The 42,910-nt window shown below is 65.9% G+C and carries 43 protein-coding genes and 2 tRNA genes; 25 read left to right on the top strand and 20 right to left on the bottom strand.

Features of this window, described 5'->3' with window-relative positions; translation table 11 throughout:
* Positions 1-422: 422 nt before the first annotated feature.
* Complete coding sequence (locus DA1_RS26675; RefSeq protein ID WP_034390972.1) at positions 423-1,304, bottom strand: LysR family transcriptional regulator; 882 nt, start codon at positions 1,302-1,304, stop codon at positions 423-425.
* Between the two features lie 238 nt (positions 1,305-1,542).
* Between DA1_RS26675 and DA1_RS26670 the strand changes: the two genes are divergently transcribed.
* Together DA1_RS26670 and DA1_RS26665 are read left to right on the top strand one after the other, a co-directional pair.
* Positions 1,543-3,051: an MFS transporter gene (locus DA1_RS26670; RefSeq protein WP_034390975.1), complete on the top strand. Its 1,509-nt coding sequence runs from the start codon at positions 1,543-1,545 to the stop codon at positions 3,049-3,051.
* Positions 3,052-3,090: 39 nt separating this feature from the next.
* Positions 3,091-3,492 carry a group II truncated hemoglobin gene (locus DA1_RS26665; RefSeq protein WP_034390976.1) on the top strand — a complete coding sequence of 134 codons (402 nt, stop codon included), beginning with the start codon at positions 3,091-3,093 and terminating at the stop codon, positions 3,490-3,492.
* Between the two features lie 79 nt (positions 3,493-3,571).
* Here the strand turns inward: DA1_RS26665 and DA1_RS26660 are convergent, their stop codons facing one another.
* Positions 3,572-4,993, bottom strand: a complete 1,422-nt coding sequence (locus tag DA1_RS26660; protein WP_012203944.1) for an NAD(P)/FAD-dependent oxidoreductase — start codon at positions 4,991-4,993, stop codon at positions 3,572-3,574.
* Positions 4,994-5,328: 335 nt separating this feature from the next.
* Here DA1_RS26660 and DA1_RS26655 point away from each other — a divergent pair, with 335 nt between their 5' ends.
* Positions 5,329-5,727: a nuclear transport factor 2 family protein gene (locus tag DA1_RS26655; protein WP_013803799.1), complete on the top strand. Its 399-nt coding sequence runs from the start codon at positions 5,329-5,331 to the stop codon at positions 5,725-5,727.
* A gap of 124 nt (positions 5,728-5,851) precedes the next feature.
* Entirely contained in the window at positions 5,852-7,294 is a 1,443-nt protein-coding gene (locus DA1_RS26650; protein WP_012203946.1) for an amino acid permease, read from the top strand.
* A 47-nt stretch (positions 7,295-7,341) separates the two neighbouring features.
* On the opposite strand, the gene pdxR is transcribed toward DA1_RS26650, so the two are convergent.
* Entirely contained in the window at positions 7,342-8,871 is a 1,530-nt protein-coding gene (gene pdxR, locus DA1_RS26645) for a MocR-like pyridoxine biosynthesis transcription factor PdxR (RefSeq protein ID WP_034390978.1), read from the bottom strand.
* A gap of 183 nt (positions 8,872-9,054) precedes the next feature.
* Between pdxR and DA1_RS26640 the strand changes: the two genes are divergently transcribed.
* The 3 genes from DA1_RS26640 (at position 9,055) to greB (ending at position 10,052) form a co-directional block, all read left to right on the top strand.
* Positions 9,055-9,131 (top strand) — tRNA-Arg (locus tag DA1_RS26640).
* A 159-nt stretch (positions 9,132-9,290) separates the two neighbouring features.
* Positions 9,291-9,367 (top strand) — tRNA-Arg (locus DA1_RS26635).
* Between the two features lie 118 nt (positions 9,368-9,485).
* On the top strand, positions 9,486-10,052 hold the full coding sequence (gene greB, locus DA1_RS26630; protein ID WP_012203948.1) for a transcription elongation factor GreB: 567 nt from the start codon (positions 9,486-9,488) through the stop codon (positions 10,050-10,052).
* A gap of 4 nt (positions 10,053-10,056) precedes the next feature.
* Here greB and DA1_RS26625 read toward each other — a convergent pair whose 3' ends face one another.
* Positions 10,057-11,442, bottom strand: coding sequence for a lytic murein transglycosylase (locus DA1_RS26625; RefSeq protein WP_034390979.1), 1,386 nt, complete (start codon positions 11,440-11,442; stop codon positions 10,057-10,059).
* Between the two features lie 86 nt (positions 11,443-11,528).
* Between DA1_RS26625 and DA1_RS26620 the strand changes: the two genes are divergently transcribed.
* Complete coding sequence (locus tag DA1_RS26620) at positions 11,529-12,395, top strand: NAD-dependent protein deacetylase (RefSeq protein ID WP_034390981.1); 867 nt, start codon at positions 11,529-11,531, stop codon at positions 12,393-12,395.
* Positions 12,396-12,422: 27 nt separating this feature from the next.
* Here the strand turns inward: DA1_RS26620 and DA1_RS26615 are convergent, their stop codons facing one another.
* From DA1_RS26615 to DA1_RS26600, 4 genes are all read right to left on the bottom strand, one after another.
* The gene (locus DA1_RS26615; protein ID WP_034390983.1) at positions 12,423-14,690 is read right to left on the bottom strand and encodes a RelA/SpoT family protein; all 2,268 of its coding nucleotides are present in this window, start codon (positions 14,688-14,690) and stop codon (positions 12,423-12,425) included.
* Positions 14,691-14,791: 101 nt separating this feature from the next.
* On the bottom strand, positions 14,792-14,995 hold the full coding sequence (rpoZ, locus tag DA1_RS26610) for a DNA-directed RNA polymerase subunit omega (RefSeq protein ID WP_012203952.1): 204 nt from the start codon (positions 14,993-14,995) through the stop codon (positions 14,792-14,794).
* Positions 14,996-15,013: 18 nt separating this feature from the next.
* Entirely contained in the window at positions 15,014-15,643 is a 630-nt protein-coding gene (gene gmk / locus DA1_RS26605) for a guanylate kinase (protein ID WP_013803794.1), read from the bottom strand.
* A 44-nt stretch (positions 15,644-15,687) separates the two neighbouring features.
* Entirely contained in the window at positions 15,688-16,581 is an 894-nt protein-coding gene (locus DA1_RS26600; protein WP_034390986.1) for a YicC/YloC family endoribonuclease, read from the bottom strand.
* Positions 16,582-16,670: 89 nt separating this feature from the next.
* On the opposite strand from DA1_RS26600, the gene DA1_RS26595 reads away from it, so the two are divergent.
* From DA1_RS26595 to hemW, 4 genes are all read left to right on the top strand, one after another.
* Positions 16,671-17,702, top strand: coding sequence for a serine/threonine protein kinase (locus DA1_RS26595; RefSeq protein ID WP_012203955.1), 1,032 nt, complete (start codon positions 16,671-16,673; stop codon positions 17,700-17,702).
* Complete coding sequence (locus tag DA1_RS26590) at positions 17,699-18,604, top strand: PP2C family protein-serine/threonine phosphatase (RefSeq protein WP_012203956.1); 906 nt, start codon at positions 17,699-17,701, stop codon at positions 18,602-18,604. The genes DA1_RS26595 and DA1_RS26590 overlap by 4 nt, the downstream gene beginning before the upstream one ends.
* A gap of 99 nt (positions 18,605-18,703) precedes the next feature.
* On the top strand, positions 18,704-19,306 hold the full coding sequence (rdgB, locus tag DA1_RS26585; RefSeq protein WP_012203957.1) for an RdgB/HAM1 family non-canonical purine NTP pyrophosphatase: 603 nt from the start codon (positions 18,704-18,706) through the stop codon (positions 19,304-19,306).
* Positions 19,303-20,547 (top strand): radical SAM family heme chaperone HemW, encoded by a 1,245-nt coding sequence (hemW, locus tag DA1_RS26580; RefSeq protein ID WP_034390987.1) that lies wholly within the window; start codon positions 19,303-19,305, stop codon positions 20,545-20,547. The genes rdgB and hemW overlap by 4 nt, the downstream gene beginning before the upstream one ends.
* A gap of 77 nt (positions 20,548-20,624) precedes the next feature.
* Here hemW and DA1_RS26575 read toward each other — a convergent pair whose 3' ends face one another.
* From DA1_RS26575 to DA1_RS26555, 5 genes are all read right to left on the bottom strand, one after another.
* Complete coding sequence (locus tag DA1_RS26575; RefSeq protein WP_034390989.1) at positions 20,625-20,975, bottom strand: I78 family peptidase inhibitor; 351 nt, start codon at positions 20,973-20,975, stop codon at positions 20,625-20,627.
* 151 nt (positions 20,976-21,126) lie between these two features.
* Complete coding sequence (locus tag DA1_RS26570) at positions 21,127-22,719, bottom strand: SPOR domain-containing protein (protein WP_034390990.1); 1,593 nt, start codon at positions 22,717-22,719, stop codon at positions 21,127-21,129.
* Positions 22,720-22,843: 124 nt separating this feature from the next.
* The gene (fahA, locus tag DA1_RS26565; RefSeq protein ID WP_034390992.1) at positions 22,844-24,160 is read right to left on the bottom strand and encodes a fumarylacetoacetase; all 1,317 of its coding nucleotides are present in this window, start codon (positions 24,158-24,160) and stop codon (positions 22,844-22,846) included.
* 75 nt (positions 24,161-24,235) lie between these two features.
* A complete protein-coding gene (locus tag DA1_RS26560; protein WP_034390993.1) occupies positions 24,236-25,054 on the bottom strand; it encodes a 3-hydroxybutyrate dehydrogenase in 819 nt (272 codons plus the stop codon).
* Positions 25,051-25,794 carry a GntR family transcriptional regulator gene (locus DA1_RS26555; RefSeq protein ID WP_012203963.1) on the bottom strand — a complete coding sequence of 248 codons (744 nt, stop codon included), beginning with the start codon at positions 25,792-25,794 and terminating at the stop codon, positions 25,051-25,053. The genes DA1_RS26560 and DA1_RS26555 overlap by 4 nt, the downstream gene beginning before the upstream one ends.
* Positions 25,795-25,983: 189 nt before the next feature.
* Here DA1_RS26555 and DA1_RS26550 point away from each other — a divergent pair, with 189 nt between their 5' ends.
* From DA1_RS26550 to DA1_RS30080, 3 genes are all read left to right on the top strand, one after another.
* A complete protein-coding gene (locus tag DA1_RS26550; RefSeq protein WP_034390995.1) occupies positions 25,984-28,272 on the top strand; it encodes a hypothetical protein in 2,289 nt (762 codons plus the stop codon).
* A gap of 71 nt (positions 28,273-28,343) precedes the next feature.
* A complete protein-coding gene (locus DA1_RS26545) occupies positions 28,344-29,459 on the top strand; it encodes a 3-deoxy-7-phosphoheptulonate synthase (RefSeq protein WP_034390997.1) in 1,116 nt (371 codons plus the stop codon).
* Between the two features lie 455 nt (positions 29,460-29,914).
* Positions 29,915-31,216, top strand: a complete 1,302-nt coding sequence (locus DA1_RS30080) for an MATE family efflux transporter (protein ID WP_080736808.1) — start codon at positions 29,915-29,917, stop codon at positions 31,214-31,216.
* 106 nt (positions 31,217-31,322) lie between these two features.
* On the opposite strand, the gene DA1_RS26540 is transcribed toward DA1_RS30080, so the two are convergent.
* Genes DA1_RS26540 through DA1_RS26530 form a run of 3 tightly spaced genes read right to left on the bottom strand, consistent with a single transcriptional unit; the run spans position 31,323 to position 33,170 of the window.
* Positions 31,323-31,778: a PaaI family thioesterase gene (locus DA1_RS26540; RefSeq protein WP_034390998.1), complete on the bottom strand. Its 456-nt coding sequence runs from the start codon at positions 31,776-31,778 to the stop codon at positions 31,323-31,325.
* Entirely contained in the window at positions 31,771-32,238 is a 468-nt protein-coding gene (locus tag DA1_RS26535) for a MerR family DNA-binding transcriptional regulator (RefSeq protein WP_034390999.1), read from the bottom strand. The genes DA1_RS26540 and DA1_RS26535 overlap by 8 nt, the downstream gene beginning before the upstream one ends.
* Positions 32,239-32,267: 29 nt before the next feature.
* Positions 32,268-33,170 carry a LysR substrate-binding domain-containing protein gene (locus DA1_RS26530; protein ID WP_034391001.1) on the bottom strand — a complete coding sequence of 301 codons (903 nt, stop codon included), beginning with the start codon at positions 33,168-33,170 and terminating at the stop codon, positions 32,268-32,270.
* A gap of 117 nt (positions 33,171-33,287) precedes the next feature.
* Here DA1_RS26530 and DA1_RS26525 point away from each other — a divergent pair, with 117 nt between their 5' ends.
* Complete coding sequence (locus DA1_RS26525; protein ID WP_034391003.1) at positions 33,288-33,911, top strand: glutathione S-transferase family protein; 624 nt, start codon at positions 33,288-33,290, stop codon at positions 33,909-33,911.
* A 20-nt stretch (positions 33,912-33,931) separates the two neighbouring features.
* Entirely contained in the window at positions 33,932-34,969 is a 1,038-nt protein-coding gene (locus tag DA1_RS26520) for an LLM class oxidoreductase (RefSeq protein WP_034391005.1), read from the top strand.
* 63 nt (positions 34,970-35,032) lie between these two features.
* Here DA1_RS26520 and DA1_RS26515 read toward each other — a convergent pair whose 3' ends face one another.
* Complete coding sequence (locus tag DA1_RS26515; protein WP_034391007.1) at positions 35,033-35,815, bottom strand: SDR family NAD(P)-dependent oxidoreductase; 783 nt, start codon at positions 35,813-35,815, stop codon at positions 35,033-35,035.
* 66 nt (positions 35,816-35,881) lie between these two features.
* Here DA1_RS26515 and DA1_RS26510 point away from each other — a divergent pair, with 66 nt between their 5' ends.
* Positions 35,882-36,829 (top strand): LysR family transcriptional regulator, encoded by a 948-nt coding sequence (locus DA1_RS26510; RefSeq protein ID WP_034391010.1) that lies wholly within the window; start codon positions 35,882-35,884, stop codon positions 36,827-36,829.
* The gene (locus DA1_RS26505) at positions 36,826-37,263 is read left to right on the top strand and encodes a hypothetical protein (RefSeq protein ID WP_034391012.1); all 438 of its coding nucleotides are present in this window, start codon (positions 36,826-36,828) and stop codon (positions 37,261-37,263) included. Before DA1_RS26510 ends, DA1_RS26505 begins: the two co-directional genes overlap by 4 nt.
* Before the next feature lie 322 nt (positions 37,264-37,585).
* Here DA1_RS26505 and DA1_RS26500 read toward each other — a convergent pair whose 3' ends face one another.
* The gene (locus DA1_RS26500; protein ID WP_034398257.1) at positions 37,586-38,209 is read right to left on the bottom strand and encodes a hypothetical protein; all 624 of its coding nucleotides are present in this window, start codon (positions 38,207-38,209) and stop codon (positions 37,586-37,588) included.
* Between the two features lie 254 nt (positions 38,210-38,463).
* Positions 38,464-38,751, bottom strand: a complete 288-nt coding sequence (locus DA1_RS30070) for a DUF3892 domain-containing protein (protein WP_080736995.1) — start codon at positions 38,749-38,751, stop codon at positions 38,464-38,466.
* A gap of 139 nt (positions 38,752-38,890) precedes the next feature.
* On the opposite strand from DA1_RS30070, the gene DA1_RS26495 reads away from it, so the two are divergent.
* Entirely contained in the window at positions 38,891-39,244 is a 354-nt protein-coding gene (locus DA1_RS26495) for a helix-turn-helix domain-containing protein (protein ID WP_230590725.1), read from the top strand.
* Positions 39,241-40,116 carry an ImmA/IrrE family metallo-endopeptidase gene (locus tag DA1_RS26490; protein ID WP_034391016.1) on the top strand — a complete coding sequence of 292 codons (876 nt, stop codon included), beginning with the start codon at positions 39,241-39,243 and terminating at the stop codon, positions 40,114-40,116. The genes DA1_RS26495 and DA1_RS26490 overlap by 4 nt, the downstream gene beginning before the upstream one ends.
* 346 nt (positions 40,117-40,462) lie before the next feature.
* On the opposite strand, the gene DA1_RS26485 is transcribed toward DA1_RS26490, so the two are convergent.
* The gene (locus tag DA1_RS26485; RefSeq protein ID WP_034391018.1) at positions 40,463-40,795 is read right to left on the bottom strand and encodes a helix-turn-helix domain-containing protein; all 333 of its coding nucleotides are present in this window, start codon (positions 40,793-40,795) and stop codon (positions 40,463-40,465) included.
* A gap of 122 nt (positions 40,796-40,917) precedes the next feature.
* Between DA1_RS26485 and DA1_RS26480 the strand changes: the two genes are divergently transcribed.
* The 4 genes from DA1_RS26480 to DA1_RS26465 all read left to right on the top strand — a co-directional run bounded on the left by DA1_RS26480 (position 40,918) and on the right by DA1_RS26465 (position 42,711).
* Positions 40,918-41,310 carry a hypothetical protein gene (locus DA1_RS26480; protein WP_034398259.1) on the top strand — a complete coding sequence of 131 codons (393 nt, stop codon included), beginning with the start codon at positions 40,918-40,920 and terminating at the stop codon, positions 41,308-41,310.
* Between the two features lie 25 nt (positions 41,311-41,335).
* Positions 41,336-41,650: an ArsR/SmtB family transcription factor gene (locus DA1_RS26475; protein WP_012203973.1), complete on the top strand. Its 315-nt coding sequence runs from the start codon at positions 41,336-41,338 to the stop codon at positions 41,648-41,650.
* Positions 41,647-42,003, top strand: coding sequence for an SRPBCC family protein (locus tag DA1_RS26470; RefSeq protein WP_034391021.1), 357 nt, complete (start codon positions 41,647-41,649; stop codon positions 42,001-42,003). Before DA1_RS26475 ends, DA1_RS26470 begins: the two co-directional genes overlap by 4 nt.
* Positions 42,004-42,105: 102 nt before the next feature.
* On the top strand, positions 42,106-42,711 hold the full coding sequence (locus DA1_RS26465; RefSeq protein ID WP_034391023.1) for an ATP-dependent Clp protease proteolytic subunit: 606 nt from the start codon (positions 42,106-42,108) through the stop codon (positions 42,709-42,711).
* Positions 42,712-42,910 lie beyond the last annotated feature (199 nt).

The raw sequence follows: 42,910 nt of genomic DNA, 5'->3' as shown, positions 1-42,910 counted from the left end.
GCTCCGCTCGGCGTGAAACCGGCGCCGAGCGAAGCGACGGCCCGTCAAAACTCCCCGTATGTCAGCGCCTGCGGCGTGGTGGTTTCGGGGTTGCAGTCCTGCCGAAGGACAGGACTGCTTCGTCAACTGACTCGCTGCGGTTGTCTGAGCGGAGTTCACGAAGTGAACGCAGCGAGTTCCGCAGCGAACCCCGCAACCGCCACGACGCAGGTTGCCCGCAGCGAAGCGGAGGGTCGCGGACATTCGGGTCGCCTTTGCTTTGCCTACTTTCCTTTGGCGAAACAAAGGAAAGTAGGTCGGCCGCCGGGCCGAGACCCGGCCTCGAAAAACAACCACCCGGCAGGGGCAGAAACGAGCAATACCAGGGGCAGAAACGAGCAACAGCAGGGACAAGAACGAGCAACAGCAGAGGAAGGACGTGTTCAAGACTCCTTGAACAACCTCCCCCCCACAAAATCCACAAACGCCCTCACCTTAGGCGACAACTGCCGACTCGACGCCCACAGCGCCGAAAACTGCCCCGTGTGCGTCAGGTCCTCCGCCAGCACCCGCTGCAGTTCGCCACGCCCCAGTGCATCCCGCGCCAGGAAGTCGGGCATATAGGCCAGCCCCATGCCCGCCACGGCCGCGCCCAGCATGGCTTCCATGTTGTTGCAGACCAGGGCGGCGGGCAGGTGGGGCGGCATGCCGGGCAGCACCCATTCCTCCAGCTTGCCGCTGCTCAGGAAGCGGTAGCGCAGGCAGCTGTGCTGTGCCAGTTCGGCGGGGGATTGCGGAATGCCCCGTGCCGCCAGGTAGTCGGGCGAGCCGGCCAGGATGAAGCGGAACGGCCCCAGCCGGCGCGCGACCAGGCGCGAGTCGGCCAGTTCGCCGCTGCGGATGACCACGTCCAGGCCGGCCTCGACCACGTCCACCAGGTGGTCGTTGAAGTCCAGGTCCAGGTCAACCTCCGGGTACAGGGCCTGGAACTCGGGCAGCACGGGCAGCAGGAAGCGGTAGCCGATGGTGGGCAGGCTCACGCGCAGCCGTCCGCGCGGCGCCTCGGCGGCGGCCTGCATGGTGGCGCGCGCATCGTGCAGTTCATCCAGGATGCGGCGGCAGCGCTCATGGAACAGCGCGCCTTCCTGCGTGAGGCGTACCTGGCGCGTGGTGCGCTGGAACAGGCGCAGGCCCAGTTGCTGTTCCAGCCGTGCCACGTTCTTGCCTACGGCCGAGGCCGAGATGCCCAGGGCGCGCCCGGCCTCGGCAAAGCTCAGCAGGTCGGCTGCACGCACAAAGGATTCGAGTCCGCTGAAGCTGTCCATGTCGATTGCCAACCTGGGGTTGGGAGTGTGGGGAGTCTGGCGCCTATTTTCACGGCATTGCAGCGCTTTTATCGTTCATGCATGCTTGGCCATGTGCGGCCGGGAAATTGCGAAAGCCTTGCCAACCATGTCCTCCTGCCTGACTTCTTCCCGCGCACCGGGTGCGCTCCACGGCACAGCGCGACCGCATGCGTCCCCGGTCTGGGTGCTGTTGTCGGTGTGCCTTGCGGCGCTGGCGATGCCGCTGAGCTTTACCGGGCCGGCCGTGGCCCTGTCTGCGCTGCGCGAGGCGCTGGGCGGCGGGCCGCTGGCGCTCAACTGGGTGACGAATGCCTTCATGCTGAGCTTTGGCGCCACGCTGATGGCGGCCGGCGCGCTGGCCGATCTGCACGGGCGGCGGCGCGTTTTCCTGACCGGGCTGGGCGTGGTGCTGCTCAGTGCGCTGGCCCAGGCCTGCCTGGGCGGGCGGGGGGCCATTGTCGTGTTCAACCTGCTGCGTGCGTTGCAGGGCCTGGGTGCGGCGGCCGCGCTGGCGGGCGGCACGGCGGCGCTGGCCCAGGTGTTCGACGGGACGGCGCGCATGCGTGCCTTCAGTGGCGTGGGCACGTCGTTCGGCGTGGGCCTGGCCTTCGGGCCGTTGCTGTCGGGCTGGTTGCTGGGCGTGGCGGGCTGGCGCGGCGTGGTGCTTTGCGTGGCCGCCGTGGCGCTGGCCGCGCTGGTGCTGGGGCTGCGCTGCATGCCTCAGTCGCGCAACCCGAAGGCGCAGCGGCTGGACCGGGCCGGTGCGCTGCTGTTCACCGCAGCCCTGGCGCTGCTGACCTGGGGCGTGCTGCAGGGGCCGGAGGCGGGCTGGTCCAGCGGGGCGGCGCTGCTGCCGCTGGCCGGTGCCGCGCTGGCGCTGGCGGCCTTTGTGGCCGTGGAGCGGCGCGTGCAGCAGCGCACGGGGCAGCCCATGCTGGACCTGTCGCTGTTTCGCTATCCGCGTTTCGTGGGCGTGCAGTTGCTGGCGGGTGCGCCGGCCTATGCCTTCGTGGTGCTGCTGGTGCTGCTGCCGGTGCGCTTCATCGGCGTGGAGGGCATGGCGCCGCTGCAGGCGGGGCAGCTGATGTTTGTGCTGTCCCTGCCCATGCTGTTCGTGCCGTTGCTGGCGGGCTGGCTCACGCGCTGGGTTTCGGCCGCGCTGCTGTGCCTGGCGGGGTTGCTGGTATGCGCGGCGGGCCTGCTGTGGCTGGGCGGGTGCGCGCCGGGCACGGCTTTTGTTCAGATGGCGCCCCCGCTGCTGCTGATTGGCCTGGGCATCGGGCTGCCCTGGGGCTTGATGGATGGCCTGGCCGTGAGCGTGGTGCCCAGCGAGCGCGCCGGCATGGCCACGGGCATTTTCAGCACGGTGCGCGTGGCGGGCGAGGGCATGGCGCTGGCGCTGGTGGGCGCGGGGCTGGCTGCATTGCTGGCATGGCGTCTGTCGGCCCTGGCAGCTCAGGCGCCCCAGGCGCCCCAGGCGATGCAGGCGGTGCATGCCACCGGCCGCGCGGCGCAGTTGCTGGTGACGGGGAACATCGCCGAGGCCATGGCCCTGCTGCCCGGCCTGTCTGCACCCGCCGTGCTGGCGGCCTATGGCCAGGCCTTTGGCATCTTGCTGGATGTGCTGGCGGGCATCACGGTGCTCACGGCGCTGGCGGTGTACGGGTTCCTGCGTGCCGGGGCCCCCACGGATACCGGTACGGGCACGGACATGGCACATGCCTGACAATCGCGGGTTTCACTCAGCCGCCAGCCGCTTTTCGCCATGTCAGAGGAATCCCAGAACAACGCCCCCCAGACCCCCTATGAATGGATCGGCGGCGAGCCCAGGGTGCAGGCCCTGGTGGACCGTTTCTACGATCTGATGGACCTGGAGCCCGGCTATGCCGCACTGCGTGCCGCCCACGGCAGCACCCTGGCCGATGCGCGCCAGAAGCTGTTCTGGTTCCTGTGCGGCTGGCTGGGCGGCCCCGACCATTACCAGGAACGCTTCGGCCATCCGCGCCTGCGCATGCGCCACATGCCGTTTTCCATAGGCATCCTGGAACGCGACCAGTGGGTGGCCTGCATGGACCAGGCCATGGGCGAGACCGGCGTGCCCGAGGATTTGCGCGTGCGCCTCAAGGCCAGCTTCATGAACACGGCCGACTGGATGCGGAACCGGTAGCAGCTGGCTGCCCCCGGCGCTGCTGAAAAAAAGGCCGGCCCCCTGCAGGAGGCCGGCCCAAGCAGCAATCGGTTGGGGTTCAGAGCTTTTCGTCGCGCATGTAGTACCAGTGGTACAGGAACCGCTGCCCCAGCCGGCGAAACGGCGCAAACGCGGGCGAGCGCACCATGTTGAAGACGTTCGGATACTCCAGCTCCGAGTTGTAGATGGGCAGCTCGAAGGTCTTGCTCTGGCGCCCCGCGATGCGCTCGGCCATGCGCCGGCCCGCGTGGGCCGAGAAGGAGACGCCGTTGCCGCCATAGCCCACGGCGTAGAAGATGCTCTGGGCCGGATCGGGCTGGAAGACGCGCGGCATCATGTCGTGGCTCACATCGACCCAGCCCCACCAGGAGTAGTCGATGGTGATGCCCTTGAGCGCCGGGAACTTGCGGTGCAGGCCGTCCACCAGCTTGGCCATGTGGATGGGGTTGGGCGCATCGGCGCCCGTGACGGCGCTGCGGCTGCCGATCTGCACGCGGTTGTCGGGCAGGCGGCGGTAGTAAAAGCGCAGCGTGCGCGTATCGGTGATGACCTGGGTGGTCTTGAAGCCCGTGGCCTCCAGCTCCTGCTCGGTCAGCGGCCGCGTGACCAGCGAGTTCGAGAGGATGGGCATGATCTTGGAGCGCAGGCTGCCATGCAGGGCGTTGCTGGTGTAGCCGCCCGTGGCAAAGCCCACGGCGCGCGCCCGCACGGTGCCGCCGGGCGTGCGCAGGTGGTGCACGCCGTTTCGCGTCTCGACACCCAGCACCGGACTGGCCGGGTGCACCTTGACGCCCAGCTCCCGCGCCTTGCGCAGGTAGCCGAAGGCCAGCTTGAGCGGGTGCACGCCGATGCCGTCGGGCTCGTGCATGGCGCCGTGGCTGTCGGCGTCGTTCACATAGTCGCGGCGCAGCTCCTCGGGGCTGAGCATGCGGGCGTCGTAGCCGAAGACCTCGCGCATGATCTGGGTCTCGTTGCGCAGGAAGTCGAGTTTCTTTTCGCGGTGGGCGATGTAGAGGTGGCCACCAGGCTGGGGCTCGCACTCGGGGAATTCGGCCACCAGGTCCTTGAAGGTCTGGAAGCCCTCGCGGATCTCGGCGTCGAGCTTGAGCGCCACGTCCTTGCCCCAGCGCGCAATCCACTGCGAGCGGTACAGGCGGCCGCTGGCGTTCTGCCCCTGGCCGCCATTGCGGCTGGTGCAGCCCCAGGCGGTCTGGTTGGCGTCCAGCACCACGGCGCGTATGCCGTGCTCGCGCGCCAGGAACAGGGCCGTGGCCAGGCCCGTGAAACCCGAGCCGACGATGGCCACGTCCACGTCCATGTCGCCGGTGACCGGGCCGTCATCGTCTGGCGGGCGTCCCGCCGTGCCGACCCAGTAAGTGGGCGCATAGCCCGTGCCGTGGCCCGGGTTGGCGGCTACCAGCGGGTCGTACTGAGGGTCGTAGGGACGCAGGTGGCTGGGGCGGATGTCCTCGGCTTTCATGGCGGATGTCTCCTGGTGCGGCGGCTTGGGATCTGCCGCTTTTTGCTATGGATTCGGTGGAATGGGGCCAATGCCGGCGAGCCCTGCAAGGCGGTGCGCCGACGATGGAATCAGCATAGCCAGCAGGCCATGGAGCCAGTTAGCGCCACAGCCCAGCTTTCGATAGAGCCAGTGGCGGCCGGTGCGCGCGCCTGGACCTAACGATTGATGGCATCTGGTTCTAACGGGTCCGTGTGCCTGCTACCTACCATGGCCCATCGACATTTCGATGACGCGGCGCGGCGGCCCTGCCCGGGGCCCGGCGCCGTGGTACCCACCACAGACAAGGAGACAGCATGAGCGCAGACACCAACCCTCCGGATGCCCAGTTCCTGGCCCGCTTCGCCGAGGCCTGGAACCGCCACGACATCGAGGCCCTGATGGGCTTCATGGCCGATGAATGCGAGTTCCACGCCGTGGCCGGACCCGATCTCATGGGCCGCAGCTTCGTCGGCCGCCAGGCGGTGCGCGAGGGCTTTCAGATGGCCTGGCAGGCCTTCCCCGATGCGGCCTGGCTCGATGGAGACCATTTCGTGCAGGGCGACCGTGGCGTGTCCGAGAGCACCTTCAAGGGCACCAAGGCCGACGGCCTGCGCGTGGAAGCGCGCATGGTGGACGTCTTCACCTTCAAGGACGGAAAGATCGCCGTGAAGAACGCCTTCCGCAAGGACCGCCCGCCGGTGGCGGCCGCCTGACGGCGCGGGGCCTTGCGGCCTCGTGCCACCGGGAACACCGGATACGCCACGGCAAGGCGCGCACCTGCGCAGCCACCACAACAGAGCATCAGCCGTGGCGCCTGAACGCAACAGGAGACAAGACATGATCGGACATCAGCAAGCCTCTTCGCCGGGGCTTTCACACGGGCTCAAACAGCGGCACATGACCATGATCGCCCTGGGCGGCGTCATCGGCGCCGGGCTGTTCGTGGGCAGCGGCGTCGTCATCAAGTCGGCCGGGCCGGCCGCGATTCTTTCCTTCCTCATCACGGGCCTGCTCGTGGTGCTCGTCATGCGCATGCTGGGCGAGCTGGCCTGCTCCATGCCCGGCGGAGGGTCCTTCTACGAATATGCGCGAGAGGCCTGGCGCGACCGCCCCGGCGTGGGCCGGCTGGCAGGCTTTCTGACGGGCTGGATGTACTGGTACTTCTGGGTCATCGTCGTGGCGCTGGAGGCCGTGGCCGGTGCCGACCTGGTGCGCTACTGGCTGCCCGATGTCCCCAACTGGAGCATCAGCCTGGTGCTGCTGGTGATGCTGACGCTGACCAACCTGGTCTCGGTGAAGTCCTTTGGCGAGTTCGAGTTCTGGTTCGCCTCCATCAAGGTGGCGGCCATCGTGGTCTTCCTGTTCGTGGCCGGCGTCTACGTGCTGGGCCTGACGCCTGCGTCGCAGGGCATGCACTTCGGCAACCTCACCGGCAATGGCGGCTTCATGCCCAACGGCATCGTGCCGGTGCTGACCGGGGCCGTGGCGGCCACGGGCTTTTACTTCGGCGCCGAAATCGTGACCATTGCGGCGGCTGAAACGGCCGAGCCGCAGAAGGCCGTGGCCAAGGCCACCAGCTCGGTGATCACGCGCGTGCTGGTGTTCTATGTGGGCTCCATCTTCCTGGTGGCCTGCCTGGTGCCCTGGAATGCGGTTGGCATCGCCACGCCGTATGTGAGCGCACTGAACACCATGGGCGTGCCCGCTGCCGCGCAGATCATGAACGCCATCGTGCTGACGGCCGTGCTGTCGGCGCTGAACTCGGGGCTGTATGCATCCTCGCGCATGCTGTTCGCGCTGACGCGGCGCGGCGATGCGCCCCAGGCGCTGGCCAAGGTCAGCCGCAACGGCGTGCCCACGCGCGCCATCCTGGTGGCCACGGTGTTCGGCTACGGCGCCGTGGTGATGTCCTATGTGTCGCCCGACAAGGTGTTCGCCTTCCTGGTCAATTCCTACGGCACGGTGGCGATCTTCGTCTACATCCTGATCGCCATCTCGCAGCTGCGCCTGCGCTCCCGCCTGGAGCGTGAGGCGCCGCACCTGCTCAAGGTGCGCATGTGGTGCTATCCGTACCTGACCTGGTTCGCCATCTTCGGCATGCTGTCCATCGTCATCGCCATGGCATTCATCCCCGAGCAGCGCACACCGCTGGCGCTGGGCGTGGCCAGCCTGTGCATCCTGTTGCTGGCCTATGGCGTGCGGCAGTTCCTGCAGCGTGGCGTGGCGCCGGTGGTGTCCTCGCTGTCCGAGGCCGCGCAGCCCGAGCCGCAGAAGTACTGACCCAGGGGCGACGGGACCGGCAGGGCCGGTCCCGGCCACTCCTTGCGTTACTTCTCGGGCTGCTCCTCACGGATCGCATCGGCCAGGGCCTTAACGCCCTGGCCGATGTCGTTGGCGGGTATGGATTGGTAGCCCATGCGCATGAAGCTGCCGGGCGTGCCCGGCCGGGCGAAGAACACATCGCCGGGCTCGATGAGCACGCCATGCGCTGCGGCGCGCTGCGCCAGGGCATCGACCGGAATGTGGTCGGGCAACTGCACCCAGCACGAGCCGCCGCCGCGCACGGGCGTGATGCGGCAGCCGGGGGCATGCTCGGCCATGGCGGCCGTAAGGGCCGCGTGCCGCTCCTTCTGCGCCTGTGCCAGTCGCCGCTGCTGGGCCTCGTAGTGGCCCAGGGAGATGAACATGGCCAGCGTGCGCTGCACGAAGGTGGCCGGGTGGCGGATCATGAGCCGGCGCAGCGCGCGCAGCTCGCGTATCAGCTCGGGCGCGGCCACGATGTAGCCCACGCGCAGGCCCGGCGCCAGGCTCTTGGACAGGCTGCCCACGTAGATCACGCGGTTGCTGCGGTCCAGGCTCTTGAGCGCCGGAATGGGCTGGCCGTCGAAGCTGCTCTCGCTCTCGTAGTCGTCCTCGATGAGGATGATGTCGTGCGCCTCGGCCATCTCCAGCAGCGCCTCGCGCCGCGCCAGCGGCATGGTCACGCCCGTGGGGCATTGGTGGCTGGGGGTCACGTAGAGGTAGTCGAGCTGGCGCAGCAGCGGCGTGACCGGCAGGCCCTGGCCGTCCACCGGCAGCGGGATGACCTGGGAGGTGCGGCTGCTGAAGATGTTGCGCGCGTCGGGGTAGCCGGGCTCCTCGATGCCCACGGCCGTGCCCTCGCGCATCAGCAGGTCTGCCACCATGTAGAGGGCGTGCTGTGCACCCACGGTAATGATCAGCTCGTCGGCCGAGGCCCAGACGCCGCGCCTGGGCAGGATCTTGGTCTGCACCTGCTGGATCAGCATCTCGTCGTCGCGCGCGATCTGGTCGGGCGCCCACTGGCGTATGTCCAGCACGCCCAGGGCCTTGAGGCAGCATTCGCGCCAGGCGGCCGTGGGAAACAGCTCCTTGTCGAACTGGCCGTACAGGAAGGGATAGGGGTAGCGCTGCCAGTCCTCTTCCTTGACGATGCTGCGCTGCTGGCTGGGCAGCAGCCACAGGCGCCGCGACCAGTCGGTGCGGCGGCCTTCGCCAGGGGGGCTGCTGGCCGCAGCGCCGCCCGGCGTGCGCCCCTTGAGTACGTCGGGATGGATGAAGTGGCCCTTGCGCTGGCGGCTCAGCAAAAAGGCTTCCTCGGCCAGCTGCTGGTAGGCCAGCACGACGGTGATGCGTGCCACGCCCAGGTGGCGCGCCAGCTCGCGGCTGGAGGGAATGGATTCGCCGGGTGCGAGGATGCCCGAGAGGATGGCATCGACCAGCATCTCGCGGATCTGGCCCTGCAGGCTCAGGGAGGGGCGGGCGCTGCGGCGAAACAGCTGCCCCCACATGGCGCCCTCGGGCGGTTGCGGCTGCGTGGCCGCGCGCTTGTCTGTCATGTCTTGTCGTTCCCGCCGCTGCGGCGGGCCGCTCGCTGTGTTTGTCTCCCGCACAGGTGCAGGGCAGGGCCTGCATCCGCGACCGGCCAATATAGGCCAGCGCGGTGCGCCACGGGCCCCGGAGTTTGCGATGGTTGCAATTTTTGCGGAGAGGTCGGAAATTGATATACAATCGTTGTCTTGGCGGCTGTAGCTCAGCTGGATAGAGTACTTGGCTACGAACCAAGGGGTCGTGGGTTCGATTCCTGCCAGCCGCACCAAAACGACAAGCCTCAGAACTGCAAAGTTCTGAGGCTTTTTCGTTTCAGGCGCCCGCACGGAGGCCGTGGAAATGATTCAGGCGCTGGTCAACGGTTATTTTTCGATATTTTCATGGTTTTCCGTAAGCGTTCAAAAAGCACGCTATAATTCGAAGCTTGGCGGCTGTAGCTCAGCTGGATAGAGTACTTGGCTACGAACCAAGGGGTCGTGGGTTCGATTCCTGCCAGCCGCACCAAAACGACAAGCCTCAGAACTGCAAAGTTCTGAGGCTTTTTCGTTTGTGCCGCCGTTGGTGTCGAGGTTTGTGCGGCGTCTTCGCCTCCTGCGGTGATCTGTGTGAAGATCGGCTCCCTATGAGCAAGGCTTTCACCAAGGAATCCGACGGCGACGACGATGATGAAGTCGGCCTGCCGCCCTTGCCGCCGGGCGGCAAGAACTACATCACGCCCCAGGGCTTCGAGCGGCTGAAGACGGAGCTGCTGGACCTGATCGACAACGAGCGCCCGCGCATCGTGGAGATCGTGCACTGGGCGGCCAGCAATGGCGACCGCTCCGAGAACGGCGACTATCTGTACGGCAAGAAGCGCCTGCGCGAGATCGACCGGCGCATCCGCTTTCTGACCAAGCGGCTGGAGATCGCCGAGGTGGTCGATCCCTCCGTGCATGCCGGCAGCGAGCAGATCTACTTCGGCGCGACCGTCACCTATGTCGATGACGAGGGCGAGGAGCGCACCATCACCATCATGGGCATCGACGAGGCCGACAGCGCACGCCAGCAGGTCAGCTGGATTGCACCCGTCTCGCGCGCCCTGCTCAAGGCCCGTGTGGGCGACGAGGTGGCTCTGCCCACACCCGCAGGTGTGCGCACGCTGGAAGTGCTGGAAGTCACCTACCCGGAGCCGGGCAGCGCCGCCGGGTGAGCGTTCAGGGCTGCAGTTTCTGCAGCAGCTCCAGCGTGGGATAGCCGTCGGCCACCAGGCCCTGGCTTTGCTGGAACTGGCGCAGGCCCGCGCGTGTGGCCGGGCCCATCACGCCATCGGCCGTGCCGGCCGAAAATCCCCGTTCGTTGAGCGCGGCCTGCAAGGCGCGCAACTGCTCGCGCGACAGCGGTGCCAGATCGCGCGGCCAGGCCGCCTGCACGCCCGGGCCGCCGGCCAGTTGCTGCGACAGCAGGCCCACGCCCAATGCGTAATTCACGGAGTTGTTGTAGCGCAGGATGGTGCGGAAGTTGGCACCCACCATGAAGGCCGGCCCGCGCGCGCCGGCCGGCGCGATCACGCTGGCATCGGCCATGGCGGGCAGGGCGGAGCCGTCCACGGCCTGCACGCCCTCGGCCGCCCATTGCGCGCTGTCCTGGCGCACGCTGGTCTCGGCGCGTGCATGGTCAAAGCCTGCCGGCAGGCGCACTTCCACGCCCCAGGGCTCGCCCGTCTTCCAGCCCGAATGGGCCAGGTAGTTCGCCGTGGAGGCCGTCACATCGGGCAGGCTGCCCCAGATGTCGCGGCGGCCATCGCCATCGGCATCCACCGCATAGGCCAGGAACACGGAGGGCAGGAATTGCGTGTGGCCCATGGCACCCGCCCAGGAGCCGATCATGTGGGCCGCATCGATATCGCCGTTGTCGATGATGCGCAGGGCTGCAAGCAGCTCCTTTTGCGCCCATGCGGCGCGCCGGCCGTCGAAGGCCAGCGTGGCCAGCGCATCGACCGTGGGGAAGTTGCCGAAGTTGCCGCCGAAATTGCTTTCCATGCCCCAGATGGCGGCGATCACCTCGGCCGGCACGCCATAGCGCTGGCTGGCCGACTGCAGCGGTGCAGCCGCTTCGCGCAGCTTGGCGCGGCCCTGGGCAATGCGCTGGGCCGATACGGCGCTGTCCAGGTACTGCCAGGGCGTGCGCGTGAATTCAGGCTGCGAGCGGTCCAGCTGCACCGCGCGGCGCTGCAGCCGGGCAGGCTCCAGTGCGCTGCGCAAGGTTTTCTCCGAGATGCCGGCGTCCAGCGCCTTGCGCGCGAAATCCCGCTTCCACGCTTCGAAGCTGGTGGCTTCGGCCTGCTGGGCGGCATCCGGCGCGGTGGCCGGTTCGGGCTGCACGGGCGCGGCAGGCGCCGTGGGGGCGGGCATGGAGGGCGGCACCGTGACCGGCGCAGGCGCCGGCCGGGACGCGCAGCCGGCCAGCAGCACGGCGGCCAGGGCGGTGGCCAGGGCGGTGGCCAGGGCGGCGCGGTTCAGCGCGGCGGGATGGCGGGCGGTGGAAAAAGCTTGGGCTGTGGCTTGGGCGGCGGCTTGGGCGGTGGCGTGTGCGTGAGGCATCTGGCCATTGTCTCCGCTGCGCCCCGGCTCGGAGTGCAACACGGTGTTTCTGCATTGGGCGTGCGGGGCCGCTATGCTGTGCGGCCATGACCGCCATCGCTCCGCCGCCATCACCATCCCCGGTTCTGCACGATGCCGCGCTGGCCCTGCGCGCCTTGCTGCCGCCCGGTCGGCGCTGGCTGGTGCTGACGGGCGCGGGCTGCAGCACGGGCTCCGGCATTCCGGACTACCGGGATCTGGAAGGCCAGTGGAAGCGCCCCCAGCCAGTGACGCTGCAGGCCTTCATGGGCAGCCATGCCACGCGCCAGCGCTATTGGGCGCGCAGCCTGCTGGGCTGGCCCGTGATGGCGCAGGCCAGGCCCGGCCAGGCCCACGCGGCACTGGCGCAGTTGCAGCAGCGCGGATGGATCGAAGGCCTGGTCACCCAGAATGTGGACGGCCTGCACACGGCAGCGGGCAGCGATGGCGTCATCGACCTGCACGGCCGCATCGCCGCCGTGCGCTGCATGGGCTGCGGCGCCGGCATGGAGCGCGCCGTGCTGCAGGCCATGCTGCTGGAGCGCAACCCCGGCTGGGCCGGCCTGAGCGCCCAGGCCGCGCCCGACGGCGATGCCGATCTGGAGGGGCGCGACTTCAGCCGCTTCGACGTGCCGGCCTGCCCGCATTGCGGCGGCGTGCTCAAGCCCGATGTGGTGTTCTACGGGGAAGGCGTGCCCAGCCAGCGGGTGCAGGCCGTGCGCGCCATGCTGCAGCAGGCCGGCGGGCTGCTGGTCGCCGGTTCTTCGCTGATGGTGTATTCAGGCCTGCGCTTTGTGCATGAGGCCGTGGCCCAGGGCAAGCCGGTGGCCGCCATCAACCAGGGCCGCATGCGCTCCGAGGATTTGCTGGCCCTCAAGATCGAGCAGGACTGCGGCCCGTTGCTGCAGCAGCTGGCCCTGGACCTGGCGCAATGAAAAAGCCCCGCAGGAGCGGGGCAGTGTTCAGGGGATGACGCGCGATGCGCGCACCACCGAGTGCACGCGGCGCAGGTTGCGCAGCGCGGACTCCACCTGCTGGTTGTCGTGCACCGAGATCACGAAGCACAGGTCCGTGGTGCTCATGGCCGCCTCGTCGGCCATGTCCACGCGCAGGATGTCCACCTCGGCGCCGGCCAGCTCGGCCGCCACGCGCGCGAGCACGCCCTTGCCGTTGTTGACGGTGACCACGATGCGTGCCTCGAACAGGCGTGCGGCATCCATGTCATCGGCCCACTCAACCACGATGAAGCGGTCTCTGTCCTTTTCCTGCAGGCGCTGCGCGATCTTGCACTGCGCATGGTGGACGATCAGGCCTTCGCCGCTGCCCAGGTAGCCCACGATGGGGTCGCCCGGCACGGGGCGGCAGCATTGCGCGTAGTGGATGGAGCCCTGGTTGGAGCCGTCCAGCAGCACGGCACCCTGGAAGGGACGGTTGCTGGAGTTGAAGCGTTCGCGTGTGAGCAGCAGGGCGTCGGGCCGGTGGCCGTGGCGCGCCATCAGCGCCGTCAGGCGCGAGGCCACCAGCGACGCAATGCGCCGGCCCATGCCGATGTCCACCATCAGGTCGGCGCGGCTGCGGCTGCCGGCCATGCGCAGCACCTCGTCCCACAGTGCCTGGTTGGCCTCGTCGGCCGGCGGCACGGCATCCATGCCTTCGGCACGCATGGCCTGGGCCAGCAGGTTCTCGCCCAGGCGGGCCGATTCGCTTTGCGCGGCCGACTTCAGGTAGTGGCGGATCTTGGAGCGCGCGCGGCCCGTCTTCACGAAGCCCAGCCAGGCCGGGTTGGGCGTGGCGTCCTCGGAGGTGACGATCTGCACCACGTCGCCGCTCTTGAGTTCGGTGCGCAGCGGCACTTCCTCGTTGTTGATGCGGGCGGCCGTCATGTGGTTGCCGACCTTGCTGTGGATGGCGTAGGCGAAGTCCACCACGGTGGCGCCGCGCGGCATGGCCATGATCTCGCTCTTGGGCGTGAACACGTAGACGGCGTCGGGGAACAGGTCCACCTTGACGTGGTCCCAGAACTCGGCCGCATCGCGCGTCTCGTTCTGTATGTCCAGCAGCGACTGCAGCCACTGCGTGCCCAGCTGCTCGGAATCGTGGCCGGGCTGGGCCTTGTACAGCCAGTGCGCGGCGACGCCGGCCTCGGCGACGATGTGCATTTCCTCGGTGCGGATCTGGAACTCGATGTTCACGCCCGAGGGGCCCACCAGCGTGGTGTGCAGCGACTGGTAGCCATTGTTCTTGGCAATGGCGATGTAGTCCTTGAAGCGGCCCGGCATGGGCTTGTACATCTGGTGCAGCACGCCCAGCGCGGTGTAGCAGTCGATCACGCGCGGCAGGATGACGCGAAATCCGTAGACGTCCGTCACCTTGGCAAAGCTCAGCTGGTTCTTCTCCATGCGCAGATAGAGCGAATACAGCGTGCTTTCGCGCCCTGCCAGGCGTGCCTGCAGGCCTGCGCCGGCGAACTCCGCATTGACCTCGTCCTGCACGCGCTGGACCAGGTCGCGGCGGCGCTTGCGCGAGCGGGCGATGGCCTTTTCCAGCGTGGCATAGCGCCAGGGGTGCAGGTGGCGGAAGGCCAGGTCCTGCAGCTCGCGGTAGGTCTGGTTCAGGCCCAGGCGGTGGGCGATGGGTGCGTAGATCTCCAGCGTCTCCGACGAGATGCGGCCCCACTTGTTGCGCGGCATGTCGCCCATGGTGCGCATGTTGTGGGTGCGGTCGGCCAGCTTGATCAGGATGACGCGCACATCGCGTGCCATGGCCAGCAGCATCTTGCGGAAGGACTCGGCCTGGTTTTCCTCACGCGTGTTGAACTGCAGCTTGTCCAGCTTGGTGAGGCCGTCGACCAGCTCGGCCACGTCCTGGCCGAAGCGCTGGGCGAGGTCCGCCTTGGTGACGCCGCAGTCTTCCATCGCATCGTGCAGCAGCGCGGCCATCAGGGCCGGGGCGTCGAGCTTCCAGCTCGCGCACAGCGCGGTGACGGCAATGGGATGGGTGATGTAGGGTTCGCCGCTGCTGCGCCACTGGTCGCTGTGGGCCAGGTCGGCAAAAGCATAGGCTTCGCGCACCTGCTCGATGCTGGTGGCATCCAGGTAACCCAGGTGCTCCATCAGTCCGGCAAAGGCATTGGCCGACACGGTCGCTGCCTGCTCTGCAGACATGCGCTCGGGCCGGGGTGTCGGTACGGGATCAGAGGGGGCTGTGAACGAAGTCAAGGCCGCTTTCATGACTTAAATGTAGCGTGCATGCGGGTTTGTGCAGGCTTCATGTAAAAAAAGCACCGCTGTGCGGTGCTCTTTGTGGGGCCATTGTGTTGCTTTGCAGCAAATCAGCCCGGAACCTTCTTCAGCATCTCCAGGCCGACCTTGCCTTCGGCGATCTCGCGCAGGGCGGTGACACCGGGCTTGTTCTTGGTTTCGATCCTGGGCGTGTGGCCCTGGCTCAGCATGCGGGCGCGGTAGGTGGCGGCCAACACGAGCTGGAAGCGGTTAGGGATCTGCTCCAGGCAGTCTTCAACAGTGATGCGTGCCATCAGGATCTCCGGGAAACGTCAGTTGGGTACAGAAATATTGAGAGACTCGAAGGTCTCTGCGCGGCGGCTGCGCTGAGCCGCATACTTGAGGCGCTGGGCGTGGATGATCGTCTTGAGATCAAACAGTGCGCTCTCGAACAATTCGTTGATTATAACGAAGTCGAATTTCGCCACCTGGGCCATCTCCTCGGCCGCGTTCGTCAGGCGCAGTTCGATCACCTCGGGCGCGTCCTCGCCCCGGTTTTCCAGGCGTGCGCGCAGCTCGTCCCAGCTGGGCGGCAGGATGAAGATCAGAACGGCGTTCGGAAACGCCTCCTTGACCTGCAGCGCGCCCTGGTAGTCGATCTCCAGCAGCACGTCGGTGCCGACCTGAATGCGCTCTTCCAGCGCCTTCTTGGCCGTGCCGTAGCGGCGGCTGTGCACATTCGCCCATTCGACGAAGGCGTTGTTCGACACCATGGTGTCGAATTCCTGGTCGGAGACGAAGTAGTACTCGCGGCCGTGCTTTTCCTGGCCACGCGGCGCGCGGGTGGTGTGGGAGACGGAGGGCGAGACGCGCGCATCGAACTCGCGCAAGGCTCGCACCAGGCTGGACTTGCCGGCCCCGCTGGGGGCCGAGACGACAAAGAGGTTTCCGGGGTAATCCATGGATTTGTGCGCAGTTTGGTTACGCATGGGCATCTGTGATGGGCTTATTCGATGTTCTGCACCTGCTCGCGCATCTGCTCGATCAGCACCTTCATGTCCACGCTGATGCGGGTCAGCTCCAGCGTGGCGGACTTGGAGCCCAGCGTGTTGGCTTCGCGGTGCAGCTCCTGGATCAGGAAATCCAGGCGCTTGCCGATCTCGCCGCCCTTCTTGAGCAGGCTCTGGATCTCGTCCAGGTGCGAGTCCAGGCGGGTGACTTCTTCCGCCACGTCGATGCGGATGGCAAAGGCCGTGGCCTCGGTCAGGGCGCGGTCCTGGGCGGCTTCGGGCGCCACGGCGCCTTCGGCCAGGGCCATCGCTTCCTTCCAGCGCTCCATGAAGCGCAGGCGCTGCTGCTCCACGAGCTGGGGCACCAGGGGCGTGGCGTCTGCCGCGAGTTTGCGCAACTGGGCGATGCGGTCCAGCAGCATGGTGGCCAGGCGCTTGCCTTCGCGGGCGCGGGCCTCCAGCAGTTCGGTCAGGGCCTGCTCTGCCAGCGTGGGCAGCATGCTGCTCCAGTCGATGGCCGAGTGGGCGCCGCCGCTGGCCAGGCGCAGTGCGTCGGAGACGGACAGGCTGCGAGCGTCGGGCAGCCATGACTGGACGGTGTCCTGGAGCATGGCCAGGCGCTGCAGCATGGCGGTGGAGGGATCGGGCAGGGAGTTGCCGTCGTCGTTGTCGATGGCGGCGCGCACTTCGACCTTGCCGCGCTTGAGGCGGGCGGTCAGAAGGGCCCGCAAGGCCGGCTCATGGGCGCGCAACTCGTCGGGCAGGCGGAACGAAAGATCCAGGAAGCGGCTGTTGACCGAGCGGATCTCCAGACCGAGCCGGCTGTTGCGGCCCGACGCTCCACCATCTTCTGCGGACGCGCCGTGCTGGGCACTGGCGTATCCGGTCATGCTGTAAACTGGCATTGGACTTTTGATGGATGCTTGCAATTGCCCGATTATCCGGGTTTCGCCTCATCCCTGAGACTCACCGGAGAAAAATGTCTTCCAAGATCAAGCCGGCGCCATTGCCGCCAGGCAGCACGATCGGCGGCTATCGGGTGGTGCGCAGGCTTGCTTCCGGCGGTTTCGGCGTCGTTTACCTGGCCTTGGATGCAGAGGGCAAGCAGGTTGCGATCAAGGAATACCTGCCCGCATCGCTGGCCACCCGTGCCCCCGGAGAGTTGCAGCCCGCCGTGGCTCCCGAAAAGCTTTCACTGTACCGCCTGGGCCTCAAGAGCTTCTTCGAGGAAGGGCGTTCCCTTGCACAGATCTCGCACGCTTCCGTGGTCAGCGTGCTCAATTTCTTTCGCGAGAACGAAACCGTCTACATGGTGATGAACTACCTGGAGGGTGCCACCCTGCAGGACTTCGTTGTCACCGCGCGCGAGCTCAAGGCCGAGAAGGTGTTCCGCGAATCGACGATCCGCTCGCTGTTCGACGAGGTGCTGCGCGGCCTGCGCATCGTGCACCAGCACAAGATGCTGCACCTGGACATCAAGCCGGCCAACATCTTCATCACCAATGATGACCGTGCCGTGATGATCGACTTCGGCGCGGCGCGCGAGGTGCTGTCCAAGGAAGGCAACTTCATCCGCCCCATGTACACCCCGGGCTTTGCCGCGCCCGAGATGTACCGCCGCGATGCGTCGCTCGGCCCCTGGACCGACATCTACGCGATTGGCGCCTGCATCTATGCCTGCATGCAGGGCTTTCCGCCCAACGAGGCGCCGCAGCGCCAGGACAAGGACCGGCTCACGCTGGCGCTGACCAAGCTGCGCGGCGTGTACTCGGACAACCTCATCGAAGTCGTCGAGTGGTGCATGGCCATGGACCCGGGTTCGCGCCCGCAGTCGGTGTTTGCGCTGCAAAAGGAATTGAGCCGCGAGGGTGAGCGCCGCTACACCAAGCTCAGTGTCTCCGAGCGCATGCGCCTGCAACTGGACACGCTGGTGACCGACGCCAAGAAGAACATGCAGAAGATCAGCGGCGCGGCAGGCCTGCCGGCCGTCGGCCAGGAGCGCAAGCCATGAGGTTTTCGGTATTTCAGCTGAGCCGCCGCGGCGGCCGTGCGCTCAATGAAGACCGCATGGGCTACTGCTACACGCGGGAGGCCGTGCTCTTCGTGCTGGCCGACGGCATGGGCGGCCATCCCGAAGGCGAGGTCGCCGCGCAGCTGGCGCTGCAGGTGATGTCCGTGCACTTCCAGCGCCAGGCCAAGCCGCTGCTGGACGATCCGCAGGGCTTTCTGGTCGATGCGCTGCTGCACGCGCACCGGCAGATCCTGCGCTACGCCAGCGCCAAGGGAATGATCGATACGCCGCGCACCACGCTGGTGGCGGCCGTCATCCAGAAGGGCAAGATCACCTGGATCCACTGCGGCGACTCGCGCCTGTACCTGGTGCGCGGTGGCGAGCTGCTGGTGCGCACGCGCGACCACTCCTATCTGGAGATGGGCGAGATCGCCGCGCAGCTCAAGACATCCAGCCGCAATGTGCTGTTCACCTGCCTGGGCTCGCCGTCCAAGCCCATCTACGACGTGACCGAGCCGCGCCGGCTGGAGCAGGGCGACAAGCTGCTGCTGTGCTCCGACGGCCTGTGGGGCAGCGTGGACGAAGGGCACCTGATGCGCACCCTGCACGGCCGCACCGTGTCCCAGGCCATCCCCCAGCTGGTGGAAACGGCGCTGCGCAACGCGGGCGATGCCAGCGACAACGTCACGGCCATCGCCATGGAGTGGGAGACGCCCGACGCCTTCGAGTCCACCATGGGCATCTCCACCCAGGACATCGAGAACGACGCGTTTGAATCCACGATCCAGGGGGGGCCAATCGAAGACCTGGAAGATGAGCTGGATGACGCCGCCATCGAGCGCTCCATCGCCGAGATCAACGAGGCGATACGCCGCTCGGCCGAGCGCCAGTTCAAGCGCTGAACGCCGCTGCCGGCCCGCAGCAGCGGTGCCGGTGGCGCGCATGGACTACCGAACCTATTGACGACAAAGGGCGCACGGGCGCCCGACTGGATTTCTACGATGAAGATTGTGTTGGCCTCCAACAACCGCGGCAAGCTCGCCGAGCTGCAAGCCATGTTCGCCCCGCTGGGCGTTGAACTGATTCGCCAGGGCGACCTGTTCGAGGGCGAGGCGCCCGAGCCGCATTGCACCTTCGTGGAGAACGCGCTGTCCAAGGCCCGCTTCGCGGCCGAGCGCACGGGCCTGCCCGCCATTGCCGACGACGCCGGCATGTGCGTCTCGCACTTCGGCGGCCTGCCGGGCGTGGACACGGCCTACTACTGCACGCAGTTCGGCTACGAGAAAAGCGACGACAACAACGTGCGCGCCCTGCTGGAGCAGATGCAGGGCGTGGCCGACCGCCGCGCCGCCATGGTCAGCACCCTGGTGGGCGTGCGCAGCGCCAGGGACCCCGAACCGCTGATCGCCATGGGCCGTGTGCTCGGCGAGATCACCACCGAGCGCCGTGGCACGCAGGGCTTCGGCTTCGACCCTGTGATGTACATCCCCGAGCTGGGCCAGACCTTTGCCGAGATGGACCCGGCCGTGAAGCACGCGCACAGCCACCGCGGCCGCGCCACGCTGCAGATGATTGAACTCGTGCGCGAGCGCTGGGTGCGATGATTCCCATCCAGCCCCAGGATTCGGCCTCCGGCGCCCAGGCCGCCGTGCAGCGCGACATCCAGCACTACATGCGCCCCGGCACGCTGCAGCTTGGCAGCCTGCCGCCGCTGTCGCTGTATGTGCACCTGCCCTGGTGCATTCGCAAGTGCCCGTACTGCGACTTCAACTCGCACGAGCACGGCCGCGACGGCCCCGAGCTGCCCGAAGACCGCTACATCGACGCCCTGGTCGCCGACCTGGAGAGCGCGCTGCCGCTGATCTGGGGCCGCACCGTGCACAGCATCTTCATCGGCGGCGGCACGCCCAGCCTGTTCGCGCCCGAGTCCATCGACCGGCTGCTGGCTGCCATCCGCGCGCGCCTGCGCATGGAGGCCGACTGCGAGATCACCATGGAGGCCAACCCCGGCACCTTCGAGACCGACCGCTTCCGCGCCTTCCGCGCGGCCGGTGTCACGCGGCTGTCCATTGGCGTGCAGAGCTTTGACGACCGCCTGCTGCAGGCCGTGGGCCGCGTGCACGACGGCGCCCAGGCGCGTGCGGCCGTGCGCGAGGCGGCCGACAGCTTCGAGACCTTCAACATCGACCTGATGTACGCGCTGCCCGGCCAGACCGAACTGGACCTGGCGCGGGATCTGGACGTGGCCATGTCCTTCGCCCCGCCGCACCTGTCGGTCTATCACCTGACCATCGAGCCCAATACGTATTTCGCCAAGTTTCCGCCGGCCATCCCCGAGGACGACCTGGCCTACGACATGCTGGACCGCATCACCGCGCGCACCGCTGCCGCGGGCATGCAGCGCTACGAGATCTCGGCCTATGCGCGTGAGGGCCACCAGTGCTGGCACAACCGCAACTACTGGCAGTTCGGCGACTACCTGGGCATAGGCGCGGGCGCGCACAGCAAGCTCAGCTTTGCGCACCGCATCGTGCGCCAGGTGCGCTTTCGCGATCCCGCGCGCTACATGGACCAGGCCCTGGCCGGCGCGCCGCTGGCGCAGGACGGCGAGGTGCGCCGTGCCGACCTGCCCTTCGAGTACATGCTCAACGCGCTGCGCCTGCGCGAAGGCTTTGCGCTGCAGGACTTCATGGAGCGCACGGGCCTGCCGCTGTCCTCCATCGCCAAGGGGCTGGACGCCGCTCAGTCCAAGGGCCTGATCACGCGCGACCTGGGGCGGGTGGTGCCTACGGAGCGGGGCTTTGACTTCCTCAGCGACCTGCAGGAGCTGTTCCTGGCCGAGTGAGCCTGCGCACCGCCTTTGAAAAAAGGACGCCTAGGCGTCCTTTTTTCATCCAGCGCCACAGCGCAATCGGTCGGCGATCAGCCGCAGCGCACGGCCACGATGCGGCCTGTGCCGTCGACCACCAGGTTCAGGCGTTCCTGGTTGAACTCCATGGTTGTCGGCTGGCCTTCGCGCAGCACGCGGGCCATGTAGGCGCCCGACTGCTTGCGGGCGGCCTCCAGCGTGGCCGAGGTATTGCTCTTGCCCACGAAGGACTGCGCCGATGCCGCATTGCAGACCTGCACGGGGCGCGGGGCCGGTTGCGCCCCACCGCCGCTGCTGCCACCAAAAGGATTGCTCATGCCGGCGCAGCCTGCCACCAGGGTGGTGGCGCCCAGCAGGGCCAGGGCGGCAAGGCGGCGTTGGAGGGCGGGGGCGGTCATCGGCATGGTCTGTCTCCTCGATTCATGGGGTGTTGCTGCGCAGTATCAGGGCAGGCGCGGGCACGCTGCCTCGGACAATGCCGCATACCTTAGCCGGGCTGAGCCGGGCCAAGGCGAAGCCGAAGGCATGCGGAAGTAACAGGTGGCAGCAAAGGCTTCAGCGCCGCGCGCTGCGGCCTTCCGCGGGGGCGTGGTGGAAGACCGTGGCCTCCATGCCCATGGCGCGTATCTTGGCGGCCGCCTGATCGGCGCTGCGTTGCTTGGCAAAGGGGCCCGAGCGCACGCGCACGATCTCGCCCTTGTTGCTGTGCAGGGTCTGGCTGAGCGTGGGCAGCTTGGCTTTCTCCAGCCGCTCCACCACGCGCCCGGCATTGCCAGCTTCAGAGAACACGCCGATGTTGATGTAGTAGTTGCCCGGCTCCAGAGCCGCCGAGGCGGCCTTGGCAGGTGTCGCGGCCTTTGCGACGGGTTCGGCGGGCTTGGCGGGCTTGGCTGGTTTGGTTTCAGCCGCCACCTTGGAGGGCTTGGCGGGCGCTGGCGTGGCTGCGTGCACGGACGCAGGCGTAGGTGCAGGTGCTTTGGCTGGCACCAACGCGGCCTTGACGGGAATGGCTGCCGCTGCAGTGGCCGCGACGGCACCCGCGGCGCCGGCCGCTGCCACGACGGGCATGGGTTCGACCGTGCCGGAGACGGTGCTGCCGGCAGCAGGCAAGGGCGCTTGCGGATCAGGGCGCGCCTCGGTCTGGGTGACCGGCTCTTGCGGCTGGGGTATGGGGGAGGGAGTGGGGGCGGGAGTAGGGGCGGGTGTGGGCGCCGGTTCCGTCCTTGGCGTTTCAACGGCAGGTACGGCTGCGGCGGGCGTTGGCGCCACGGCTGGTGCAGCTGGCGAAACTGGTGCAGCGGCCGGTATGGCTTCGGACGGGATCACCGCGGTCTGTGCCGCCATGAAATGTGGCATGCCCGACAGCGCCCAGATGCCTGCACCGGCAGCGGCGGCAAGCACCGCACCGGCCGCCACGGCCAGGCGCTTGCGCAGGGGCGTGGCCGCCCGGCGGGCCAGGCGTTCGTGCGCTGCGGCCATGTTGGGGGCCTCGCCAATGGCTTGCAGCGTGTGGCGGCGCACATGGTGCCAGTACAGGGCATTGGCACCCAGGCCGGGAATGGCAATGGCCAGCAGGATCAGCGTGGCATCGATGCCGTGGGCAATCGCCGGGGGCAGGCCCAGCGCGGGGCGCAGCAGCAGGCCCCAGACCAGGCCCGTGCCGCCGGCGGCCAGCGCATAGAGGCCGCCCTCTTGCCACAGCCCGCGCAGCCCGCACCAGGGCAGGGTGAACAGGCCTGCGGCCAGGTTCCATGTAGGCAAGGGCTTGCCCAGCGCGTCGAAGCGCTCGAACAGGCGCAGGTAGTAGTCGCGCGAGGGCTCGCCAATCAGGCTGGCGTACAGGCCCGGCATCAGGCCGGCGCCCTGTCCGCCCGTGAAGCTGGTGACGCCGGAATGTGCGCCGGCGCCTGCCCGCTCGTTGGGGGCAGCGGCGTCATCGCCGTGCTGCAGCGCATAGGCTGCGGCAGCGAAGGCGCTGGCTATCGAGGGCGGCAGTTTGCTGGGGCTCTTGGGAGAGTCGGCCGTGTCGGGCCTGCTGGCACTGCCGGGCTCGGCAAAGGCGGGCTCCTGCCGGGCAGGGGCCGCCTGCCTTCCGAAGTCGATGGTGGCGGGAGGTGCTGAGATGGCGTCTTCCGATGGGGCGGGCATGTCAGCAATTGTGTCATGCACTCATGGCTGTCGGAATCACGACATTCGGGCGGATCAATCGGGTGAATCAATCGGGCAGATCAATCGGGCCGCTCCATCGGCCCCGATCGATCTGCCTTTGCCATCAGGCCTGGCGCGCGGGCAGCACGGTGGCGCGGCACTCGCCGAAGCCGATGCGCGCGGCGCCCGGCTTCTCGCACCAGCCGCGCAGGATCACGGCATCGCCATCCTGCAGGAAGGTGCGGCTCTCGCCATTGGCCAGCGCCACGGGCTTCTTGCCGCCTTCGGTCAGCTCCAGCAGCGCACCGGCCTCGCTGGAGGTGGGGCCGGACAGCGTGCCCGTGCCCAGCAGGTCGCCGGGCTGCAGGTCGCAGCCGTTGACGCTGTGGTGGGCCACCAGCTGGGCCATGGTCCAGTAGGCGTGGCGGTAGCTGGTGTGGGTGATCTGCTGGGCTGCCTGGCCTTCGGCGCGCATGCGGCCGGTCTCCAGCGCCACGCTTAGCTGCACGTCGAACGCGCCGCGCTCGGAGTTGGCGGCCGAGCTCAGGTAGGGCAGGGGCTGGGGATCTGCGGCGGGCCGCGTGAAGGCCGTGCGGTAGGGCTCCAGCGCCTCCAGCGTCACGATCCAGGGCGAGACCGTGGTGGCGAAGTTCTTCGACAGGAAGGGGCCCAGCGGCTGGTACTCCCAGGCCTGGATGTCGCGCGCCGACCAGTCGTTGAGCAGGCACAGGCCGAAGATGTGGTTCTCTGCCTCGTCCATGGAAATCGCCTCGCCCCAGGCGTTGCCGGCGCCGGTGTAGATGCCCATCTCCAGCTCATAGTCCAGGCGTGCGCAGGGCTTGAGCGCGGGCGCGGCGGCGTCGGGTGCCTTCAACTGGCCCATGGGGCGGCGGAAGTCCACGCCCGACACGCGCAGGCTGGACGCACGGCCGTGGTAGCCAATCGGCACCCACTTGTAGTTTTCCATCAGCGGGTTGTCCGGGCGGAACAGCTTGCCGACGTTGGTGGCGTGGTGCACCGAGGTATAGAAGTCCGTGTAGTCGCCGACCTTTGCCGGCACCGTGTACTCCACGTCGGACTGGGCCACCAGGCAATCCTGCAGCGCCGCCTGTGCGGCAGCGCCTTCGCGCAGCGCGCGCGACAGCGCCAGGCGCAGGGCCGACCAGGCGGCAGGTCCCATGGCCATGAAGCCGTTCAGGTGCTGTTGCGAAGCGGCTTCCAGCTGCGGCTGCACGGCATCGCCCAGCGCCTTGATCGCGCTTGCGCGCGCCAGGTCCAGCACCTGGTCGCCAATGGCCACGCCGCCGCGCCAGGCCTCCTGGCTGCCTGCGCGGCGGAACACCGCAAACGGCAGGTTCTGGATGGGGAAGTCGCTGGCGCCGGTGTTGGCCGAGGTCACCCAGCTGCGCAGGCCTGCGTCATGGGTTTCGTTCAAGGACATCTGTCTCTCCTGGTTGGGTTTGTCTGTCGTTGGTATGAAAAGGGGTTTGGCGGGGCAGGGCGAGGCGTGGCCGGCTCAGGCAGCGGCAAAGCCGCCGTCCATGTTCCAGTGTGCGCCGCGCACCTGGGCGGCCTGCTCGCTGGCCAGGAAACCGGCCAGCGCCGCCACCTGCTCCACGGTCACGAAGGCCTGGGAGGGCTGCTTGGCGCCCAGCAGCTGGCGCGCCGCCGCGTCGGCATCCAGCCCCTCGCGCGCGGCCAGCGCATCGATCTGTCGTTGCACCAGTGGCGTCAGCACCCAGCCGGGGCAGATGGCATTGCAGGTCACGGGCGTGGTGGCGAACTCCAGCGCCACCGACTTGGTCAGGCCGATCAGCCCGTGCTTGCTGGCCACATAGGCCGGCTTGCGCGCCACGCCCACCAGCCCGCTGACCGAGGCGATATTGATGATGCGGCCCCAGCCGCGCTCCAGCATCTGCGGCGCGCAGGCCTGGATGGCATGGAAGGGCGCCGAGAGGTTGACGGCCAGCAGCTCGTCCCACTTGCCGGCCGGGAATTCGAGCAGCGGGCTCACATGCTGCATGCCTGCGTTGTTGACCAGGATGTCGATGGCGCCCATCTCGGCCGCAATGCGCTGCGCCAGCGGTGCGATGGCGCTGCCGTCGCGCAGGTCCAGGCCGTAGTGGCGCACCGGCACGCCATGCGTGTGGGCGATCTCGCGCACCAGCGCATCGGTCTCGGCAGAAGCGGCGGCCTGGCCATGCAGCGCGATGGCTGCGCCCTCGCTGGCCAGATGGCGCGCCACGGCCAGGCCGATGCCGCTGGTCGAGCCGGTGATCCAGGCCACGCGGCCCGCATGCGGGCGTGAAGCGGGGAATGAGGAAGTCGGGTTCATTTCAGGAGATCCATTTCCATATGCACGTACTCGCTGAGAAAGCGCACCCGCGCCCAGTAGATCAGCAGCCCGTCGGCGTTGCATGCCCAGCGCAGCGCCTGCATCAGCGGCGTGCCCAGGGCCACACCCAGGTGCTCGGCGGCCAGTTCGTCGGCCGGCGCCACGCTCAAGTGCTGGCGCGCCACGGCAATGCGCGAGGGGTCGCTGCTCAGGGCCACGGCCAGGGAGCTGCGCTCCAGCTGGGCCTCGATCTCGGGGAACAGTTCCTGCTCCAGGTACAGCTGCGACAGGCAGAACCGCGCCGCGTCATGGTCGTACACGCGCAGCAGGTGCACGTAGGCGGGGGCCATGCGGCCCACGTCGGGGAAGCCTTCGGGAATCGGCGGCAGGCAGTCGCGCCCGGTGTGCAGGGTGATCTGGCCGATGTGGGCGCCAAAGGCCACCAGCTCCTTCCAGCTGGTGGGCAGCAGGAAGGACGGTGGCTTGTAGGGCGCCGCAATCACCCGCGTGCCGCCGCGCTTGCGCGTGAGCAGCAGGCCCTCTGCCACCAGGGCGCCCAGCGCCATGCGCACCGTGGTGCGCGACACGCCATGCAGCGCCTCCAGCTCCTGCACCGTGGGAATGGCGCTGCCTACGGGCCAGGCGCCCGTGGACACCTTGCTGCGGAACAGCCGCGCCAGCTGCAGGTGCAGCTTGTCCCGGCCTTGTTGAGGGGCCGACGCGGTGGAGTTGGAGGGCATGGAGACAATAAAGTATCTATTCAGTGCTTTTATTTTCACACAAAGCGCCAGCCCTGACAGCCTGTGCTGACGCCCATCGTTGACAAATGTCTTCAATTGAGCAGGCCGAATGACTTTTAAACTGCGGCCCTTTTTCGGTTTTTCGTTTTCGTTTTTTGAATGTTGGCCAGAGCGGCCGTTGGGTATTTCATGCAGCAGCAACATGCTTGGGAGTTTTTTCGCGCCGGTGGAGTGGACCAGGTGGTCATCCGCACCGGGCAGGACATTGCGCACATCGGCGAGCTGGACCAGAAGCTGTGGGTGGCCCTGGCCTGCCCCACGCGCGGCATCGAGTTCGACAGCGACACGCTGGACCTGATCGACGAAGACAAGGACGGCCGCATCCGCCCGCCCGAACTGATTGCCGCCTGCCAATGGGCCGTGGCGCGCGTGCGTGACCCCCAGGTGCTGGCCGATGGCGGCGACGTGCTGCAACTGTCCAGCCTGGAGCGCGACAGCGAGCAGGGCGCCCTGCTGCACGCCGAGGCCGAGCGCATGCTGGCCCTGTCCGGCCAGGCCGGCGGCGCCGCGCTGAGCCTGGCCCAGGTGCGCGAGCGCCTGGCCTCCCTGGCGGCCATGCGCTTCAATGGCGACGGCATCGTCAGCCCCGCCACCGCCGGGGACGACAAGGCGCTGGCCGCGCTGGTCGAGCGCATCGGCAAGGCCTATGGCACGGCGGCGGGCGCCGATGGCGTGGCCGGCATCGCACGCAAGCAGGCCGAGTCCTTCTATGCCGACCTGCGTTCCCTGCGCGACTGGCATGCAGGCGCCGAGGCCCTGGGCTGCGGCATTGCCGAGCGCGACCAGGCCCTGGCCGCCGCCCGCGCCGTGGACGCGGTGCAGGCCAAGGTGGACGACTTCTTCGCACGCACGCGGCTGGCCGCCTTCGACACGCGCGCGCAGGACCCGCTCAACCCCTCCATAGAAGGCTATGCCGCCCTGGGCCGTGAGGTGCTGGACAGCGGCGCCCAAGCCATTGCCGCCCTGCCGCTGGCCGCCGTGGCGGCCGACCGCGCGCTGCCGCTGGCCCAGGGCGTCAACCCCGCCTGGGCCGCCGCGCTGCAGGCCCTGCGCGAGCAGGCCGTGCAGCCCGTGCTGGGCGAAGACCTGCAGGAGATCACCGCCGCGCAGTGGGAGCAGGTCAAGGCCGCCCTGCAGCCCTGTCGCCAATGGCTGGCGGCCCGGCCCGCCACGCCGCTCGATGCCCTGCCTCAACAGGAGGTGCAGGCGCTGCTGGACGGCGGGCAGGAAGCGGCGCTGCTGGACCTCATCGCCCAGGACGAGTCCGAGAAGGAACACAGCCTGCAGGCCGTGGCGCTGGAAAAGCTCATCCGCCTGCAGCGCGACCTGCTGGTGCTGCTCAACAACTTTGTCTCGTTCAGCAGCTTCTACCGGCGCGAGGGCGCGGCCTTCCAGGCCGGCACGCTCTACCTGGATGCGCGCAGCTGCGACCTGACTGTGGAAGTGGCCGACACCGCCGCCCACGCCGCGCTGGCCGGCCGTGCCAAGACCTGCCTGGCCTACTGCGAGCTGCGGCGCGAGGGCAAGAAGAAAGCCATCGTCGCGGCCTTCACGGCGGGCGACGTGGACTTTCTCTTCGTGGGCCGCAACGGCGTGTTCTATGACCGCGCGGGCAACGATTGGGACGCCACCATCGTCAAGCTCATCGAGAACCCCACCAGCATCGGCCAGGCCTTCTTCCTGCCCTACAAGAAATTCCTGCGCATGGTGGAGGAACAGGTGGCCAAGCGCGCCTCGGCCAAGGAAGAGGGCGTGACCGCCAGCCTGGGCACGCAGGCTGGCCAGCTGGTCACGGCGCCCGGCACCGCTGCGGCCAACGCCACAGCCGCCACGGCTGCCACCGCTGCGGCCACATCGCGCAAGACCGATGTGGGCACCGTGGCCGCCCTGGGCGTGGCCCTGGGCTCCATCAGCGCCGTGCTGGTGGGCATCTTCGGCAAGTTCATCGACCTGGGGCCCTGGATTCCCGTGGCCCTGGTCGGCCTCATTGCCGCCATCTCCGGGCCCAGCATGATGATTGCCTGGCTCAAGCTGCGCCAGCGCAGCCTGGGGCCCATCCTGGACGCCAGCGGCTGGGCCATCAACGGCCGCATGCGCATCAACCTGCCGCTGGGCCGCAGCCTGTCGCAGACCGCCAAGGTGCCGGTGGGCGCGCGGCGCACGGCGGGCGATCCCTATGCGGAAGGCAACGGCCTGCGCAACACCCTGGTGGCGCTGGCCGTGGTGGCCTTGCTGGCGCTGATGGCCTGGCGCCTGCACTGGGTCGATGGCCTGCTGCCCGCCGGCTGGCAGTACGGCGCGGCACCGGCCGCTGTGCCGGCTGCGCCAGAGTCCGCACCTGCGCCTGCGCCAGCACCGGCACCGGCACCGGCACCTGCACCTGCACCTGCACCGGCACCTGCAGCGGCGGCTCAGTAAGTCGATGCCAAGGGGCGGGCAAGCCACTTGCCCGCCCCGGTCGGGAAACCTCAAGGCGCGACAATAGCGCCATGACCACCCCCACCCACGTACAACGCAGTGCCGTGCCCCTGAGCACGCACGACACCACCCGCATCGACGACCTGCGCATCAAGGCCGTGCGCCCCCTGATCACCCCGGCCCTGCTGCAGGAATGGCTGCCCGCGCCCGAAGCCGCGCAGCAACTGGTGGAAACCAGCCGCGCCGCCATCTCGGACGTGCTGCAGGGCCGGGACGACCGGCTCATCGTCGTCGTCGGACCCTGCTCCATCCACGACCACGACCAGGCCATGGACTATGCGCGCCAGCTCAAGGCCCAGGCCGACGCCCTGGCCGGCGAGCTGCTCGTGGTCATGCGCGTCTACTTCGAGAAGCCCCGCACCACCGTGGGCTGGAAGGGCTACATCAACGACCCGCACCTGGACGGCAGCTTCGCCATCAACGAAGGCCTGGAAATGGCCCGCGCCCTGCTGCTGGACGTGCTGGCCCTGGGTCTGCCCGTGGGCACGGAATTCCTGGACCTGCTGTCGCCGCAATTCATCAGCGACCTGGTCAGCTGGGGCGCCATCGGCGCGCGCACCACGGAAAGCCAGAGCCACCGCCAGCTGGCCAGCGGCCTGTCCTGCCCTGTGGGCTTCAAGAACGGCACGGACGGCGGCGTCAAGGTGGCCAGCGATGCCATCCAGGCGGCCAGCGCGCCCCACGCCTTCATGGGCATGACCAAGATGGGCCAGTCCGCCATCTTCGAAACCCGCGGCAATGGCGACTGCCACGTCATCCTGCGCGGCGGCAAGCAGCCCAACTACGGCGCCGAGCATGTGCAGGCCGCCTGCGCCCTGCTGGAAGGCGCAGGCCTGCGCCCGCAGGTCATGATCGATGTCTCCCACGCCAACAGCAGCAAGCAGCACCGCCGCCAGATCGACGTGGCGGCCGACGTGGCCCAGCAGATCGCCGGTGGCGATGCCCGCATCACGGGGCTGATGATCGAAAGCCACCTGCAGGAAGGGCGGCAGGACATCGTGGACGGCCAGCCGCTGGCGCATGGCGTGTCCGTGACCGATGCCTGCATCAGCCTGGAGCAGACCGTGCCTGTGCTGGAGCAGCTGGCTGCGGCGGTGAAGGCGCGGCGGTTGAAGCTGCGAGGGTGAGTTGACTGGCCGGGTCTGTTTTTGACCCGCGTCAGGCAATGGGGCAGTCCTGTCCTTCGGCAGGACTGCAATGCAATCGCCACAGCGCAGTGGCATGCATATGAGCCGCCGCTGTAAAAGCAGGGTTGGCAGACTGCGAATTCCATTTAGGCGCTGGTGCAGCCCAGGCTGTGCATCAAGATTTTCAGATCAGTCCGATTGCATCATGCATTTTTGCAATGAATGATTGATTTGTTCATATCGGATTAAAAGATTATTCTATTGCTGCATCCAGATGTATTTCGAGGATTGCACCAATATATTTGGCCACCATTGTTATGGTGGTCCATATTCCGGGGTGAGAGGGGTGGAGGACAAATAAAATGAATGGCTCTATCAAAGATAGCCCAGGATCTTCATTTCAAAGAATTCGAGTCATATATCATGGATTTTGATTCTGCGGAGGATGGATAGGTATGAGGCCTGGTGATGCAAAGCGGGTATTTGATCTTGCAGTTGGACGCGCCGCCCCACCGCTTGCCTCCATGGTCACCATTTTTGCCATTAGTTTTTATAGCTCGACTCTCGTTGCCCAATTCAGCATAGCCCTTTCCTTTGCATCACTTTTCTTTGTATTTCCAGCGAGTATTGGCGCCATCTTCTTTTCGGAAATGGCTGCCAGCAAAGATAAGGAGCAGTCAGACTCACTCATCAGTTTGCTGTTTTGGCTGGTCCTCCTATACACCGGGTTTTGTTTTATTCTGGTGTATTGGCTTCCTGTTATCTCGAAAACCCTGATATCCGGTTTGCCAGAGGAACTGTTGGATGGGGCCGTATCGCAGGCAAGATTGATAATTCTGTGTATTCCATTCTTCGGAATCATCAATGTATGTAGCTGCGTTCTTGAGTCAAGATCACATACTGCCACCGTTGCAAAATTCAGAATGTGGCAGGTTTTTTTCCACGCAGCCTGTGTGATTGTTGTGCTGGTGCTGCTTGGGAAGAATAAGTGGATGAGCGATGATTCTGTCGCTCTGGCCTATCTGTTCAGTGACATCATCTTTTCCGTTGCCGCATATGCTTTGATGCGGAAATACTGTCAATTCAGATTTTCATTCAATTTTCGGGTTTTGCCTGGCAGAAGAATATTTTCCGTTTTTATCCCTGGCTATGCCAATGCGTTCTTTGGGAAATATCTGCTTTATATATTGTCAATGTCTGTTGCAGGGCTGGGTGCAATGTATTCTGCAATTCAATCTCAAGCTTCTGCCATATTGCTGTTGGCAGAACTGCCTGCCATGGGAGTATGTGCTCTTCTGGCAATCGAGATATCCAAAAATCGTGGAAAATGGGCAGTGCAATTTCAGTTCATTAGAGATTCATCGTCATTGATGATTTTTTGTGCCATTATTCCAGTTGTTGCATTGTCTGTATTCATGCTGTTCTATGAAATATCAGAAGCGAATGGTTCTCAAATTGTCGAGGAAGGTTTCCTTTCCTTGTTGTGCAAAGGAGTTACGGATGTGGTGTTCTTCTATGCGGCAGCAATTTCTGGTGGGCTAGGTCTTTATTGGTCGTCAAGAATGATTTTTTGGACTATTTATGCAGTGATATTTTTTGCTCCAATGTCATTGGGCTTCCATGGCTCCAGTTATTCCATGATCAACTATATTTTCTCGTTTTCTTCTCTCGTGTCCTGTGTGATGTTGGTATTGCTTATTCACAATAGGCGAGAGTCTCTATCTGAAGAGAAGATTGGCTTGAAGGAAAGCTTGTAGCCGTGGTGGCCTTGGCGAGGTCGTCTGCCCTTCGACAACCTCGCAGCCCCGCAACCGCCACGACGCAGGCGCTGGCATACGGGGTGGGGAGGCCGGGGGAACGTTCTCAGGCCCGCACGGGCCTCGGCTCCAGATTGCGCGCCGTGCCCAGCCAGGTCGCGCAATGCGTTTCATGACCATCCTCGGCCACCGCGTACAGGTCGGCTGCGCAGATGCTGAGCACGCGGCCGGCATCCACCACGCGGCCGCGCGCCCGCAGGTGGGTGCCGCGTGCGGGGGCGAAGAGCTTCACGCTGCCGTCCACCGTGGCATTGGCCCAGCCTGGCGGTAGCACAGAGCCTGCGGCCGACACCGCCGCAAAGTCGCCCAGCGCAAAGATCGCCGTGGCCTGCAACTGGCCCGGCTGAAAGCACAGGGCATCGGCAATGGGCATCTCCAGCTCGGTGGCGCCGGGCTCGGCCCGCACGAAGCGCAGGCCCAGGGTGCGCGCCATGGGCATGGCCAGCACAGCGTTCTGCAGCGCCTGGGTGGATGGGGTGGGGTGCGTGATCGGCTCAGTCATGGCTTGTCTCCTTCGTGGTGGGTGAAGCGGCACGGCGCACGCGCGGCCAGGGCGCGGCGGGTTTGTCGGGGGCGCTGGCTGGGGTCGGTGCCGTTTGCGCCAGATCCCGCTCGGCCTGGCGGGCGCGCAGCCACTGCACATAGTCCAGGGCCTGGGCGCGCTGGGCCTGCAGCGCGGCGATCTGTTCGTCTATCTCCTGCACGCGCTGCTGCACGGCATCGGCCAGGTCACCGGGGCCTATGCGCCCCGCACGCCAGGCGCGCAGGTTCTCCGCAATGCGCGGCAGCCCGAACCCCAGCGCGCGGGACATGGCGATGAACACCACCTCGCGCCGGGCCGAGCGCGGATAGTCGCGGTAGCCATTGGGCAGGCGCTGGGGCTTGAGCAGGCCCGCGCGCTCGTAGTGCCGCAGCGCGTGGATGGAGACGCCCGTGAGCTGGGCGAGTTCGGAGATCAGCATGTGCCAAGGCTAGCAAGGCTCGTGCTGGGCTAGGGTTGGGGAGGTGACAGGTTTTTTCCCGCCTCGTCGCGAATCCATTCCAGGAACGCGCGCACTTCGGGGCGGTCGGCCGCTCCGGGCCGCGTCACCGCGTAGTAGGCAAACCTTGCGGGCCATGGCTTGTCCAGCACCTGGATGAGCCGGCCCGCCGCGATTTCTTCCTGGGCATAGGCCTGCGGCACCAGCGCCAGGCCCTGGCCAGCCTCTGCCGCACGGATCAGCAGGAAGTCATCGTCAAAGGCACTGCCGCGCTCCGCGCGCATGTCGTCCGCCACGCCATGCGCTTTCAGCCAGAGCGGCCAGTCTGCGCGGTCGCCGTCATGCAGCAGGGGGTAGCTGAGGCAATCGCCTGCCTCATGGATCACGGCCCCGTGCGCCTTCAGGAATCCCGGCGAGGCGACGGGCGTCAGAACCGGCGCCATGAGGGGGAGAACCTCCAGCCCCGGATAGTCTCCCAGCCCATGGCGCAAGGCCACGTCCACCCGGTCGCGCCGCAGGTCCACCAGTTCCGACGTGGCCTCCACGCGGATTTCAATGTCCGGGTGCAATTGCTTGAAACGCCCCAGCCGGGGCACCAGCCACGATGCCGCGAACGTGGCGACCGTGCTGACGGTCAGGCTCCGTCTTGCCTTGGTGCTTTCCAGGTCGTGCATGGCCTGGTCGATCTGAAGAAACGCCTCACGCAGCCTGGGGAACACGCTGGCGCCTGCCTCGGTCAGCCGCATGCCAAGGCGCTCACGCTCCAGCAATACCACTCCCAGGCGGTCTTCCAGCACGCGGATCTGCTGGCTGACGGCGCCGGGCGTGACGTGCAGGGCCTGCGCCGCGGCCTTGACGCTTTTGCGCTGCCCCACTTCCACGAAAGTGCGCAGCGCCTGCAATGGATAGGTCATCTTGTTTTTAGATTTACTAAATTCATGGAGCAGAAATCATCGCTTCAAATTAGACGTATATCTGTTGAGAATAAGTCTTTCCAGCGATTCTATGAATTCAGTTTATCTAAAATTTAAATGTTCCATCTCTATTCAGACAGCTCCCCCAATGGCTTCAAGGCGACCATTGCGCTTGAAGAGCTTTCGCTGCCTTACCAGCTGCACCATGTGCGCATCGATGAAGGCGAGCACCGGCAGCCGGCCTTTCTGGCGCTGAATCCCCATGGCCGCATTCCCGTGCTCACGGACAGCGAGACGGGTGTGGTGTTGTTTGAGTCAGCGGCCATTCTTCTGTACCTGGCCGACAGGACCGGACAGCTGCTGCCAGAGGACCTGCAGGCCCGCTGGGAGGCGATCAAATGGCTGCAATTCCATGCGTCCAGTGTCGGGCCGCTGCTGGGCCAGCGCGTGCACTTCGAGCTGTTCGCGGACAGCCCTGTCCCTGCGGCCATCGAACGCTACCGGCGCCTGACGGAGGATGCGTTCACGGTGCTGGACCACGCGCTGGAGGGCCGTTCCTACTTGGCCGGCGACTGCTACTCCATTGCAGACATTGCCCATTTCGGTTGGACGCACATCGCGCGAATCATCCACTTCGACTTCAGCCGGCACCGCCATCTGAGCGCATGGCATGAGCGGGTCGCGGCCCGGCCTGCGGTGCGCAAGGGCATCACGCTGCCGGCACCGGCAACCGGCGCATGAACACGAGTCAGGTCCAGCCAATGAACGCAACTCCTCTCTCCCCGCGCACGGGTGGGGCTTCCTATGCCTCGTTCTACGCACACCCTGGCTACCGGCGCATGTTTGCACCAGACCGGCTGACCGTGGGCATCTTCCTGCCGCTGCGCAGCTACAAGGGCGACATGTCGGTGCTGCGCGGGCAGGCCGATCTGGTCACCCGCATCGACCAGCATGGCTTTGCCGCCGTGTGGGTGCGCGATGTCCCCTTGTTCGATCCCTCGTTCGGGGACGCAGGGCAGGTGTTCGACCCCTTCACCTACCTGTCCTTCCTGGCAGCCCGTACGCGCAAGGTCTCCTTGGCCACGGGCAGCGCCATCGTCTCCCTGCGCCATCCGATCGACCTGGCCAAGGCCGCCACAAGCATTGACCAGCTCTCCGGCGGCCGGCTGGTGATGGGCTTGGCCTCTGGCGACAGGCCGATGGAGTTTCCCGCCTACGGACTGGAACACGCGGCCCGGGCACAGCGCTTTTCCCAGGCCGTGGCCTATATGCGCCAGCTCATGCAGCCCGGGCACCTGGACATCGATTCCCCGCTGGGACGCCTGGAAGGAGCCGAGTTTCTCCCCCAGCCCGTTGCGGGGAGCATTCCGCTGATGGTGACGGGATCGTCAGGCCAGTCGCTGGCGTGGATTGCCGAGCATGCAGATGGCTGGCTGACCTACCCCGGTGCCACCCATACCCCCCGGGGGCCCCAGCACCTGGCGGAAAAAATCCGCGCCTGGCGTGACCTGATCCCTGGAGGCGCATTCCGCCCGCACATGACGAACGAGTGGATCGACCTGGTCGATGACCCCGGCCATCCCCCAACCCCGTTGCATGGGGGCTATGTCCTGCGCACCGGGCGCAAGGGACTGGTGGCATTGCTCGAACAGTGGCAGGCGGCGGGGGTGAACCACGCGGCGCTGGGCATCCAGTGGACACAGCGCCCGCCCGCCGAGGTGCTGGAGGAACTGGCCCAGGAGGTGCTGCCGCACTTTCCCTCGCACGAAGGGCTGCCGGCAGTGGCGACTGACTGGTGAACGCAGGCCCGTGCCAGGAATGGCCGGGCCGCGGCGAGCTTGCATCCCTGAGACCGGGGGCATTCAAGCCGGCTGCGCTGCAGGCCTCATCACGCGGGCCGTGAACCGGGCCATGAACTCGCGCGTGGCAATGCGGGCGCCCAGGGCCGTCAGGTAGTTGGCGCAACCGTGCACCACCGAGGCGCGGTTGTCGTCGAAGGCTTTCAGCCCCAGGCGAACCACGTCTTCGCTGGATGCTTTTTTCCCGAAGGATGCGGCCTCGCCGGCGCGGGCGAAGAACGCCGTGTCGGTAGCGCCCGGGCACAACGCCAGCACGCGCACGCCGCGCGGCCGGTATTCGGCCCAGAGCGCTTCGCTGAACGAAAGGACGAAGGCCTTGGTCGCGGCGTAGACCGCCATGTACGGGACCGGCTGAAACGCTGCCGTGGAGGCGATGTTGATGACGCCGCCCTGGCGCTGCTCCAGTGCGGGGAGCAACAGGTGCGTCAGCTCCACCAGGGCACCCACATTCAGGTCGATGGCCTCCCGCTGCATGGCCAGCGCCAGTTCATCAAATCTGCCGTGGGTGCCGAAGCCCGCGTTGTTCACCAGCAGATCCGGCAGCAGGCCCCTGGCGCTGACGGCATCGAAGACCCGCCGGGCCGCCCCGGGTGTGGCCAGGTCCTCGACCAGGAATTCGGCGCCGGGCAATTCGCTGGCGAGCTTTTCGAGCCTGTCGCGGCTGCGCGCGATCAGCACGACTTTGGCGCCACGGCGGGCGAGTTCCCTGGCGAATACTTCGCCGATGCCCATGGAGGCGCCGGTCACCAGGACGGTTTTCTGGGAGAAATCAAAAGGGGTTTTCATGCACTCGAGTATTGCGACGGGGTGCCCGGCTGGGAATGGGCAGCGCTGGTAAGCTGATTTGCATTCATGAAAAACCAACCGCCCACCACCTGGGATGACCTGCGCGTGCTCCTGGCGCTTCACCGCCACCAAAGCCTGCTTGCCGCAGGCGCGGCCCTGGGCCTGTCCACCTCCACCGTCGCGCGGCGCATCGAGGCGCTGGAGCAATCCCTGGGCCGCGCCCTGGTTCATCGCAGCAGCGCAGGGACGACGGTCGAGCCCGATGCAATGGAACTGGTGGAGCTGGCCGAGCAATTCGAGCTGGGACTGGGCGGCATCAAGCGCGACGACCGGCCCGACGAGAAGGCCCATGCGCTGACCGGCACCATCCGCGTCAGCATGGGCGAGGGCTTCGTGAAGCCCGTGACCGCCGTGCTCTCGCAGTTGAGAAGCGCGCATCCCGGACTGCATATTGAAGTGGCCGTGGAGTCGCGCTTCACGGATGTCGGGCGGCGCGAAGTGGATGTGGCGCTCAGGGTGGGGCGCTCCAGCTCGGCCGTGGTGGTGGAGAAATGGGCGGGGCAACTGACGTTTGGCCTGTACGCCTCGCACGGCTATGTCGAGCAGCGCCTGCCGGGTCGCCACCTGCGCGTGCAGGACTTCGCCAGCCACGACTTCGTGGGGCAGGACCTGGCCACCGGCCGGCAGGACGCCTCCAACCTGTGGCTGGCCAGCCGGGGAGCTACCCGGTTCGTCTTTCGATCCGGCTCCGACCTGGCCCGCCAGGAGGCCACGGAGCAAGGCCAGGGCATCTGCCTGCTGCCCGACGCCATGGCCCATACCGTGCCCGGCCTGGCACGGCTGGAGGTGGACGCACCGCTGCCTTCCTGCCCGGTGTACCTGGCCTATCACCGCGACCGCCGCAACGTGCCGGGCGTGCGGGCGGTCATTGACGCGCTGGGTGCGGCGCTGGCCGATGGGCTGCAACTGCCAGCAGAAAAGGCGAAGGCGGCCAGCCCCGCCGCGAAGCCATGACAGGCACGTTCTTTCCAGATCTTCTGGTCTTGCATGTCGATGAGCCGGGCGACGAAGCTGCGTCCGTTACGCTGGCCAGCGACCAGGCGGCCGTCACCGTGTTCTGCCACCCCTGCACCTTGCGCGCCGGACAGAGGGTTCGCAATCGTCTCAGTGCATTGGACGTCCGGCTGCTCCAATCACCGTATGGCTTCGATTGGCCGCAGGACGAGCGAGAAAAGCTGGGGCGCGACAGACTGATCAGGACCGGACATTACACGTACAGCGGCACGGGGAGGGTTATCGATGCAGGCCGTGGACTGGTGCTGGTTCACGGATTCCTCGTCGATTTTGGGAAAGTTCCAGACGTCGATCACGTTGAGTTTGATGTCGTGAGGCTGGATTGCGACGAGGATGCCGTCGATGAAGAGCCCAGCGCCATCGTTGGTCGTTGATCTTGACGGGAAAAAACGGGCCGTTGCTGGCGTGGAACGACCCGTGGTTGTCGTTCGTGCTTCGGCTGCGAGTGTCTGCTGCGCAGCGGTTGCCGTCGGCCAACCGGAGCAGTCGTGCGACAGCGATATAACAGGAGTGGTCCTTCAGCACGCGGCAATGAGAGTCTGATCTTGGTCGGACAATCGCCGCGGCTATTAGCCTAGTGTGTAGGCCGTCTTCACGATGGCGAAGAATTTCCCCTGGAGCCCTTGTGCCCCCGAACGGCACATGTTAATCCACACAGCCTATCTACGGGTCGTTCTCCACAACTACGCTCGCTCTCTAGTCCGGATGCTGGTGACCAAGGCGTTCTGCCATTCGACGCTGTGACGAAGACAGCGCCGGCCATAAAATGTGAACCCTACTTTCTTCCATTTCACGCAGCTGTACTTTGTGTCGGTCGTGCTTGAGATCGATCTTGAAAAAAGAAGGGTTGTATTCGATACGATTCTTGTTAAGTCGCCAAAGAACAACAAATCCAAGCTTCGGGGATAGATATTTATTCTTTCGAAAGAACTGGAGCGCGCTGGCGAGAATCTCGTTGTTCTCCACAGTCGCAACTTTTTCCAACGCACGGATGCAGGCCTCTTGTTGCATCCCCTCCAGCATGCGTTGAATCTTACGCTTCGCGTCCGCAGCGGACAACACGCGCCCATCTTCGAAAACCGAAAGGTCAAATTTCAGGATGCATTGCGATCCGATCCACAACTGGTTCCCATTCAGGCTGTTCCTAATTTCGAAGTGGTAGCGCAATGACTCTTGGCCGCACAGCTCACACATCTCTTCGGGCCTTTCATGATCAATCACATTTTCCGTGACGGACCACTCCTCAAAGGCCTTCGGAAGAGAATCTCCGACCGAAAGCGGCAATATGCTGTCTCTCACTCGCTGGGTATAGAACTGCATGCCCATAAATGGCTCCTGGAGGCCTGGCGGATATGCGCCAGGCCCTCTGTTCAGCGCTCACTGTCAGGTGTCACTTTGACCGGTACCCAGCCATGACCAGCTTTGGCCGTTGGCGGAAGTTGCCTATTATCCGGCACTGTGGCGAAGTTCTGCTGTCTCCCGCCACGAGGGCCGACTTCCTGGAAAATCCCGCCGCGCTTGCCAGTGTTCATACCGGGCTTCAAGGGTGTACGCATGATCCTTGCTCCTCTTATTCAACGGATTGGGCATTGATTGAGGGACAACAGGTTGTTATTCCACCGGCCGTCCGCGTATGTGCGAAGGTAGGGGGCCTTGCCGGTTTCTCGAACAACACCGATGTCGGCGCGTTTTCCACTGGTCGGGTCCAGCACGTAGAACGTATTCGACTTCTCATCGATGCTCCGGATCACCTGCTCACGCGACCACATCCAGTCCCCGGCTGGGTTGCCCAAATGGGTGATGTGTTCATGCGAACTTTGGGTGTTCGGTTTCACGATGCAAGTCACTTGTGCGTCTGCCATGGCAAATATCCTTTCTTCGTTGCCATCGCCGGGAGCGTCATCTATCATGTGACGAATTCGTCATACTCCCGGCTAAAAAAGAGGCCCATGAGGGCTATGACGAACTAGTCATTTTTAACTTTACGATTTCGTCATGTCTATGTCAACCCCCTCCAGTCCATCGGAGGTTTTCCCGGAACGTCTGCGACGCGCGCGCGAGTACCGCGGTCTGAATCAAGCAGATCTGGCCGCCAAGGCAGGCATGCAGCCGTCTGCCATTTCCCACTTCGAGACGGGCACTCGCAAACCGTCCTTCGACAACTTGCGCATCCTGGCCGACAGCCTGGACGTCACCACGGATTTCCTGCTTGGCAGAGTTGATGAGTTCAAGGCCCTGGCCGGGGCTGACCGCCTGCATCGCCACTACGAAGCGCTGGATGGCAGTGATCGAAAGATGGCCGATGATCTGATCATGATGCTGGCCAACCGCGCCAAGGAGAGAAACAAGTCATGACCTCCAGTGATCCCTTCGCTTTCGCCTCTCTTGCCGCCGAGCAAATTGTCAAAGGCCTCGGGCTCACATCACTGCCGATCTGCCCGAGGAAGGTTGCGCAGGACCGCGGCATCGATGTGGTCGCCAAACCCATGGATCAAGGCGGGACGTCCGGCATGCTGGTCCGGTTCGGCAACGAGTTCGCTATCGCCTACGCGACCCATCTGCAGAACGAGGGCTTCGAGAACTTCAGTGTCGGGCACGAACTGGGCCACTACTTTCTGCCAGGCCATGTCGATGCCGTGATCTCCGGCGACAGCGGCGCACACACATCGCGGGCTGGCTTTGCTTCGAAGGACCGCTACGAAATTGAGGCGGATCGCTTCGCCGCTGGTTTTCTCATGCCTCGACATCTGTTCTTTCCTGCGCTCGAGCGCGCGGGAGACGGACTGTCTGCCATTCAAGCATTGGCAGAACAATGCAAGACCTCTCTGCACGCCACGGCGATTCGCTACACGCAATGCACCAGAGATCCGATGGCGATCGTGCTAAGTCAGGGAGGAGTCATCGATCACTGTTTTATGTCCGAGGCGCTGCGGCAGACCCCGGGCATCGACTGGCTACGCAAACACGAGAGCCTTCCGCGCAGTACCGCGACCTTCGCCTTCAACCAAATCCCCGAGAACGTGCTCGCTGGTGTAAAGGTCGATGCCACCTCGAATCTCCAACACTGGTTCGGAGGCAAGCGAAGCATCGAGATCAGCGAAGATGTGATCGGTCTGGGCCGATATGGAAAAACGTTGACGGTACTATTCGGAATCGACATACCCGAGCCCGAGGCAGAGGACGAGGAGCGGTGGCTCGTCGAATCCTGGACTCCGCGGTTCAGGTAGCCCGCCGTGCAGGCCAGATAGCGCGAAGTGGCAGTGGGCGCAGTTGGATGTGTCGAAACTAACCATGTTGTTGCTCAGTCCCATCCACTTAATGGCCGAACCGGTCGTTGATGTAATTGCAACCACCGGCTGAAACGGGCGCACAGCCGCCGCGTGAACCTTCACCAATGAGCGTCGGGAACCTGCCTGAACCTGCCGTTCGAGTCCTCGCGCCGGACGACCGCTTATGGCCGTTTGCCGCCGTCTGAGAAGGCCGCCTCTTTGACGATATCGATACGCAGTCAGTGATCTCTTGTCGTCCAATCCTGCCGACATCCCGTCATAGGGGCTGCCCGGGCGTTCACCCCTACCGCCCAGCCACCAAACCCAATACAGCTTTTTTCGCCTGCGCCCGACCGCCGCGAGCCAGCTTGCTCCATGCCAGGATCACGTCGGCAAGATCATCGTCCTCGCAATAAAGGTAGGCAGTCGGCACGCCCAGCACTTGCGCAATCCGGTTGGAAATATCCAGAGGTGGCTCATGGACGCCAGTTTCATATCTGCTCATCCGAGCACTTGCCGTTGTCTCATCAAGACCGACGGCAACCCCCAACTGATCCTGCGGCATCCCGGTACGCAGCCTTGCCTCGCGCAGGCGTTTGCCAAATAGGCTGGAAGGTGGCTTGGTCCGTGGAGGCATCCTACGATAGTCGTAGGGTGTATTGATTTCGTCTCTACGAAATTCGTAGAATGAAACGGCGCTTCACGCGGTCGATTTCCGTGTGCCTGTTGTTCGACATGATCCAAGCCCTGGGAGCCGCCATGGATGAACCCAACCTCATCACCTCACCCCAACCCAAACTCGACGACCTCGCCATCGACGCCGTCCTGCACATGGGCGCCGCGCTGGATGTGCTGGACCTGCACGCTCGCCACAACATCACGGCCATCAATTGCGTCTGCCGGGATCTGCTGCGCATCTACTACGTGAAGGCTGATCAGGCGCAGTCGCTGGAGCCGCAGGACAAGGAATTGCTGGGCCTGCTGCACGACACGGCGGTGAATCTGGGCTATGCCATCGAGGTGGTGGACCATCTGAATGGCGACGAGGCCGACGACCCCATCCTCTATGCCGTGAGCTATCTGCTCAAGGCGGCCAAGCGGTTTGCGGATGAGGGCGTGGCGGCGGGATTGGCGTGCGGGACTTGCATTTGAAATAAGTGGTTGCTAAAGTGTCGCCATGCCCGAGAACGACATCTTCAAGGCCCTGGCCGACCCTACGCGCCGCTCCATCTTCGAGAAGCTGGCCGCTGGCAGCATGCATGCCAGCGCGCTCCGCGAGGGGATGGAGATCAGCCAGTCGGCCATGTCCCAGCATCTGGCCGTGCTGCGCAATGCGGGGCTGGTGAGCGAGCAGCGGCAGGGGCGCTTCATGCATTACGAGGTCGATCCCGAAGGGCTGGCGCAGATTGCGGGCTGGCTGGCGAAGTACCGCGCCTACTGGCCGCAACGCGTGGATGCACTCAAGGGCCTGCTCAAGGACATGGACCAATGAACAAGATGAGCAATATGGACACCGACGATGCGGCCCGCGAGCTGGTGCAGGAGTACGCGCTGGACGCCCCGCCCGAGAAGGTCTGGCGCGCGCTGAGCATTCCCGAGCTGCGCGCGCAGTGGCTGCCGGGCACCGAGCATGCCGAGCCTTTGCAGCAGGTGCCGCAGCAGGAACTGCGCCTGCGGCTGCGCGAGGCGGAGCCGCCCTTTCTTGAAAGCACGGTGGACCTGCAGATCAGCCCCGGCGCCGATGGCGGCACGCTGCTGCGCATCGTCCATGTGCTGACCGATGCGCGGGTGCAGCCGGCCAGGGAAGCGGCCAACGACGGCGGCTTCCTGATGTACGCGACCTGATGCACGTGACCTGATACACGCGACCTGAGGGCCCCGGCAACGGGGCATGCGGCGCAGGGCCGCAGCCCATTCTTTTTCACCACCACACACAGGAGTTCGCCCATGCGCGAATCGATGATGCTCGTCCCCATGGTTGTCGAACAGTCGGCGCGCGGAGAGCGGTCCTTCGACATCTACTCGCGCCTGCTGCGCGACCGCGTGATCTTTCTCAACGGCGAGGTCAACGATGCGGTCTCTGCCCTGGTCTGCGCGCAACTGCTGTTCCTGGAGGCGGAGAACCCGGACAAGCCCATCCACCTGTACATCAACTCGCCCGGCGGGGTCATCACCAGCGGGCTGGCCATGTACGACACCATGCAGTTCATCAAGTCACCCGTGCACACGCTGTGCATGGGCACGGCGCGCTCCATGGGCTCCTTCCTGCTCATGGCCGGCGAGCCCGGCCACCGCATGGCCCTGCCCAACGCCAGCCTGCACGTGCACCAGCCGCTGGGCGGCGTGCAGGGCCAGGCCTCCGACATCCGCATCCATGCCGAGGAAATGCTGCGCACCAAGGACCGCATGACACGCCTGTACGCCCAGCACTGCGGCCGCAGCTACGAAGAGGTGGAACGCGACCTGGACCGCGACCGCTTCATGACCGCAGAAGAAGCCCGCGAATGGGGCCTGATAGACAAGGTTCTGGACCGGCGCACAGTAACCCCCTGAGCCGCAGCGCCAGCGAGCGGCTGCCTTTCTCCCCACTCCCGTATGTCAGCGCCTGCGTCGTGGCGGTTGCGGGGTTGCAAGCCTGCCGAAGGACAGGCTTGCTTTGTGATCTGACTCGCCGTGATGTTTGAACGTAGCGCGCAGCGCGAAGTGAGTTTCACGGCGAACCCCGCAACCGCCACGACGCAGGTTGCCCCGT

Origin of the sequence: Delftia acidovorans NBRC 14950 (assembly GCF_001598795.1) — a bacterium.
Lineage (GTDB): Bacteria > Pseudomonadota > Gammaproteobacteria > Burkholderiales > Burkholderiaceae_C > Comamonas > Comamonas acidovorans.
Note: the sequence above shows the minus strand (reverse complement) of the source record. Positions and strands in the feature narration are given on the sequence as shown.

Coding starts and splice junctions, on each gene's coding strand:
- DA1_RS26590 (WP_012203956.1), top strand. CDS start 17,699: ATGAGGTTTTCGGTATTTCAGCTGAGCCGCCGCGGCGGCCGTGCGCTC.
- DA1_RS26570 (WP_034390990.1), bottom strand. CDS start 22,719: ATGCCCGCCCCATCGGAAGACGCCATCTCAGCACCTCCCGCCACCATC.
- DA1_RS26475 (WP_012203973.1), top strand. CDS start 41,336: ATGCCCGAGAACGACATCTTCAAGGCCCTGGCCGACCCTACGCGCCGC.
- DA1_RS26535 (WP_034390999.1), bottom strand. CDS start 32,238: ATGCTGATCTCCGAACTCGCCCAGCTCACGGGCGTCTCCATCCACGCG.
- DA1_RS26470 (WP_034391021.1), top strand. CDS start 41,647: ATGAACAAGATGAGCAATATGGACACCGACGATGCGGCCCGCGAGCTG.
- DA1_RS30080 (WP_080736808.1), top strand. CDS start 29,915: ATGAGGCCTGGTGATGCAAAGCGGGTATTTGATCTTGCAGTTGGACGC.
- rdgB (WP_012203957.1), top strand. CDS start 18,704: ATGAAGATTGTGTTGGCCTCCAACAACCGCGGCAAGCTCGCCGAGCTG.
- fahA (WP_034390992.1), bottom strand. CDS start 24,160: ATGTCCTTGAACGAAACCCATGACGCAGGCCTGCGCAGCTGGGTGACC.
- DA1_RS26575 (WP_034390989.1), bottom strand. CDS start 20,975: ATGCCGATGACCGCCCCCGCCCTCCAACGCCGCCTTGCCGCCCTGGCC.
- DA1_RS26595 (WP_012203955.1), top strand. CDS start 16,671: ATGTCTTCCAAGATCAAGCCGGCGCCATTGCCGCCAGGCAGCACGATC.
- gmk (WP_013803794.1), bottom strand. CDS start 15,643: ATGGATTACCCCGGAAACCTCTTTGTCGTCTCGGCCCCCAGCGGGGCC.
- DA1_RS26490 (WP_034391016.1), top strand. CDS start 39,241: ATGACCTCCAGTGATCCCTTCGCTTTCGCCTCTCTTGCCGCCGAGCAA.
- DA1_RS26520 (WP_034391005.1), top strand. CDS start 33,932: ATGAACGCAACTCCTCTCTCCCCGCGCACGGGTGGGGCTTCCTATGCC.
- DA1_RS26675 (WP_034390972.1), bottom strand. CDS start 1,304: ATGGACAGCTTCAGCGGACTCGAATCCTTTGTGCGTGCAGCCGACCTG.
- DA1_RS30070 (WP_080736995.1), bottom strand. CDS start 38,751: ATGGCAGACGCACAAGTGACTTGCATCGTGAAACCGAACACCCAAAGT.
- DA1_RS26620 (WP_034390981.1), top strand. CDS start 11,529: ATGACCGCCATCGCTCCGCCGCCATCACCATCCCCGGTTCTGCACGAT.
- DA1_RS26495 (WP_230590725.1), top strand. CDS start 38,891: ATGTCAACCCCCTCCAGTCCATCGGAGGTTTTCCCGGAACGTCTGCGA.
- DA1_RS26530 (WP_034391001.1), bottom strand. CDS start 33,170: ATGACCTATCCATTGCAGGCGCTGCGCACTTTCGTGGAAGTGGGGCAG.
- DA1_RS26505 (WP_034391012.1), top strand. CDS start 36,826: ATGACAGGCACGTTCTTTCCAGATCTTCTGGTCTTGCATGTCGATGAG.
- DA1_RS26670 (WP_034390975.1), top strand. CDS start 1,543: ATGCCGCTGAGCTTTACCGGGCCGGCCGTGGCCCTGTCTGCGCTGCGC.
- rpoZ (WP_012203952.1), bottom strand. CDS start 14,995: ATGGCACGCATCACTGTTGAAGACTGCCTGGAGCAGATCCCTAACCGC.
- DA1_RS26485 (WP_034391018.1), bottom strand. CDS start 40,795: ATGCCTCCACGGACCAAGCCACCTTCCAGCCTATTTGGCAAACGCCTG.
- DA1_RS26510 (WP_034391010.1), top strand. CDS start 35,882: ATGAAAAACCAACCGCCCACCACCTGGGATGACCTGCGCGTGCTCCTG.
- DA1_RS26665 (WP_034390976.1), top strand. CDS start 3,091: ATGTCAGAGGAATCCCAGAACAACGCCCCCCAGACCCCCTATGAATGG.
- DA1_RS26550 (WP_034390995.1), top strand. CDS start 25,984: ATGCAGCAGCAACATGCTTGGGAGTTTTTTCGCGCCGGTGGAGTGGAC.
- pdxR (WP_034390978.1), bottom strand. CDS start 8,871: ATGACAGACAAGCGCGCGGCCACGCAGCCGCAACCGCCCGAGGGCGCC.
- hemW (WP_034390987.1), top strand. CDS start 19,303: ATGATTCCCATCCAGCCCCAGGATTCGGCCTCCGGCGCCCAGGCCGCC.
- DA1_RS26555 (WP_012203963.1), bottom strand. CDS start 25,794: ATGCCCTCCAACTCCACCGCGTCGGCCCCTCAACAAGGCCGGGACAAG.
- DA1_RS26600 (WP_034390986.1), bottom strand. CDS start 16,581: ATGACCGGATACGCCAGTGCCCAGCACGGCGCGTCCGCAGAAGATGGT.
- greB (WP_012203948.1), top strand. CDS start 9,486: ATGAGCAAGGCTTTCACCAAGGAATCCGACGGCGACGACGATGATGAA.
- DA1_RS26525 (WP_034391003.1), top strand. CDS start 33,288: ATGTTCCATCTCTATTCAGACAGCTCCCCCAATGGCTTCAAGGCGACC.
- DA1_RS26660 (WP_012203944.1), bottom strand. CDS start 4,993: ATGAAAGCCGAGGACATCCGCCCCAGCCACCTGCGTCCCTACGACCCT.
- DA1_RS26615 (WP_034390983.1), bottom strand. CDS start 14,690: ATGAAAGCGGCCTTGACTTCGTTCACAGCCCCCTCTGATCCCGTACCG.
- DA1_RS26480 (WP_034398259.1), top strand. CDS start 40,918: ATGGATGAACCCAACCTCATCACCTCACCCCAACCCAAACTCGACGAC.
- DA1_RS26540 (WP_034390998.1), bottom strand. CDS start 31,778: ATGACTGAGCCGATCACGCACCCCACCCCATCCACCCAGGCGCTGCAG.
- DA1_RS26545 (WP_034390997.1), top strand. CDS start 28,344: ATGACCACCCCCACCCACGTACAACGCAGTGCCGTGCCCCTGAGCACG.
- DA1_RS26625 (WP_034390979.1), bottom strand. CDS start 11,442: ATGCCTCACGCACACGCCACCGCCCAAGCCGCCGCCCAAGCCACAGCC.
- DA1_RS26515 (WP_034391007.1), bottom strand. CDS start 35,815: ATGAAAACCCCTTTTGATTTCTCCCAGAAAACCGTCCTGGTGACCGGC.
- DA1_RS26560 (WP_034390993.1), bottom strand. CDS start 25,054: ATGAACCCGACTTCCTCATTCCCCGCTTCACGCCCGCATGCGGGCCGC.
- DA1_RS26500 (WP_034398257.1), bottom strand. CDS start 38,209: ATGCAGTTCTATACCCAGCGAGTGAGAGACAGCATATTGCCGCTTTCG.
- DA1_RS26465 (WP_034391023.1), top strand. CDS start 42,106: ATGCGCGAATCGATGATGCTCGTCCCCATGGTTGTCGAACAGTCGGCG.
- DA1_RS26650 (WP_012203946.1), top strand. CDS start 5,852: ATGATCGGACATCAGCAAGCCTCTTCGCCGGGGCTTTCACACGGGCTC.
- DA1_RS26655 (WP_013803799.1), top strand. CDS start 5,329: ATGAGCGCAGACACCAACCCTCCGGATGCCCAGTTCCTGGCCCGCTTC.